Here is a 57671-nt window from a genome sequence, read left to right as displayed (position 1 = left end):
CTGAAAAAGCACCAACCGAAGCCGAACTAAAAGACCTGTTCTTCGCTAATAAAATTGTAAAGCACACCAAATCAAACACCATTGTATTTGCTAAAAATAACCAGCTAATGGCAAGTGGTGTGGGTCAAACCTCAAGGGTTGACGCACTTAGGCAAGCGGTGATCAAAGCACAAAGCTTTGGCTTCGACCTGAACGGTGCGGTAATGGCGTCCGACGCTTTCTTCCCCTTCCCTGATTGTGCCGAACTGGCTGCCGAAGCTGGGATCACCGCCATTTTACAACCGGGCGGATCAATTAATGACAAGCTTTCGGTTGCCATGTGCAATGAAAAAGGTTTGGCTATGGTTACTACCGGCGTACGTCACTTTAAACACTAACATTTAAGGTTGACCGGGTTGATTTGGTGAGTAGTTTATTAGGTTAAAAACGTTTGATTGAAGAGTAGAGATTGATTTGGTGAAAAGGAAAAATGTTTTTAACCTGTTTTAACTTAATTTACCTGTAAATCCGGTCAACCATCTAATAAATAAGCTCTATCAACCCAACCCCAACACAATAAATGTGATTTTTTAACGCTTAAGTTTGCAAAATGCTAATTTATTTAAGCGTATTTTTATAAACTTTGCATAACATACTGAAAGAAATACCAGATGGGTTTATTTAACTTTTTTACACAAGAAATTGCTATCGATTTAGGTACAGCAAATACCCTCATTATACATAACGACAAAGTTGTTGTTGACGAACCCTCGATTGTGGCGTTTGACAGAACAACCAATAAAGTGATTGCCATTGGCAGGCAGGCCATGCAAATGGAAGGTAAAACGCACGATAATATCCGTACCGTGCGCCCGCTTAAAGACGGTGTAATTGCCGACTTTAACGCCGCCGAGCACATGATCCGTGGGATGATCAAAATGATTAACCAGGGTAAGGGATGGTTCTTTCCATCGCTGCGTATGGTGATCTGTATCCCGTCAGGAATTACCGAGGTAGAGAAACGTGCCGTGCGCGACTCGGCCGAGATTGCCGGCGCCAAAGAGGTTTACCTCATCCACGAACCAATGGCTGCTGCTGTAGGTATCGGCATCGACGTGGAAGAGCCGATGGGCAACATGATCATTGATATTGGTGGTGGTACAACCGAAATTGCCGTTATTGCTTTATCGGGTATCGTGTGCGACCAGTCGATCCGCGTAGCGGGTGATAACTTTGATTCGGACATTGTACAATACATTCGTCGCCAGCATAACATCATGATTGGTGACCGTACTGCCGAAAAAATTAAAATTGAGGTTGGCGCCGCGCTTCCTGAACTAAGCGAGCCACCGGGTGATTTTGCCGTACAAGGCCGTGACCTGATGACAGGTGTACCAAAACAAATTATGGTATCATACACCGAAATTGCACATTGTTTGGATAAATCGATCTCAAAAATTGAAGAAGCGATATTGAAAGCGTTGGAAATTACCCCTCCCGAGCTTTCGGCCGATATTTATCAAACCGGTATCTACTTAACCGGTGGGGGTGCTTTATTGCGCGGTTTGGATAAGCGTGTGGCTGCCAAAACCAAACTACCCGTTCACGTTGCCGAAGACCCTCTTCGCGCCGTAGTACGCGGAACCGGCACCGCCCTTAAAAACATTGGCAATTTTAAATTTTTAATGCAGTAAATTAGAAACAAGAATTTAAGAATTAAGAGACAAGAAGGAAATAAGTTGAATGTTGTTCTCCTTTTCTTGTCTCTTGGTTCTTGTTATCTTGATTCCAATTTCAAATCTGAAAAGCAATGCGTAACCTTTGGATATTTATAACTAAGTATAACGCGTTTTTTTTATTCCTGATTTTTGAGATTAGTTCGCTGCTTATATATATTAAATACAACTCGTTTCAAAAAGCGTCTTTTATTAATTCAACCAATAAGGTAACCGGTACCTTGTACAGCCAGGTTGATGCTTTAAAAGAATACCTGTCATTAAAAGAAACCAACGATAGCCTTGCCCGCGAAAATGCCAAACTTCGCGGCCAGCTCAAAGCTTCTATGTATGTTGATACTGTTGAAAAACACAAGGTTAATGATACCGTTTACAAACAACAATATACTTATATTGTAGCCAAGGTAATCAATAATTCGTTCAATAAACGCAGCAACTATATTACTATTAACCGGGGTAGCAGGGACGGCATCCAAAAAGATATGGGTGTAATAACAGGTGCAGGCGTTGTGGGCCAGGTTATTGCAGTAACCGAGCATTTGGCTATTATTCAATCGGTTTTGCATAAAAACACGCGGTTTAGCGCCATGCTTTCAGGTACTAAAGATATAGGCTCGTTTGTATGGGGTAACGATCTTGATCCGCACAGGGGTGTATTGATAGATATCCAGAATAATGCCCAGCCCAAAATTGGCGATACGGTGGTTACCTCGGGCTATTCGCTTTTTCCTACCGGTATACCGTTTGGCAAAGTTACCAACCTGCATGCCAAAGGCGGCGGTTTACTCATCAACGTTGAGGTAGCCTTAGCTGTTGATTTTACAAAGCTTCAATACGTTTACGTGGTAAATAACAAATTTGCCGGTGAACAAACGGTACTGGAGGCCGTACAAAACAAAAATGAGTAGAACTATCCTTGTTAACCTTGTTAGGTTTATAGTTTTGGTTTTTATGCAGGTTTTCCTGTTAAAAAACATAACGTTTTATAATCTTGCCACCCCTTATTTCTATATCCTTTTCATTTTGTTGCTTCCCTTTGAAGTACCTAATCCACTGCTGTTTGTACTCTCGTTCCTGACAGGCCTTACTATTGATGCTTTTTATGATACACCGGGGCTTCATGCTGCGGCCTGCGTTGTGCTGGCATTGGTACGTGTACTTTTCATCAGCATCACGGTACAAAAGGATGGCTTTGATAACGAGCCCGAACCTACTTTGAGTATCATGGGTTTCAGGTGGTTTTTTACTTATGTGTTGATACTTACTTTATTCCACCACTTTTTCCTGCTTAATTTAGAGGTTTTTAGTTTTTCTGAAATACAATACACACTAAGCCGTGTTGTTTTGAGTTCATTGTTTACCGTATTTTTAATACTAATTTCGGGCCTGCTATTTTTCAGAAGGAAAGAACGTAAATGAATAAGTTTTTTGAACGCCGCTACGTTGTTACCGGTATTTTTATAGCTATCATATTAGCCCTGCTGGGAAGGCTGTACTATATCCAGATAGTTGATGATAAGTACGAGATCTATGCCAACAGTAACGTAAGGCGTACTACCATACTTTACCCTGCCCGCGGGCCTATACTCGATCGTAACGGCAAAATCCTTGTACAAAACGAACCCATTTATGATGTTACCGTTAATCCCAAGGAAGTAAAACCTTTTGATACCATGTTATTTTGCAAAATGATAGGTATCGACAAAGAGGGTTTCGACAAACGCTTTACCAAGGCTAAAAAACAATCGCCTAATACAGCATCCGTATTTGAAAAACAACTTTCTGTTCAGTTGTATGCTTCATTGCAGGAAAAGCTGTTTGAGTTTCCGGGCTTCGCTATAGTGCCCCGCACCATACGCACTTATCCCGACTCGGTAGCCGCACAGTTTTTAGGTTTTATTGGGGAGGTCACCGACAGGGACATCAAACGCTCAAACGGATATTACCGCCTTGGCGACTATATTGGCGTTACCGGCGTTGAAAAGGCCTACGAAAATGTATTACGCGGTCAGCGCGGCGTACAGGTACAAATGGTTGATTCGCATGGTGTACCCAAGGGTTCATTTGCCAATGGCGCGCTTGATACCGTACCCCGTTCGGGCGAACGTCTGACCTCGTCGTTAGACGTTGACTTGCAAAGGCTTGGTGAAAAACTAATGCAAAACAAGCTGGGCAGTATTGTGGCCATAGAGCCATCATCGGGCGAGATCTTATGTTATGTGAGCAGCCCTACTTACGATCCTAACCTCATGGTGGGCCGTCAGCGAGGCAACAACCTCGCCAAAATGTACAATAACCCATATAAGCCATTTTTCATCAGGCCTATCCAGGCACAATATCCTCCCGGTTCATCATTTAAACCATTAAGTGCCCTTATCGCGCTGCAGGAGGGCATCATTAACCCGAGCGAAACTTTTTATTGTACTGGTAATTACCGGGCAGGCAACCGCATTGTACACTGTAACCATGGCGAAGCACACGGCACGGTAAATATGGCCCGGGCCGTGGCCGAGTCATGTAACGGCTACTTCTCAATGGTGTTTCAACGTATTGTTGACCGGTACGGGGTAAAAAATACAGAAGCCAATTTCACCGCATGGCGAAATAATGTAATGAAATTTGGCCTTGGTGCAAGGCTGGACCTGGATATGCCTGCCGAAAGCCGTGGTAACGTTCCAACGCCTTTACATTATGATAATGTTTATCATAAAGGCGGCTGGCGTTCAAGCACCATCGTTCCGCTGGCCATAGGCCAGGGCGAGTTATTAGCAACACCTTTGCAAATGGCTAACCTGGAGTGTACTATTGCCAATCGCGGGTTTTACTATAAGCCTCACCTTATCAAGGCAATCGGTACTAAAAACGTAATTAAAAAAGAATACGTTGAAAAAAACTATGTTGGGATAGATTCCGGATATTTTGAGCCTGTTATTAACGGAATGCAGGCAGTGGTTGAAAACGGTACAGCCAGACGGTCAAAAATACCTGATATTATTATGTGCGGTAAAACCGGCACCGCGCAAAATCCGCATGGCGAGGATAACTCGGTATTCGTGGCTTTCGCCCCACGCGATAATCCTAAGATAGCGATTGCTGTTGTAGTTGAAAACTCGGGCGAGGGTGCGCATTGGGCCGCTCCTATTGCAAGCTTCATAGTTGAAAAATATCTAAAAGGTAAGATCAGCCCGCGCGAATCGGGAATTACAGTTGATTATTATGCAAATGCCAACCGCCTGCCCGATCTTAGCCTGTATGCTCAAGATCTGCAAAAAGAACGCAGGCGTGACAGTATCAGGGCGGCAAAGGTTGATTCTATCAAAAAATTCAAAGCTGATTCAATTAAAAAGTTCAAGGCCGATTCAATAAAAAAAGAAAGGCGCGAATCAGCTTATAACAATAAACCGGCGAACTGGATTAAATCATTAACTGGCGGGAGGGCAAGATCATGAGCACTCAGCAGCGGAGTTTCTTCTTCAATGTAGATTGGCTTACAGTTTTTTTGTACCTGGTACTTTGCACCATTGGTTGGTTCAATATCCATGCTGCAGTTTTTGACACCAATCACCCGAGTATAGTCGATGCCTCAACCAATTACGGTAAGCAGTTCATCTTTATTTGCGTATCTGTAGTGATTGGTATTGTTATCCTGCTGCTCGAAAGCCGGTTCATTGCTGCCCTGGCCCCAGCATTTTATGTAGTAATAGTTTTGCTGCTGATACTGGTGTTGGTAATAGGCCGAAACGTAGGCGGTAACCAGGCCTGGATCAACATGGGCGGCGGTTTCCGGCTGCAGCCTTCGGAGTTTGCCAAGTTTGCAACCTGTTTATTGCTTGCGCGATATTTAAGCGGCACCAACATCCGGGTTACCGAACCCAAATCATTTTTAACTGCCGCCGTGATTATCGGATTCCCGATGTTACTGATCATGCTGCAGCCCGATACCGGTTCGACACTGGTATTTTGCTCTTTGATATTTGTTTTATACCGCGAAGGGCTTTCTCCTTATTTCCTGGTGATAGCGGGGTTGTTCATCACCCTTTTCGTTACGTCGCTATTATACAATCCGCTGTATATTATCCTGATCCTGGCTGTAATAACCGCTTTCATTATCTTTTTATTTAAGCGTAACAGGCAGCTCATCAAAACCGTGATCATCGGCCTTGCAATCTCTATAGCGTTTATATTCAGTGTAAAGTTTATTTATACCCACGTTTTAAAGAAACATCAAACAGAGCGTATTAACATACTCCTGGGTATCACTACCGATTTAAAGGGAAAAGGCTATAATGTAAACCAGTCGAAAATAGCTATAGGCTCCGGGAAAATGTGGGGTAAAGGTTATTTACATGGTACTCAAACCCAATACTCGTTTGTACCCGAGCAAAGTACCGACTTTATTTTCTGCACCGTCGGCGAAGAATGGGGCTTTGCAGGTTCATTAACGGTAATAAGCCTTTTTATGTTCCTTATATTACGGGTAATTCTCATTGCCGAACGGCAGCGATCGCCTTTTACGCGTATTTACGGTTACGGTGTAGCTTCAGTGCTATTTTTTCACGTAGTGATCAATATCGGTATGACCATTGGCGTAGTGCCCGTTATTGGAATCCCCCTACCGTTTATCAGCTATGGAGGCTCGTCATTACTAAGTTTTACCATGCTCCTGTTCACGCTTATCAAACTCGATTCGAACAGGAAATCGAATGTTTGATAATTTTAGTCAGAAGTCCGTAAGTCAGAAAGTTGGGGTACCTCTAAAATCGTCTTCACCATGAACCATCAACTATGAACTAAACCGCTACGAAGCAGGATATCTCCGTCGTAACAAAGCGTAAAACTTATCGGCTGTTGATGCTTTACTTTCCCAGTTATTTTTAACTACGTAGTTTGTTTTCAGGAAACGTTCGGCTTCTTCAAAAGTGTTAAATCGGTTTACTATCTCAATAGCTTCACTATAGGCCAGGCTGTAACCATTAAACAGATCTTTTATATAAAGCAGCTTATCATTCAGGTTTATGGCCGATTTAAGATCGGTAACCGGCAGCTCGGCAGTGGTGCTTGCCGCGTTGTTCGCTTTCTCAGCCTTTTGGGCCATGATCCTTTGATTAAAGGTTAGTACCTGCTGGTTGTTGCTTGTATCTGTTGAAGGAGCTGTAGCAACAACAGGTTCTGCTGCGGGTTTTATGGGCTCAGTTACCGGTACGGGCTTTGGCTGTTCGTCCATGGGTACTATCTCAACCGGCTTTTCGGGAAGTTCACCAATCAGCTCTTCCTGCTCAAACCTGTCTGCTTCATCATCCCAGGTATCAGCCTCGTTTAAATTTAGTTCAAAGCTGCTTCCTTCAGGAATTTCCTGTTGAAATGAATAAGTATCTGCCTCTTTTTCGGCAGCAATATTTATTTGCGGTTCGGGTGTTTCTTTTATTTCGGGCGCGGGGTTGATCACTTCTATTTTTACCGGGTTAAACGGCACCGGGGCCGGTGGTTCAGCATCGCTGGTAAGTTCTATCTTATCAACCGGCACAGGGACGTGCTGTTGTACTACCGGTTCAAAAAAGCGCTGCTCATGCAAAGCTTCCTCCTTTACAGGCGGAGGTGTTGCCGGCACCGGAGCGGGAGGTAATACCAGGGTTACCGGTGTATGTTCTTCAGCTGCCGGCTGGTTTTTTTCTGCAAGCAGTGCAGGAGCTGCCGCGCGCTCGTTGATGCGGCGCAGTATTTCGGCATGGTCTTTTAAAAAATGGGCATTGGCTACAAAAAGTTCTAATTCAAGCTCGTTAAGTTCGCTGGGATCAGCTGCAAGGTAGTCGTATTGATCATTAAGCTCTTTTAAAATCCCACCTATCTTTTTAAATACATCCATTTGCTTCATGGCCTCAATGTTAGGAAAATGCTTACCAAAAATAGGATTAAATTCTGATATTTGCCGACTATAAAAGTCATAAATGGTATATCACGAAGAGGTTTTCAGGCGTAAAAGTGAAGTAGGCGGCAGTATTGAGGTTATCTGCGGATCAATGTTCTCGGGCAAAACCGAAGAGCTGATCAGGAGGCTTAACCGTGCCCGCATTGCCAAGCTTAAGGTTGAGATTTTTAGCCCTAAAGCCGATACCCGTTATGGCGAAGATGCCATCATTTCGCACAATGCCAGCAAAATAACTTCTACCCCGGTTGATAGCGCTTCGGCTATTTTACTGCTGGCCAGTGATGCCAATGTAATAGGTGTAGATGAAGCGCAATTTTTTGACGATGAGCTCCCCGAGGTATGTACCGTACTGGCCAACCGCGGCGTACGCGTGATTGTAGCCGGTTTAGATATGGATTTTAAGGGCCGGCCATTTGGCTCTATGCCCAACATTATGGCCATTGCCGAATCGGTAACCAAACTACAGGCCGTTTGCGTAAGGTGTGGCAACCCGGCCCAATACTCGTACCGCCTGGTACATGATAATTCAAAAATATTATTAGGCGAGAAGGAAAGCTATGAGCCCCGCTGCCGGGCCTGCTATAATACCGTTGCAGGTTAACATTTAATTAAATAATATATTTTTTATTTAATACTATAGCTAAAACAAATACCGGGTATTTGATTGTTATGTACTTAAACACAGCAGCTTCAAAAAGAAGGTGCTTTAATTTTAATAAAGTATAAAGCAATCAAGCTTATGGCCAAAAAGGTTTTAGTTATAGAGGACGATAAAGATATTCGCGATACCGTGGTGTATGTATTGGAGGAAGAAGGTTACGAAGTAGTACAATCCGACAATGCCCGAATCCTGCGTACCCTGACTACTATTAACCCCGACCTGATTTTGCTTGATAACTGGCTCACCGATTGGAGCAGTGACGCAAATGGGCAGCAGCTAAGTAAAAGCATAAAAGACAATCCGGCTACCAGCCACATCCCCGTGATCATTATTTCGGCCGTGAGCAATATCAAAGAAATTGCCAAAGCCGGTAACGCCGATGGGTACCTTGCCAAGCCATTTGATCTGACATCACTTTCAGAGATCGTAAAAAAGCATATCAAGTAAGCAACCCTTATCAGTATAAATAAAACGGCCCTCCATTAATTTGAAGGGCCGTTTTGTTAAAAACTACAATCCTCTAAGGAGAAGATTTTGGATAAATATCGTTGATATACAAATACTTAATTAAGCCCCTTCTCTTAAATTCTGAACACATTTTGGAGTTTTCTTTATTTTTATTTGGATTTATTCTAAATAACATATTTCTTTGTTGCTGTTAATACGCTATGCGCAAAATAGTAAGCCGCAAGCCCATTAACAATTATTTGATTATTAATGCTTAAAATATAAAGTCCTGTTCTGTAGTTTAATTGTTTATATCAAACATTTAATCAGCAGAGCAGGCACCAATTCATTTTTAATTACCGGAATTTATGTGCGATGCTAAAATACTCAGCCAAAAGGGAACATCGGTAGTAAGCCGTTGCTCCGAATGCCAATGCCTATTTATATGGCACCATAACCTGATCCTTAGCTTTACACCCGATCAATTTATCCAGTTTAAAAATTTCGCTATCGATCTTGATTTCGGTGATCATTCTTTCCCATTTCCCGACGGACAGGAGCGCGTGGTGATGCGTACGCCGGTCAATGATATCCAGCTTACCTTTACTGTTGATGAATGGGAAGACTTTCATGTTGCTATGGATGAAGCTATTTACATGCAGGAGATTTATGCACTGGTTGATGGCGGTAAATAAATCCCCGAATTATTGTAATTATATAGCTGAAAGCAGAATGCACAAAGCCAAAAGTTAATTTAGCTAAATATTTAACAAATTCCATATAAAATAAATTCCTTAGCCTGGAGAAAATGTACCTCACGGTTAAAGATTGCGTTACCATAATACAATAACTACCCTGCAAAATGAAAGATATCCCTGTACACCAGCTACATGAACGATCAAACATAGGCTTTGAGATCAGGCACTTTGAAAACGGCGAAGATTCAAAAAAAGTGCCGATGGGCGCCCATCGAGACGATCATTACCTGTTTTTTTTGATTGAAAACGGATCAGCATCGCTGATGATAGATTTTAACGAAGTTCATTTTTGCGAAAACACATTTTATTATATTCTGCCGGGACAGGTACATCACCGGATAAATAATGCACTTGCCGGTGGCTGGTATGTAGCCATCGATTCACAGCATATTCCGGCCGACTTTCGGAATATATTTGAAAACCAACTTTTTTTGCAACAGCCTTATCAGCTCAACGATATTGAATTAAAGCAATACCAGCAGCTCCTTTGCCTGTTGCGCGAAAAAAATAGTGAGGATGATAACAGCACTTTCTTTCTACCTGTTTTGCAATCGCTCATACAATCATTTGCCGGCATGGCAGCAGCCACTTTCAGTAACGTTTATACACCCGAAAAGCAGCTTTCAAGGCCGGCACAAATTTCACATCAGTTTAAAAAATTGTTGTTGAGGCATGTGCGCACAATTAAAGGCCCTTCGGCATACGCGGGTATGCTTAATGTTTCCGAATCATATCTTAACGAGGTTTTAAAGAAAACCACCGGTTTCCCGGTAAGTTACTGGATAACTCAGGAAGTAATGCTGGAAGCAAAAAGATTACTATATTACAGCGGCCTCAACGTAAAGGAAATTGCGCATGCACTGGGCTATGATGACCATACCTATTTTTCCCGGCTATTTAAAAAAGCGGCATGCATCACACCTCTTGAGTTCAGGGACAAACACCGTAAATAATCCAATATTTACCCCGAAATTACTATTTCAGGAGGCTAAAATTCAATGTTTCTTTGTAGTATCAAAACACTACACCATGGAAACATCCACTCTTCATAAATTAAAAAGAAAGGCTGGCAGCTTGTTTGAAAACCAACTTTTACAAAGCGGCAGGGTGCTTGAAGTAAGGCATTGGGAGCCGTCGACTATGATTGAGATTGACCTGCATTTACCACAGGCCGATATGCAAAACTGGCACGAAATACCCTACATAAAAATAAAAGTTGATAACCTTACCTACCGCGATTATACCCCAGCCGGCTGGGATGCCGAAACCAGCACCTGCACCCTGTATATTGATGCAGCCCATAGCGGTCCCGGCAGTAAATGGGCTAAACAACTTCAAAAAAACGATACCGTACGCTATTTAAAAATCCGTTCTACCCGGCACGCACCGGCCGGCACCCCGGCCATAATAGGCCTTGGCGATGAAAGCAGCATGGGGCATATGCTGGCCTTACAGCAAATGGTATTACCCGCAACGCGTTTTTCGGGCGCTATAGTTATGGCCGATGAAAATCACAGGGGTTTGTTTGGAGAGTATTTCAAATCGCCGTTAAAGCCTATTGAACGTAATGATGTATACGGCCACCACAGCCTCATCCAGTGGGTAATGGAACAACAGTATAACCTGGAACACTCGGTATTTTACATTGCCGGCAACCATACCATGGTAGGCGAATTACGTAAATTATTAAAACTGCAGGGGTACCCGTCAAGCCAGATTAGGATACAGGGTTTTTGGTCGTAGAAGCTTGTTTAAAAGCGCTTCTCCCTTACCTGAAACTCGTTCACCGACATTTTATGCCGTTTCACCTAAAATAACTGTTCAACAATGAGCTAACGGCACATCTTTGCGGCAAATAACATTATCATGAAAACATTCTACAATCCACTTATAGCTGTGATGATCTCCCTACAGGAGCATACGGTAACCGTTATCCAGGCGTTGGCTAACCTGATCAGTTAATATATTCATCTGCCTATGAAAAACAAAGCCGCTTTGCGATCTTGCAAAGCGGCTTTTTAATATTGAAAATTTATTTGAAACCTCAATTAGTCGACTATTTTAATTTTGACGTTTGTTCCATTGGGTAGATCTTTTATTTGCTCACCAATAATGCCGGTTAATTCGAAATGACCTTTAATATCAACAGGCTTAAGATTGTCAATTGTGTATTCTCCTCCTAAAACCGGCATTTTCTTATAGCTGTAAACCTGGTGATCACCTAAATAAATACAGGCATCTTCAAGTTCCTTTAACAATTTAGGCATGAACCAGTTATCCACTTTTTCATCGTCATTTAAAAAACTGTAAAACTCTTGTTTATTATCAGCAACTTTCGATAAATCACACATATCCGTTGCAAGCCAGTAAATACAATCATCATATTCTATAAAGAACAGATCGCCGAGCTTTGATATCATTAAAATTTCCTTAAAATCTTTTATCAACCATAACCAGGTATCCATTAAGCCGGCAGTATTTATACCGTTTAAATTTATTACAAGCTCATCTAAATAGTAATCCATATAAGTTAGATTGTTAACACCTACTCTCAAAGTTAATATCCCTTCTGAGGTTTTTGCTTTTTACTCTCCAAAGTTTTACCGACGATATCACTTTTTCACCGGCATTTCTCCGATATTTTACCGCTATTCACCGATAGCCGTGCTCGCTTTACCTAATTAAACTAACGGCAGGGTGCCTTTTGTGTGCAATTTTGGATCACTAAACAACAACAAATAAATGCCATGAAAACTTTACTCGCAATTCAATTGATCCATTTAGTTATGAAAGCCGCGGAACATGCCGTTGTTATCGTTCACTCTATCGGTCATTTAATAAAATAATTTCCCGGCACCCCGAGGGATGGTTATTTCATCTTTGATAATCAATAATTAACCATACATGTTATCCTTTAAAAGGGTGAGCATATGAAAAAAGGAGATGAAGTAACCTGGAAATGGGGAAAATCACAAGCTGAAGGCCATATCATTAAAAATACGAAAGGCCGGTAAGCAAAACTATAAAAAGCGCAAAAGTGAGATAAGGCCCCTAACCCCGATAGGCGAACTTTTGCGGAGAGTATTATAAGCCTGGATGATGATCATCCGGGCTTTTCATTTTAAGACATCCGGGGAGCCAGCGCAGGGTTTTCGCAGATGATAAATAATATCAATTACCCATCGCAAAATTCACTTTCACCGTAAAAATTGCGCACTTCGCCGAAAAACTCATGGTTATTTCATGAATGTGATGCATTTTTACCCTATGACAAAACAACCTATCATCACTGTAAACAACCTGGTAAAAAACTATGGCGATTTTGCAGCCGTTAAAGGCATTAGTTTTGAAGTTTATGAAGGCGAGATCTTCGGCCTGCTTGGCCCCAACGGTGCCGGTAAAACAACTACTCTCGAAATCATTGAAACCCTTCGCGAAAAAACATCCGGCAGCATTATTGTTGATGGCTTTGATATTGAAACCGACGCCGATAGCATCAAAAAACGTATAGGCGTACAGTTACAAGCTGCCGGTTATTACCCCAACCTCAACCTGTCGGAGTTGATCGTACTGTTTTCGGGCCTGTACGGTATCGACAAAACACCTATGGAGATGCTGGAAAAAGTTGCTCTTACCGATAAGGCAAAGGCTAAATATAAAGACCTTTCCGGGGGGCAAAAACAGCGTTTTTCTATCGCCACTACATTAATCAATAACCCAAGGATCATATTTCTGGATGAGCCCACAACCGGCCTCGACCCGCAGGCCCGCCGTAACCTTTGGGATTTGATCCGCGAGATCCGCGACCAGGGAACCACCGTAGTGATCACTACCCACTATATGGATGAAGCCGAAGTACTATGCGACCGTGTTGCCTTTGTCGACGGCGGCTACATCATCGGCATTGATACCCCCGATCATTTTATCGACGAGCTTGTAGCCACAGGCTTTGAACGCAAAAAGCAGGTAAAACTGGCCAATCTGGAGGATGTATTCATTAATTTAACCGGCAAGGAATGGCGGGAAGGATAGCCCCCAGCCCCCTGAAGGGGGGAGCCAGTATGCAGTTTTGAGTTTGCAGTTAGCACTCTAAAATGCTCCATGCCCCAATGACGCTGACAGGCAAAATGACTCAATGACCTAATGACGCCTAATGGCAAATGACATAAAAGGATGAACAATAAATACAGCAATACAAAAGCAACCCTGGCCATTGCCAAAGCCAGTTTCCGGTCGATATTACGCAGCCCTTCGGCGGTGGTGTTTACACTGGCTTTCCCCTTGATATTTATCATTGTTTTTGCCAATATTGGGGGTGGCGGTATGTCGATAGATGTGGGCGTAGCCAAAGGCAGCGATACATCCGCCAATAACCCGGTTTACACTGCGCTTAAAAAAAACAAGATCATGCACCTTATCCATGATCAAACGGCTGATGAAATGAGCAAAAACCTGGCAAAAGGTAACCTTGATGCAATACTTGATCTTAAACCTTTTGCTCCACCAGCGTCAATGACCGTTCATGTACAGTACAGCCAGGCATCGGGCGATAAAGGAAGTGTATTAAAATCAGCCCTGAACAACATTTTTTATCGTATTCAGTCGGAAGAATTGAAACGCATTCAGTCGTACACCACAGTTAAAGTCCCCAACCTGATCGACCTTAAAGAAGAAACCATAAGCGGCCGCCCATATAAATACATCGATTTTATTTTACCCGGACAGTTGGGTTTTTCGTTGCTAAGCAGTGGTGTTTTTGGTACAGCTTTTGTATTTCTGAGCTTACGGTTAACATTGGTTATCAAACGCTTTTTTGCAACCCCGGTTAAACGTTACAGCATTGTTTTGGGCGAGGCTATTGCGAGGCTGGCCTTTTCCCTGTTAGGTTCGTTATTTATTATACTGGTCGGGCATTACATGTTTGGTTTTACGCTGATCCACGGTGTAACAACTGTATTAAATATGCTGGTACTTTCGGCCATCGGGTTGATCATTTTCATGGGATTCGGCTTTACTGTATCTGGCATCGCCAAAAACGAAAGTTCGGTGCCACCGCTTTCCAATATTATCACGCTGCCGCAGTTCCTGCTTTCGGGTACTTTTTTTTCAATCACCGCCTTCCCCAACTGGCTGCAATATATCAGCAAGGTGTTACCGCTAACCCATTTAAACGATGCTATGCGTAAAGTGGCTTTTGAGGGCGCGGGCTTAGGTGACGTTACACACCAGTTACTGATTCTTTTTGCCTGGTTTATTGGAATTTATGCGGTAGCGGTAAAAACGTTTAAGTGGGAATAACGGGAAAGATGCAGGATTTTTAGAAATAAGAGCCAGGAATTTGAAATTTATATTGCCGCCCCCCTCGCCGCCTCACTTTATCTCTATGAATTACAATGCAGCCCTACAAATTTTTAAAACGTATGTCTTCACTATAAGCCTCACCTAAACTCTTAACATTATGTTAACATTAACAGTGTTAATATTAACATTAAGATAACATTTAGGAAATATCTTTGCAGAAACAATCTCTGCAATGACAATCAAACCCATTAATTTCATCGCCTTAGTATTTTTTTTGTTAACTATATGTTCATTTACTGTTAAGGCGCAAGATTCAAAAGTAGGCACCTGGGGTATAGTAACGGTAGTTTTACCGGGCGATAGTTCCCACAAATGGGGTGGTTATACCGAGTTTCAAACCCGTACCAATAATGTATTCAGCCAGTTTCAGTATTACGAGGTAAAGGCTGGTGTAAGTTATGATATAGATAGGAACTTTACCGCGCTTTTAGGTACCGGCCGCTACACTACTTTTGATTATATGGATATTGGCAAAGGGCCTACAACTACCGAAACCCGTTTTTGGGAACAGATCACCAGCAACCAGTTCCTGTACCGCATAAAATTGGAACACCGCTACCGGGTAGAGCAGCGCTGGGTCAACGGCGATTACCGTAACCGTTTCCGTTACAGGCTAAATGTGTTTGTGCCTTTAAATAGCACCAAAATTGAAGCCAAAACCTGGTTCATTTCTGTTTTCGACGAAGTATTCCTTAATAATAAGGTACCTAACTTTGAACGTAATCGGATATCGGCCGCAGTAGGTTATCAGTTTGATAAATCATGGATCTTACAGGCTGGCTGGATCAACCAATATAATTATTCGGCTGCCGCTAAAAGCGATAAGGATAATATCATGCTCATCCTGATGTACCGCATCCAGCGCAAAAATGCCGTGCAGCGTGAGCACGTCCCTACTACGAGCGATTAATCACTGTTGAGTGGGATGATTATGTTGATTTTATTTCTGGGATTACACTGATTCTTTTTCTGATTACACCGATTTTTTTTAAACTGAATTAAAAAACCTCCCCACGTTGCCGTGTCTCCACGGCAACCAAATTTCAAACCTTACATGTTGCCGTGGAGACACAGCAACCGGGGAAGCAAGGGAAGAAAAATCCTATAAATCATAAAAATCCACCCAAATCCCGGTTCAGACATCCGTTTTCATGAAAAAACCACTCATTCTATATTAATTTCATGTTAAATCGCATCATTAATTGCCTATAATCGTTACAAATACAAAATTTCAATTGCGTTTTCCTTATTTACGCATTAACTTAGCCGCCGTTATTAATAGTATTCATTCAAACCACACTCTGACAATTCACTATGAGCATAATAATTGATGTGCATGCCCGCCAGATCTTAGATTCGCGCGGTAACCCTACTATTGAGGTAGAAGTTTTAACCGAAAACGGCGCATTTGGTCGCGCTGCTGTACCTTCAGGTGCATCAACCGGCGTTCACGAAGCTGTTGAGCTTCGCGATAACGACAAATCAAAATACATGGGCAAAGGCGTTTTAAAAGCCGTTGAAAATGTAAACGAAGTTTTAGCTCCTGAATTAAAAGGTATCGATGTGTTTGAACAAAATGCTATCGACGCTTTGATGATTGAGATTGACGGTACCGAAAACAAAGGTAAAATTGGTGCCAATGCTATTTTAGGTGTTTCATTAGCTGTAGCTAAAGCTGCTGCCCAGGAAAGCCGCCAGCCTTTATACCGCTACATTGGTGGTGTAAATGCTAACACGCTGCCAATCCCGATGATGAACATCGTTAACGGTGGTTCACACTCTGATGCGCCTATCGCTTTCCAGGAATTTATGATCATGCCGGTTGGCGCTCCTTCATTCTCTGAAGCTTTACGTTGGGGTACCGAAGTATTCCACAACCTGAAAAAGATCCTTCACGATCGCGGTCTTTCAACTGCAGTAGGTGACGAAGGTGGTTTTGCTCCAACTTTTGAAGGTACTGAAGATGGTGTTGAAACCATTTTGAAAGCTATTGAAAAAGCAGGTTACAAAGCTGGTGAAGATATCTTCATCGCGTTTGACTGTGCTGCTTCTGAATTTTACAAAGACGGTAAATACGACTATACTAAATTTGAAGGCGAAAAAGGTGCTATCCGCACCAGCGCTGAGCAAGCTGATTACCTTGCCGAATTAGTTGCAAAATACCCTGTTATCTCTATCGAAGACGGTATGGCCGAAGACGATTGGGAAGGATGGAAAATCTTAACCGACAAAATTGGTAAAAAAGTACAGTTAGTAGGTGACGATTTATTTGTAACCAACACTAAACGTTTACAAAGAGGTGTTAGCGAAGGCATTGCAAACTCAATCCTGGTAAAAGTAAACCAAATTGGTTCATTAACCGAAACTATCAATGCGGTTACTTTAGCTCAAACCAACGGCTTCACCTCAGTAATGAGCCACCGCTCTGGCGAAACTGAAGATTCGACCATTGCTGACCTTGCTGTTGCATTAAATTGCGGCCAGATCAAAACCGGTTCGGCTTCACGTTCAGACAGGATCGCTAAATACAACCAGTTGTTACGTATCGAAGAAGAATTAGGCGCTAACGCCAAATTCATCGGTAAAGATTTCAAATACTTTAAAAAGTAATTTTTTGACGATGTGAAAAGCCATCTGTGTAAAGCAGGTGGCTTTTTTTGTTTTAGCTAAAAAAAGAGGGCCGTCACCCTGAGCCCGTCGAAGGGTCGCGCGCAGAGGCCTGCCCACATGCTTCGAGGACCTACCCATGACAAGATAAAAAATATGGTTTTTCGCAGCAGATCAGCTTCGGGTGAAAACGAGCAGAACGATGCTGGGCGGTGCGGCTGCAGGGGCATAGCAAGTTTTTGCAGAAGCGGAGGCATTGCGTGCGAGTCGGGGCAAAATAATTGCAGCCCGTGGTTCTATTCGTTTTGCAGGGTGAAGGCCGCGCTGATGGCTATGGGTCCAGGTTGTGCGCAAAGAAGCCTCTCTGCTGCAAGCCTTTTTGGTTACTTTTGTGGCGACAAAAGTAACTGGCCCCGCGCGGCCAAGAGCGCGACGATGTAAGTCAAATACTAATGAAGCCCGTTACCAGCCTGTCGGGGATTGCTTCATTCCTTACAGCAATGACGTGAACGCAGATGTCATTTCACCTTCAGAGGCCACGGATTTAAACACTCAGACTGACACCCTGACAGATGTGCATTGTTATAGTTATCTATCTCAATCACCTATTTTTTTATACCTTTGCCTCCTGCAACTAAAGCCATATAATTAAACTAAGGCAACCACGTTATAATAACTTGTTAAAATAAACTAATGAACAAAAAAGGGATTTTGAGGATATTGGGTATAGTGCTGGTATTAGTTTTAAGCATCGGGCTTGACAGGGTTACTAAAATTTACGTTAGGGAGCATATTCACATCAGCGATAACATTTTTGTTATCAAAAACTTTTTCACCATTCTGCATGCCGAAAACACGGGAGCTTTTTTAAGTCTTGGCGATTCGCTGCAAAACCCATGGAAATTCATCCTGCTATCATTGCTGCCCTTACTGGCCCTTGCCTTTGGCGTTTTTTATGTCATGCTAAAACCATCAATAGGTAAATTAACCACCACAGGTATCGTTTTGGTTATTGCCGGTGGCGCAGGTAACCTCTACGACAGGATGCTTTATGGCAGCGTAACAGATTTTATGCACATGAACTTCGGAATCTTCCAAACAGGCGTATTTAATGTGGCCGACGTATCCATTATGATAGGTATGGGCTTAATCCTGCTGGAATCATGGCAAAAGGACCGTAAGGCCAAAAAGGAACAAGGAACTCCTGATACCGAAACGCTGGCAGCCTAATCCAGTGTAGTTCTTGCTCTTAAAAATTTCTTAACAATAAAAAGCGTATCTTTGCAGCTAATTACCCGTTCGCTTACGGTTTTGAGCCCAGCAAACTCTTCAGATCCGCTTATGCTTTCGCGTTAGCACATTATATATTACAAACAATCAAGAATGTCATTCGAAAATTTAAATTTAATTGAGCCAATCCTCAAGGCTTTAAAAACAGAGGGATATACCACACCTACTCCAATACAGGCACAAGCCATTCCTATTATATTACAACACCAGGATTTATTGGGCTGTGCCCAAACAGGCACCGGCAAAACCGCGGCTTTTGCTATCCCTACCCTGCAATTATTACACCAGGACAGGATAGCCCACAAAGAGCAAAAAACCATTAAAGCATTGGTTTTAACCCCAACCCGCGAGCTTGCCCTTCAAATTGGTGAAAGTTTTACCAATTATGGCAAACATACAGGCCTTAAAAACCTCGTAATATTTGGCGGCGTATCACAAAACCCTCAGGTTGATGCTTTGCGTCGCGGTGTTGATATTTTAGTGGCAACCCCGGGGCGTTTGCTGGATTTAATGAACCAGCGTTATGTTCACCTGGAGCATGTTAAATTCCTGATACTGGATGAAGCCGACCGTATGTTAGATATGGGCTTTGTTAACGATGTTAAAAAGATCATAGCTAAAGTACCGGCAAAAAGGCAAACACTGTTCTTTTCGGCCACCATGCCAAAAGAGATCCAAAGCCTGGCAGATAGTATCCTGAATAACCCCGAAAAAGTTGAAGTTACCCCGGTTTCATCAACTGCGGATACCATTCAGCAAGCAGTTTATTATGTGGATAAGGGAGATAAGAAATCGTTGCTGATCCACATCCTGAAAGATAAGGACATTAAAACCGTTTTGGTATTTACCCGTACCAAACACGGTGCAGATAAAGTGGTTAAAGACCTGAACCGTGTAGGTATCACTGCCGAAGCCATCCACGGTAATAAATCACAAAATGCAAGGCAGCGTGCTTTAACTAACTTTAAAAACCGCACAACCCGAGTATTAATAGCTACAGATATCGCGGCCCGTGGTATTGATATTGATGACCTTACACACGTTATCAACTATGAGTTGCCAAACGTACCCGAAACTTATGTGCACCGTATTGGCCGTACGGGCCGGGCTGGTGCCAATGGCATAGCATTTTCATTTTGCGATGCTGAAGAGCTGGAATTTTTGAAAGATATCCACAAGCTGATAGCCAAACAGATCCCGATTGAGGAAGGGCATCCGTACCCGCTTAGTCCAGCAGCTATGGCAGCCAAAATAAACGAAGCGCCTAAAAAAGGTGGCTCAGGCGGTGGTCAACGCGGTGGTGGTGGTCGCGGCGGTAACCGCAGGTCTGGAGGGGGCGGCAATAATCGTTCGGCAGGCAACAGCCGCTCCGGCGGCAATAAAAGATCAGGCGGCAGCCGTTCAGAGGCTGGTCGCGGTGGCGCCAGCGGTATGAGTGGAGCTAAAAGAGGATAAATATTAAGTTGATTAAGTGAATGGTTGATTAAGTGAGTAGTTATAATCTCCGAAAACCAACCACTCACCTAATCAACTCAATCAACCATTCACCGCAAAAAACTTTCCTGTTAATAAGTTAATAAGCATATTTGTAACGGTCGAAAAAATTAAATAGCTTTAAATGAAAATTATCCAGCCGGTATCAATGAAACGCCTTATAGATCTTTTCAAGAACAAGTTTTTCCTGGTTACCATTGCTTTTGTGGTGTGGATGATATTTTTTGACAGGAACGATCTTTTTTCGCAATACCAATACCACCAGCAGGTTAAAAAACTAAGGCTTGAGCGCGATTTCTACAAAGCCCAAACCGACCAGGTGACCAAAGAGCTTAAAGAATTGACCACCAACCCACAGCAAATGGAAAAATTTGCCCGCGAAAAGTACCTCATGAAAAAAGCCAATGAGGATGTTTATGTGGTGGTGCCGGAAAGTAAGGATAAGTAAATGACGAAATACGGAGCTTTAAAGAGCGCCGGACTGTGCGATTCCCTGCTTTTTTTCTTTTCTCTTCTTGTCTCTTACATCTCATCGTCTTGACTCTACTACCCTACACTTCTCCTTCCCGCTTCCTCAAAAACCACTCAGTTGATAACAGCAGCAGGATCAATACAAACAGCCATTTCAGATCTATCAAATCGCTGTAATGCTTATCTTCATAAACCACCGTTTTGATATTCTCATTTTTGGCGATCAGGTCGGCAAGCTGGCTTAGCTGCGATGGTTTGATCATTTGCCCGCCGCTTTGTTTGGCCAGGGTATTAAGCAATGTATGATTGGCGGCGCTTTGGCGGGTTTCGAGGTTAAGCGGTTTTATGGTGAATTGCCCGGTAGCTTTAAACTCTTGTTTGCCGTTTTGGGTTGATGCGTTGTAGGTGTATTCGCCAATGGGGAGGGTACCTGCATCAAGTTGATAGCTTTGCCCGGTGCGCGTAAACAGGAAGCTATAGTTTTTCCCGGCCGTGCTTTTCAGCTCTATCTTTACATCAGGGGTATTGATCAACTCAAGGGCTTCATTATATAATTCAGCATTAAGGATCACGCTTTCCCCTTCATCAAATACATTACGGGCCGGATAAACACGAAAACGCTGGCGATTGGCATTGGCAGTTAAATACTGCACCGTTTGACTCAGCAATTCATCAATAGCGTTGCGGTTACCATAGTTTTGATATTCGGCCAGCTGCCAGCGCCACAGGCCTTCACCGGTTAATACGGCAATACGCCGGCCGGCCTCATCGCCAAAGGCCAGTAAAGGATAGGTAGTAGCTACAGCTCCAATCTTTTGCTTCAATAAAACTGAAGCACCTGCAGCGGTTCCGTAACTGCCGAACGGCGCTATTAATGGCGGAAAGGCTGTAATCTTTTTTCGCGCTGAATCGGAGAGGGTGAAAGCTGTAAAATCATTGGTTGGGAGGGGCATCACCTCCTGCGTTTCAGCACGGCCTGCGCTTATGCGTACCGTGTTTTGCTCACTGTTAAGGGACTGCAGGTTACTTTGTGAACCAACGATATACCAAACCGGCGTTTTGCTCTTAGCAATAAAGCTTTTTACCGGCGGGTATTCGTCTGCCGAAAGCTGGTACAGGATCACCAGGCTATAATCTGCCGGTTTAATGCTTGCAGCATCAGCAAGCGAACTTGCCTTTACCTCAAAGTTTTTATTGGTTTCGATAGCCTGTTTAATCACCGTTAAATCGGGATGCGGACCGTTGTATAGCAGCAGCACCTTTTGCCGGGCATCAAGCACTTCCACATAAATAGTTTCGGTATTGTTTTGGATGGACAGCTCGTTCTTAACAGGAGCAATGCTGATGCTATATTTTCTGAGGCCTTTTTTAGCAGCGTTCAGTTTTATGGGGACGATCTTTTTAAAATCGTTTCCGGTTACCGCAATGCTTTGGGCGTACACCTGTTTACCATCTTCGGTAACCGACAGGTTCATGTTTTCGCCCTTGCTTTGGTAGGCCGTAGCAAGCACTTCTATCACAAAATCGTTCCCTAAAAAGGCCGTTTTGTTATAATTTACGTTGCCGATGAGCAGATCGCGTTTGGCAGTGGTATCGCCAAGGGCTATGGTGTAGATGCTGGTTTTGATATTCCTGGCCTCATACTGCGGATCATTACCCTGGTTGTATAAACCGTCAGTTGCCAATATCAGCGCACCGATGTTTTGATTAGTGAACCTGTCGTTAAGTTGGTGCAGCGCACTTGCTATATTGGTTTGCTTACCGTTAAAGTTTTTTGAAAGACCGGGATGCAGGGCTTTGTCAAAATTAAATTCCTGCACATCATACTTGTCGCCAAGTTCTTGTTTTAGTTTAGCCAGATCATCGACAAAAGCAGATGAGTTAAAGCCTGCAGATTTAAAAGTATTCACGGACGACGAATTATCCTGCGCTATAAGCACTAAAGGCTTTTGCGGCTCGTATTTCACCGTTTTTACCAGGGGAGATATGAGCAGCACCGTTATAAAAAACACGGTTACCGCCCGGATAGCGGCAAGCACATAGCGTAAGTTTTTACTTAGGTCAACCGGCTTGCGGTACATGAGCCAGGCATATGCCAAACCCAGTAATAAGCCGGCAGGCAACCACCATCCCGAAACAGAACCCCATGTAAGTGAAAACATTTGTAGCTATAGTATCATCAGGGCGCAGATCATCCGGCCCAATAAACATTAACTGCAAAATGCGAAATTATTGTGAAAGGAGGGGAATAAGTTTTAAACCTCACCCAACCCTCTCCAAAGGAGAGGGCTTAAAAGCTTTTTCAAGTCTCCCCTTTTGGGGGAGATTTAGAGGAGGTGCATTCTTACAACATACCACCATCAACAGGGATAACCTGTCCGGTAATGTAGGCCGCCATATCAGATGCAAGGAATACACAGGCATTGGCTACGTCCTCAGTTTCACCCGCGCGTTTAAGCGGAATACCTGCTGCCCATCCTTCAACAACTTTAGGGTCAAGCACTTCGGTCATTTCGGTACGGATAAAACCTGGTGCAACCACGTTGGTACGGATGTTACGTGAGCCCAGTTCTTTAGCTACTGATTTAGAGAAACCAATGATACCTGCTTTTGAGGCAGCATAGTTGGCCTGGCCGGCATTGCCCTGCACACCAACAACCGAGCTCATGTTAATGAATACACCTTTGCGGTTTTTCATCATGATTTTTGAGGCAGCCTTGGTAACATTAAATATCGATTTCAGGTTTACGTCAAGCACTTCGTCCCAGTTTTCTTCGGTCATGCGCATCAGCAAACCGTCTTTAGTGATACCGGCATTGTTGACAACAATATCAAGCGTACCGAAATCAGCAACAATATCGGTAATTAGTTTATCAGCTTCGTCAAATTTGGAAGCATCAGAACGGTAACCTTTTACCTTAGTGCCGAAACTTTGCAGCTCCTGCTCAAGGGCCTGGCCTTTTTCAACAGACGACAAATAAGTAAAAGCTACGTTAGCGCCGTGCTCGGCAAATTTTTCGGCAATCTTGCGGCCTATTCCTTTTGACGCGCCGGTAACCAACGCGGTTTTTCCTTCTAATAATTTCATAATTAAAGTATATGATTTCAGGGCGGTGAAGTTAGCAGTTTTTTGTTTCTGTTCATAGTTGATAGTTGTTCATGGTTGATGGTTCATAGATCATGGTAAAAATGCCTATACTCAAACTATGAATCATGATCTATCAACCATGAACCCAAAAAACTTACTTCAAATACTCCGCAGGTATCGGATTATCCTTCCGTTCGCCATCATAAAACCAGGCGAGAATCCAGAAACGGGTGCCATCGTTAAATAGTTCAATGCTGTTGATGCCGCGCTCGGTTACCGGCCCATCAGCTGTGTTGCGCGATTCGTAGGTGCTCCATACATGGTAAATACTGCCAAATTTTTCAACCCGCCGGGCAATCTCCCGCTCGTCAAAACCATTTTTTGACAATGATGGGTCGGCCAGTTTGTGGTATTCCTTCAACGTCATATAGCTAAACTGCTGTTTGCCATGTTTATCGGTATAGCCTGCACCAACATGGGCATTGGCAATATGCAGCAGGCTATCGCGCTCATAACTTACCTTTTCGCCTTTTTTAACAGTAACTACGCCGTAATAGGCTTTCATGATGCCATCAAGGGTACTTACATTATCTCCGTATTTGGTAATAACCTGCGAGTGCGCAGGAAAAGTGATAGCAATGGTAATTATAGCGATAAGCAGAGGCAGGATATTCTTTTTCATGGTGATCGGAGTTTATTAACAGTCAGATTTTGATTGAATTAACGAAAAATATCCGGGATATTATAAGGTAAAATAACCTAATGCGTCGACTTACCCGGGCATGGCTTAGAAGAAGCATTTTAAAATCCCCTCTTGAGAGGGAGCGCGATGGGTCGAGCGGTAGCAGGGGTGTGTTTGTAAGTTTATCAAAGCAGAAACACACCCCTCCACCCCTCTCGAGAGGGGAATCGCACATCCCAATGCTATAAAAAAGCATCATTCAAACATGGACGTTTGAACCTGTTTTTTCAATTAAAAAGTAGTATTCAGAGACACTCCATAGGTCCGCGGGTTGCCTAAGTGTGTCGCGCCGAAATCATAGGCATAATCAATGTATTTTTTATTGGCGATATTGCTTTCCCAAAAGAACAGACCGAACCTTTTGGTACTTACACCTAACCTCGCGTTGAACTTGCTGTAGCCTTTTTGTTCTATCTGGTTAGCGAGGTCAAAATACTGATCGCCAAGATAGCGCCACTCGCCGCGGGCAATCAATTTGGTTTTCAGCGCACCGCCCAAATCATAGCCATATTGTAAGGCCAGCATACTGGTAATGTTCGGTGTATAAATTTGCTTGTTGCCCTTCAAATTCACCTCTTCGCCATTGTTGCCTACAACCAACGTAGTATAACGGGCGTGGGTATAACCAAAGTTGTAATCAAACTCCAGGCCTTTAATTGGGGTAGCGTTAATTTCGGCCTCTATACCTTTGCTGCTTAACTTGCCTGCGTTTTTGGTAATGGTAATAGCATCAGGCAATACCAGGGTTGGTACCTGGGCATCGGTAACGCGGGTATAAAATGCGGTTACGTTTACACGGAGGCGGTTATCTAAAAAGTCGTTTTTTGATCCTACTTCAAAATTATTACTGTACTCGGGCTTGAAAGAATAAAGCGGCGGAGACGAAGGATCAGAACCCAGTTCGGTAATGCCTCCCGCGCGGAAACCGCGGCTGTACGTAGCAAACAAATTACTGTGTGCCGATACATGGTAAGCCAAACTCACTTTAGGCGTAAAGGCTTTGTAATGTGCCGTTGACGAAGTATCCGAACGGGTAACCACCGGTTCGCCGCCATTTGGCAGAAACTCGCCCATTACGTTTTCTTTTTTATGCTCGTAGTCATAACGCAAACCCGCGGTGATGTCAAACTGCTCATTCACGGCATAAGTAGCCTGCCCGTAAACAGCTATGCCATAGTTCCTGTCGGTATTGGTATTGATACTGGTAAAATCCGTCATCGGCGAGCCAACAGCGCCGGCATCGTCACCAAAGTAAGTGCACTGCCTGTTTGGCGCATAGTGATAAAAGCCATAAGTCCCGGCTGCCCATTTCAATTTTGAGGCAGATGAAGCCGGCGAAGTAAAGCGGAACTCCTGGATGGTGGTTTTTACTTTATTCCATTTGCCGCCATAGTTGTTTACGATAGATACGGCGTCGATAGGGGAAAAATCGCCATCGATAGGTGTGGTATAATAGCGGTTGTTTACCTGGTAAGATGTTTGCGAAGTAAAATTAAAATCACTACCGCTGTAATTAGCCGTTAATGATGACTGGAAAGTATTATCAACCATTTTAGTCGTAGCGTTCTGGTTAACCTCAAAAGGACGACTTAGAGCATCATCGGGCGAACCGGCTAAAGTGAATGCGCCGTTGTTGCGGTTGTTGTAGTTTTTTACATTCAGGGTGAAAGCGAGCTTTGAAGTAGCCAAAAACTTTAGGTAATAGTTACCTAAAAAGTAATGTTGTTTATCAAAATGGGTATTATTAAAGGTGTTGGTATAAAAACCATTAAAGCCTGAATAAATTCCAGCTACGCCTAAATACAATTTACCTTTTACTAATGGGGCCTTGATGCCCAATGTATAGCGCTGTTGATTGTAATTACCCACATCAACACCGGCAAAACCGCTCAGGGTGTTTGATGGCTGCCTGGTGATCACATTGATAACGCCGCCTGTAGCATTACGGCCGTAAAGCGTTCCCTGCGGGCCGCGAAGCACTTCTATCCTATCCACATCCAGCAATTGGGGGATATAGGTATCCAGTCCGTATTGGTTTACACCATCAACGTAAGTAGCCACAGCCGGATCGTATGATGTGGTAACAATCCCGCGGATGCCGGTAACGGTACGGCCATCGCCGGGAGCACCTGAGTTTAAGTTAGGTACAATGGCGGTGAGGTCTTTCAGGTCCCAAAGCCTGTAATCCTGTATTTGTTTGGCCGAGAGCGTTGAAATGCTGAATGGTACACGTTGTGCCTGCTCTTCGGTTTTTTGGGCAGATACCGTAACCTCATCCAACTGGTTGCTGGCATCATTCAACTGAATTGTTATTGGGCGACTGGTACCGATTATAATTACCGGGATATTTTTAGCCGCATAACCAACAGCGCTGATATGCAGGGTATATTTCCCGGCAGTTATGCTTTTTAAAATAAATTTTCCGCTTCTGTCGGCACTGGTTTGGTAATTGGTATTGAGCAAATACACCGTAGCGCCCGCGATAGGCTGGTTCTTGCTATCGGTAACGGTGCCCGAAAAATCGCCCCTGGTTTGGCTCCGGGCCGATAGTGCAATAACAACAAATAATAAAGTAAATAATTTACGCATAAAACAGGTATAAATGTGTACAGATCACACATTGTAATCGATTGTCAATATTAGCAAATGACAAACAATTAACGGTCATAACTACATAAATATTACCATTTTTTAATGGCTCTAAGTGTTGGCGAAAAATAAATTCTTATGAGTAATAATTTCTAAATTCGCTTAAACCTCAAACTACAACCTTAACAAACGGTATTAAAAAAATGAATTGGGAACTATTCTTCTACGGTATTTTCTCTTTAGCAATTGCATATTTATTTTACAGAATTTTTGTTAAAGGGAAGGACCCGTATTATGAAGACATGGGTGGGAAAATTTTAAAAATCAGCTACATTAAAAGTTGGGGTTTAGTCATTACAGCTATTATAACAGGAATATTACTGATTTTTCAATCCATATCAGCTTAAATATCAAATAACCTATCAATTACTGCCGCAAGTCCTCCCTGTTTGTGGCGCGTCTTCAAGTGTGAAACACATTTCAACTGCACCCTCCAAAAGCTGATGCCCGGGATAGTTCATCGAACTTGACCAATGAAAAACATCAAATCATATAAATCAAAAAAGGCCGCATCACCATGTGATACAGCCTCTCCATATTTTCCAAGCAAAGAGCCTTTCGGCTTTCTCCTTTATTGTTTAACCTAAAAAGATTAATAACGGTAATATTCCGGTTTAAACGGACCTTCAACCGTTACGCCGATGTACTCGGCCTGGTCCTGGTCAAGTATTTCAAGCTCAACACCAATTTTTGCAAGGTGCAGGCGGGCTACTTTTTCGTCCAGGTGTTTTGGCAGGGTGTAAACTTTGTTTTCATAGGCGGCACCGTTTGTCCAAAGCTCTAACTGAGCTAAAGTTTGGTTGGTGAACGAGTTACTCATTACAAAGCTTGGGTGACCGGTAGCGCAACCTAAGTTAACCAAACGGCCTTCGGCTAACACAATAACGTCTTTACCTTCAATGGTATATTTATCAACCTGCGGCTTAATTTCTACTTTGGTATTGCCATAAGCACCGTTTAACCAGGCCATGTCAATCTCGTTATCAAAGTGACCGATGTTACAAACGATAGCTTTATCTTTCAACGCACGGAAGTGCTGCTCGCGAACAATGTTCTTGTTGCCTGTAGCAGTAACCACGATATCGGCTTCAGTGATAGCAGTGCTTAGTTTTTTAACTTCAAAACCTTCCATTGCAGCCTGTAAAGCACAGATCGGGTCGATTTCGGTAACAATAACACGTACGCCGGAATTGCGTAATGAATCGGCCGAACCTTTACCAACATCGCCATAACCGCAAACAACGGCCACTTTACCGGCCATCATCACATCGGTAGCGCGACGGATAGCGTCAACCAATGATTCGCGGCAACCGTATTTGTTATCAAATTTTGATTTGGTAACCGAATCATTAACGTTAATAGCAGGCATTGGCAGGGTTCCTGCTTTCATGCGCTCATATAAACGGTGTACGCCGGTGGTTGTTTCTTCTGATAAGCCTTTGATAGCAGCAACCAGCTCAGGGTATTTATCCAATACCATGTTGGTTAAATCACCGCCATCATCAAGGATCATGTTAAGCGGCTGGCGGTCTTCGCCAAAAAATAAAGTTTGTTCAATGCACCAGTCAAATTCTTCGGCATTCATGCCTTTCCAGGCGTAAACAGAAATGCCGGCGGCAGCAATAGCAGCAGCGGCATGGTCCTGGGTTGAGAATATATTACATGACGACCAGGTAACTTCGGCACCAAGGGCAATCAGGGTTTCAATTAAAACAGCGGTTTGGATGGTCATGTGCAAACAACCGGCAATCCTTGCGCCTTTAAGCGGCTGGCTTGGGCCGTACTCTTTACGTAAAGCCATTAAGCCGGGCATCTCAGCCTCAGCCAGTTCAATTTCCTTCCGGCCCCACTCTGCCAGCGACAGATCTTTTACTTTGTATTTAACGAATGCAGTTTCTACTGATGACATATCGATTTTATTTTGAGAGTGCAAAGTTAACTGATATCCTTGTGAAAATGAAATGTTTGGTTTTCATTGACAAGAACGGGCAATTGTGCTATTTAGCAGCAAGAACGTATAAGCTATCTATGCCTGCAACTGCTTTTGCACCTCTCCCTGCTGCATAGTCAGGTTGCCGTTATAAACCCCGCCATTTTCAACGGCCAGGTTCTGTGTTTTGATGTCGCCGGTTATACGGCCTGTAGCTTTTATTTCAAGCGAAGAGGTATTAATATCGCCCCTTACCGTGCCATAAACAAAGATCTCTTTAGTACTTATATTTCCCTTAACCTCGCCCTTTTCGCCCAGGATCAGGCCCTCATCAACCATTACATCGCCGTTAACCAATCCGTCGATCCGTACAAAAGCCGGGGCTTTCAGGTTACCTTCTAATACACTGCCTTCACTAATGAGGGTTGAGATTGCCTGTAAATCAAGCGCAACCTTATCTTTTTTAGAAAAAATAGCCATGTTTTTAAAGTCTTAACTTCTAAGTCCGAAGTCGATAGTTCTAAATCTGCATCATAATAATCCATGGTCGACTTCCGACTCAGGACTTAACACTTCCGACTTAACAAACTTCCTTCTTAGAACTTATTTATTCAGGGTTAAAAAATTTACCGGGTTAATTGGTTTCCCGTTTTTACGTACTTCATAATGCAAGTGCGCACCTGTTGAGTGCCCGGTTGAACCTACCTTGCCAATATTATCGCCAACCGTAACCTGCTGCCCTACCTTCACTTCAATTTTTGAAAGGTGACCGTACAAGGTCTCCAGGTTATTAATATGCTGAATCCTGATGCATTTACCATAACCACCGGCCCATCCCGCAAAAACAACTTTGCCGCTGGCCGTACATTTTACTGCGTCGCCACGGTTACCTTTAAAATCAATACCAGGGTGAAACTCGGCATGCTCCGAATCAAAAGGGTCGCTCCTGTAACCAAAAAATGAGGTAAACGAGCTGATCCTCGGATAGCCCATAGGGGTAAATGCAATGGTGCTTGTTAAATGTTTAAGATAATCGTCATACAGGCTGTAAGCTTCGGTATCGGGTAGCTTTACCCCTTCCCTGTTGCCATCGCCCCCAGTACCCTTTACAGTAAAACCTTTAAGGCCGCGCCTTTTTAAATACTCATTTATAGTTTTAAGTTTAACCTCGATAGATTGAATGTACGACTGGGCAGTACCCTGCGTATTTACCTCTGCTTTAACAACCGGCATGGTGCCTTTAAGTTTAGCTATCTGCGCCTGTAACTGTTGGTTTTCGGCCTCCTGCACAGCGCTTTTGTGATGCAGGTAAAACACCAAGCCACCAAGTACGGCAACAACAGCAGCTATGCTCCACGCGTAGTGTTTAAGCCTGTTAAGGTGCTTGGTTTTTATTTGTAATGATTTTGTATGCTGTTGATTTTTGTTGATGATAACAACAGTGCTAATATCAGGTGTTTTAAGTTTCATCAAATTCAAAATAAATTAGGGGTATGCAAGTTAAAAATTACTGTTAATAAAACAATATTAAATGTATGTAAACAGGTTATCAATGAAATAGCCTTCTACGTTAATCGTCAACCAATTGTTATTATTGAGTTTTTATAAACGTAAACCAAGTATCATTTCTTATTTTTGTAACACTGATTTTATTGTAAAGCAAAAAAAAATGATGTATCCGGAATATTTAGTAGCCCCGATGCGGGAAGATCTGACCAGGGTTGGTTTTGAAGAATTAAAAGATGCCGATGCTGTAAAAAACGCTATTGAAAGCGAAGGTACAGTATTTGTAATGGTTAACTCGGTATGTGGCTGTGCTGCGGCAAACGCACGCCCGGCTGCTAAAATTGCCGCCGCAAACGGCAAACATCCTGATAAACTGGTAACCGTTTTTGCGGGCATGGAAAAAGAAGCTGTTGATACCGCGCGTAACTATATGCTGCCTTATCCGCCATCATCACCTGCTATGGCGCTGTTTAAAGATGGCAAGCTGGTGCATATGATTGAGCGCTACCAGATAGAAGGCCGCCCGGCACAAATGATTGCCGATAACCTGATTGACGCGTTTGAACAATACTGCTAGCTGAAGGCCGAAGGCTTAAAGCAGAAAGCTAAAAAACATAAAAGAGCTGAGGGAAAATCCTTCAGCTCTTTTCGTTTGGTTCAAAATCCGGAATCAAAAATTCGATATCCGAAATCAAATTGATGTCGTCCTGCTTTTATTTATCGTCGTCGTTTTTGTCCTCATCCTCTTCATCATCGTCAAAATCATCGAAGCTGCCCATGTCTTCGTCATCCTCATTAAATTCGCTAAAAAAGCGGTCTTCATCAAACATCAGCTCTTCCATCTTTTCCTGTTCGGGCGTACTGGTGTCAAAGCGGATGGCCCAATTGTCGGGGATATCATAGCTTTTATCAAATCCCCTGATCCATTCTACAAAAACCAGTCGAAACTCCTCTACTTTTTCCCTCATCAACTGTACATAGTCCTCTTCATTAATTTTTACCATTGATGCAAAAGATACGGCATTAAACATATCCTGTACCGCAAGTTTAATGAGCACAGCATTTTGCATCCGCAGCGAATACAGGCTACCACCTTCGGCGCCGGCAATTTTTGCCTGGATAAGAGCGGCATTACTGCACATCTGTATGGCCAGATGTTCTTTCATGCTGTCTTCCTTTAATGATTCGGCAATTACATCCGCCAGGTCAAATAATTCCTGCGATTTTTGGTATACCGGGAGCTTTTCAAACTTTTCGAGTCTACGGGCCATGAGGTAAATTTACTACTTATAACACAAGTAGCCTCATATATAGTATTAAAGGCTTATTAAAAAAACTATCTTTGCCGCATGAACATTCTGATCCTTGGTTCGGGCGGAAGGGAAAGTGCCTTCGCCTGGAAAGTAGCCCAAAGCGCTCATTGCGACAAACTTTTTATTGCTCCCGGCAATGCCGGCACCACCCAATACGGTACAAACGTAAATATTAAAGTTACCGACTTTGAAGGCATTAAAGCACTTGTTTTAAAAGAGGATATCAACCTGGTATTGGTTGGCCCCGAAGAGCCCCTGGTAAAAGGCGTTCATGATTTTTTCCTGGCCGATGAGCAATTGAAAAACATCCCGGTTGTTGGTCCGCAGCAGGAAGGCGCACAATTGGAAGGCAGTAAAGATTTCTCCAAGCAGTTTATGGAAAGACATAACATCCCTACTGCTGCTTACAGAACTTTCACCAAAGATACCCTGCAGGATGGTCTTACTTATTTGGCTACTGCCGGTTTACCTGTGGTATTGAAAGCCGATGGACTTGCAGCCGGTAAAGGAGTACTGATTTGCCTTACTTTAGAGGAAGCCCAAACCGAACTTACTGCTATGCTGGCCGATGCTAAATTTGGCGAAGCGAGCTCACGTGTGGTTGTTGAACAATTTTTAACAGGCATTGAGCTCTCGGTTTTTGTGATGACCGATGGTAACAGCTATAAAATTTTACCCGAGGCTAAAGACTATAAACGTATTGGCGAAGGGGATACCGGCTTAAATACCGGTGGTATGGGCTCTATCTCTCCCGTTCCATTTGCCGATGCTGCCTATATGAAAAAGGTAGAGGAGGGCGTGATCACCCCTACCATTGAAGGTTTGAAGAAAGATGGCATCCCTTATAAAGGTTTTATTTTTATTGGCTTGATGAACAGCAATGGTGAACCCTGGGTTATTGAATACAACTGCCGTATGGGCGATCCGGAAACGGAAAGTGTGATGCGCCGTATAGATTCGGACTTTGTTGATTTGCTGTTAGGCGTTGCCGAAGGGAACCTGAACGAAAAAGAGATCATCATCAGCCCTAAAACAGCGGCCACCGTAGTCATGGTTGCGGGCGGTTACCCAGGCGAATACCTGAAAAACAAGGTGATTACCGGTACCGAAAACGTGCGCGACTCGATCGTGTTCCACGCAGGCACTTCAATGGATGGCAATGATGTAATAACCACAGGCGGCCGTGTATTAGCTATTACTACCGTACAGGATAATATGTTCAGCGCCCTGCAACAGGCTACTGCCGATGCAAGCCGGATTTATTATGATGGCATGTACTTTAGGAAAGATATTGGCTTTGACCTTCTTTAAGAGGTCATTGGGGCATTAGTCATTAAGTCATTTTTTCTCGTTCCTTCAGGGTCCTCTGCGAGAGACCCTGAGGGAACTAATCCGGCAAATCAGTTTAATCCCGGTTCAGACAATTATTCTTGCACCGCGTCAATCCAATTGCCGTCGCCTTTAATAATATTGATAAGCTCATCAAGCGCATTGGCCGAACTGATGTTTTTCTTTACCGCTTCTTTACCACGGTAAAGGGTAATTTTATCAGTACCAGAGCCTACGTAACCGTAATCGGCATCAGCCATTTCACCGGGACCATTTACAATACAGCCCATGATGCCAATCTTTAACCCTTTAAGGTGACTGGTACGACTGCGGATCATTTGGGTAGTAACCATCAGATCGAACAAGGTACGCCCACAGCTTGGGCAAGAGATATATTCCGTTTTTGAAATCCTTGACCGGGTAGCCTGCAAAATACCAAAAGAAGCAGAAGTAATTAAACTTGTAGGCAATTCAGGTGCATCAATCCAGATGCCATCGCCAAAACCATCAACCAATAAAGCGCCGAGATCAGTAGAGGCGTAGAGTTGGAGAAGAGTTTGTCCATGGTCCATGGTCCATGGACTATGGACTTTCTCACTTCCGGACTTTCCGACTTCCGGACTTTCGGACTCAAAAATATAACTTCTCTTCACTATCACCGGCACATCAAGTCCCAGTTCTTCCATTTTAAAGAAGAAAGACCGTTGCTCGGCCATGCCATGTAAAGCCTCTGTTTCGAGTACAAACACCAGCGACTTATCCAGTTGAATTGATCCAAAATCTTCCGAATCAATATCAGCAGGTTTTAAATGTACAAGGTTCAGTTTTGATGAACGATCGACATCGCCAATATATTCCTGTAAGGTAAATACCGGGTGGCAGTTGGTTTTATCGGCCAGTTTAAGCCAGGTATTATAATTATAAAGCTGCTTTAAGTTGCCCGGTAAGGTAAATGAAGGTAATTCATCCGCCAGGTAAACAAAATCAACCGATTGCTCGGCCATGTTATATTTATCCAGCAGCGGCGAGTACAGGTAGCCCGCCTCGTTCAATACCGCCGGGTCTTTCAGGTTCTTTTTAGATAGGTCGACAACAACCCGCGGCACCAAATGCCCGCCTATGAAAGCGTTGGCCTCGTAGGTTTCACGTTTTTTATATTCGTAGGGGTTGTGTTTTGAAGGTAAAAGGTCAAAGGTTAAAGGCGAAAGGTTTTTAACTTCCGTAGCTACCTTTTGCCTTTCACCTTTCGCCTTTTCCCTCATAGTGTAACGTCGAACCAGCTCAATAGCGACCGGTGCTTCCGCTTCGGGCTCTTCGGTGAGGGACACGCGAACAGTATCACCGAGGCCATCCTCCAATAGTGTACCAATACCTACGGCAGACTTGATCCGGCCGTCTTCACCATCACCTGCTTCGGTTACGCCAAGGTGCAGCGGATAATTCATTCCTTCGGCAACCATGGTTTCAACCAACAGGCGGTATGCCTGTACCATTACCTGCGGATTGCTCGACTTCATGGAGATCACGAGGTTATAAAAATTCAACTGCTCGCACATCCGCATAAACTCCATGGCCGATTCAACCATGCCCTGCGGGGTATCGCCGTAGCGGCTCATGATCCTGTCGCTCAGCGAACCGTGGTTGGTGCCAATGCGCATAGCGGTGCCATATTCCTTACAAACTTTTACAAGCGGTGTAAATTTATGGAAGATGCGTTCCAATTCGCCCTGGTACTCCAGGTCGGTATAATCAATCTGATCGAATTTCTTTTTATCGGCGTAGTTGCCGGGGTTTACGCGTACTTTTTCAACTATACGGGCAGCTACCTCGGCAGCATTTGGAGTAAAGTGGATATCAGCAACCAAAGGCACCGTGTAACCACGTGCACGGAGCTGCTTTTTAATTTCGGCCAGGTTCTGAGCTTCTTTGATGCTCGGCGCTGTGATGCGCACGTACTCGCAACCGGCATCAACCATGCGGATGGATTGCTCAACCGTACCAATGGTATCCATGGTATCGGTAGTGGTCATGCTTTGGATCCGGATTGGGTTATTCCCACCCATAGGCACATCGCCAATGTTAACCTCGCGGGTAACAAAGCGTGAATATTCGGTTAACGAGTTACAATAACGGCCGGACAGCACTTTAACAGCATCAGTATTCATCAATGACGGAAATTAGATTACAAAAATACGAAAGTTGTTTGATGGGAGGAAGTTGTAATGTTTAAAGGCTGTAATGTTTGGGTTAACTATAAATTCACCTGTTATCAAATCAAAGAATATTCACTAAATTTGATAAATAGCAACTCAATTCATCACCAATCAAAAAGGCAAAAAAACTGCTGTAATTATTCCGATAAGTGAATATGAGGATTTACTATATCAACACCATCTTAATTTAGAATTGACTGATGAGTATAAAAAAATGATGGATGGAATGTTGGATGAGGAAACAAAAGGCAAATATGTTTCTTTTGACCGTATTAAGGACAGGTTTTCTGCCTTCAAATCATAAATCGTCAATATTTATACTATTGGTATCCCCATTTCTAACTTGCTCCCTGCTCTCTTTTATTTTGGTCACAAAGTCAACGTTATAAGCACTTTCATTATCACTTGCCAAAAGCCTTTCAATTAACTTTTCAATATCAATCTCATCCCCAAAAGATTGTAGCACTTCAAGTACGATAGCCTTTTTCATTTTCCACGAATTATAAACTAATATACAAAATCACACCAACCTATCCCTAATCACCAGTGTTCCCGCTATCATATCATGTAAACATTGCTGCTGTTTATTAAAAAAAGCCATCAGGTAGCCGACAAAAAAGGTCAATACCGAAAATATTTTGGCCAGGTTACGGCCGATGGCTTTGCCAACAGTGATCCGGTTGCCATCCAGATCCACTACTTTTATTTTGAGCATTTGTTTGCCGTAAGTAGCCTGCTTAACCGAACTTTCCATTACCACATGATAAATAAATTTGCCTATGGGCGTAAAAGCGACAATGCTAATAGAGGTATATATCCGCGCCTGCTTATCCGTAATGAACAGGAACACTGCCATAGCTGCCAGTAAAACAAATATGCCAAATAAGATAAACCAATCAAGCGCTGAGGCCAGCCAGCGCTGGTCAAAACTGCCGTAGTACTGCATGAGTAATTTAGGACGGGCAAAGCCAAACAGTTCTCTTAATTCAGCTATTTCATTGGCTTCCTTGTAATCCACCATATCATCGGTTTTAACAAAATCGCCGGGTTTGATGCCGCGCGTTTTGAGCTCGGGAATGGTAAACGGGCCTTCGGGTTTACCGTTGATAACTAATATGTAGGATTGGGACATGGAATGGTCGATTACATAACTATGTCATTGCGAGGAGGCACGACGAAGCAATCGCATACTATACAGGGCGGACCTGCCTCCGTGCGATTGCCACGCTACGCTCGCAATGACATGTTTTTTATTGTTTTTTATTCTTCTAAGATAAATATTCCTTCCACCAATCAGAATTATAGGCACCTTTTACTTCGGTTGGCTCACCGGGTTTGGGTACAAATAAATCGATGTGTTTTTGGTTTGCCATAGCGGTTAGCCATTCAATAGGCTCGTACCAGGCATGCGGGGCCAGGTTAAACGTACCGTAATGGATGGGCATCATCAATTTGCCTTTCAGATCGAGATGCGCATTTGAAGCATTATCAGGCCCCATATGAATATCCGGCCAGAATTTACCATAAGCTCCTATCTCCAGCATAGTCAGATCAAACGGACCAAAAGCCTCTCCTATCGCCTTAAATTCGGGCGAGTAACCCGAATCGGCGCCAAAGTAAATATTATGCTGCGGACCTTTGATCACGAACGACGACCACAATGTTTCGTTTCGCCCAACAATACCCCTGCCCGAAAAAATGGCGTGAGGGTGTTGCCGTAAGTACAATTTCATTGCCAATCATGGCGCTGTCGCCCCAATCCATTTCAGTAATAAAGTTGGCGGCCATGCCCCAGTTGGTTAAATACTGCGCTACCCCTATCGAACAGAAAAAAGGGATATTCTTATCCGCAAAAAACTTAATGGTAGCCTTATCCAGATGGTCGTAATGATCGTGCGACTGGATCACCGCATCCAACGGGGGCAGATCTTCCAAAGCTATCGGCGGTTGAAAAAACCGCTTCGGCCCGAATGATTGCGAAAACGAAACCCTCTCGCTCCAAACCGGGTCGGTAAGGATGCGCTTGCCATCAATTTCAATCAGGATGCTGGAATGGCCAACCCAGGTAATGCGCAAGCCCGATGTGGGCGGAGTAATGTAAACCGATAGATCTGTTTTAAAAGGACCTAAAGTTTTCTTAGGCGTATTTTCGGCTTTGTTGTTCATGTACTCCCTTAAAATGGGAATCATTTTACCAAAGCCGGCCTCATCGGTAGGTATGGTATTGAGATATTTTCGTCCTTTTTTTCGCGATGCGGGTAAACTCATAACAGCAATTATAGTACTAATATCAGGTATGATATAACTAACGCAAAAAAGTTACGGATGGTTGAAGCGGCTCAACCTTTATTTACTTAAGAATGATATTGCCGTATCACAAAACTCAACCAGCGGGGCAGGCAAAGCATCTCCGGTAAAAGGATGTTCGCCGCCAAAAGTATGATCTGCACCTTTTTGCACTATGTATTCCGCAGCAGGATTAGCTTCATGCAATTGCAGGGAATGGCTTACAGGTACGGTAGGGTCGGCATCACCATGAACGATGAGCCATGGCTGTTTTATTAAACCTGCCTGCCTAATGATATCCAGCCTCAGCGGGTGATTGTCAAGATCATCTAACAGGGTTGATTTAACAGGCATTTGCTGCCCGGTACGCTTATTTTCAAAGTAAAAAACGCTCTGCAAACGCCACTGTTGTTCTATTTGCTTAGGCCACAGGTTCCGGAAACCGGATATGGAAGCCATAGTTACCAGCTTTTTAATCCGGCTATCTTCGGCAGTTTTGATAATACTTACACCGCCGCCCATGCTATGCCCAATGAGGTATACACCATTAGCCATAGGCATACTTGCCCCACTACAGGCAAAATCAATGATGGTATCCAAATCTTCCAGTTCAATAGAGACGGTATTATCGGCAAAGGCTGTCAGATCGGCAAAATCTAAGGGATTGGCGGGCGTTGTGCCATTATGCGAAAAGTTAAATTTCAGGAAACGAAAACCCTTTTCGGCAAAATACCGGGCTAACAGATCATGCGTGCCCCAATCTTTAAACCCTTTAAAACCATGGGCAAAAATTACCAGCGGCGTATTTTTAAAAACATCGTCGTAGGTAACATCGATAAGCATTGGCCGCCCTTTAGCGCCGGGAAGGGTAAAATTATCTTTCCTGATCATTTTAAAATACTATTTCGGTTTCAGTAATATCCGAACGCTTCACAACAACGGTTCCCGCAAAAAGGTCACCTATCCGTTGATGCTTCTCTGTTTTTGTTATACAAATTATCGCAGGCAATCCATAAAAAAGAATATCAAAGCAATCGCAAACCCGGCGTTTAAACGCATCACCCAAAGTTAATTTGCCGCCGTTGACTTTAACTACTTTCAACTTACATATATCATGACACAACAAAATACAGAAACCACACAATAAATACAGGCAATGCCATCATACCATCTACCCGGGAAACACCAGGTGTAGAACTTTGATTAAATACCGTTACGTAGGTGTAGAAAAAAGCGAAGTAAATTCCGTAATCTATCAATGTAGCTATGATACGTAGCTTAATATATGGCTTAGGTTTAATGTCAACAATTTTCATCACAATGAATTACACCATCGCAATATATAAAATATACTACTTACACCCTTTTCCAATTAAAAGTAATTATACAACTCTCCCGTCCCATCGGGGCCTTTCGCAGATTTTATTTATTAAATTTGAATATATTAGATTGCAGTCGACATGCGCTATACCGAATATCCTCCCAATGGCATACTAAAAGATTTCATACAATGTTATTTTGTGTGCGAAACAGATATTCCTGTTATGACTGATGACAAGGTGTTTGCTACCGGCGCTGTCGAGATCTTATTCAACCTGGGAGCGGATGGCCCTCAGCAAATAAAAAATGGCGGCCTGGTAACCTGTCCCGATATACAATTGTGGGGACAAACTATACAGCCACTTACTTTTACCTCTTACGGTAAGCACTGTATGTTTGGGATCCGTTTTTTCACCCATACCGCCGCCTGCTTTTTTAATGAGCGGATAGAAGAATTTAATGACCGGGTCATTGATTTCAAAGAGCTGGGAGGAAAGGAAGCTGCTTTGTTACATTTGAGATTAATGGAGGCCAAAACGCCGGACCGGAGAATAGATTTAGTTGAAGAATTTCTGATGAAAAGGTTGTTAGCATCAGGGCCTAAATTCAGCAGGCTAAAGCTGGTTAACAACATCATGCTTGACTTAAGAAAAGAGGATTTTCTGGAGAATATCAATACAGTGGCAGCTAAATACGGTCTTTCCTCCCGGTACCTTCAGAAAATATTTTTAAACTATTCCGGGCTGAGCCCGAACTTGTACACTAAAATAGCACGGTTTCAAAAAAGCCTTTACCGGGTTGCCGAAAACAAACAATCGCTCACCTCTATCGCTTATGAGTGCGGGTACTTTGATCAGTCGCATTTTATAAAGGATTTTAAATTCTTTACCGGGTCGCCCCCTTCCCGGTTTTCGCCCGAAAGTTCAACCGATTTTTCCGCCGCGCTCAATAATTAAGCTGTTCCGATTTTTACAATTTTGGTCCATTTTAAGGATATAGTTTCGCTTTAGTTATTCATTCAATATTTAAAGGATCATGAAACAAAAAACCTTAACTGCAGCAATTATATGCCTGTGTCTTTTCTTAACGTACAAAAGCGGCATCGCCCAGGCAAATAATCCCGGCTTACAGCAGATCAAAAGCTCAATTCAAAAAATAAATACACTTTATTATGAGCTGTTTGCAAAAAGTGACGCCTCAATCATAAACCTGTATACTGATGATGCCATATTATTGGCGCCAAATATGCTGCCTATCAATGGCAAAAAGGCACTGAAAAAGGATTTCGAGGATACCTTTGTTGCAGGAAAAGTTAAAGGGGTTAAATTCCAAACGGGCAATATCTATGGCGATGGTAAAGCTTACATTACCGAAGAAGGCACCTGGCAGGTTTTTGACCCAAATGGTAAAGTTCTTGATGATGGGAAGTATTTAAAATTGTGGAAACTCACGAAAGCCGGCTGGAAAATATTCAGGGATTCTTTTAACAGCAACCACAAAATTTAAAACATTCCAGTCCCATCACGGTCTCTCGCAGTTTAAGTTTATCCATAAAATCAATAGTCAAATTGGGTAATCTTGATAAGTTGAACCCCTCTGGGGTTCGGGTATAGGGTGTGATGTTATTTCTACAAACCTTTTCCCCCTCTGGGGGATTTTTACAATTTAATAAACATGTATTAATCGCCCAAGGACAGATGCACCAGAGGTGCAAAAGGTTTGTAGCTCGTAAAGTTATAAAATACCCTTTGCCCCAGAGGGGCAAAACACGACGACTTGCTGTTTAAACGACAAGCAATTTTGTGGATAAACTTAAACTCGCAGAGGCATTGATGGAACAACTAAGGGGGACAATCCCTACACCCTCTTCCCATTAAAAGTAATGTTATACAAATCCGTGCGCCTGTCTTTGATATTTTGCACGCTGCCGTACTCATGCAGCTCATCCAGCAACGACAGGTCAACATCGGCAATAACAATCATTTCGGTGTTTGGCGTAGCTTCAGATTGGATCCCGTTAGTCGGGAAACCAAAATCTGAAGGTGTAAACACCGCCGACTGTGCATAGCTGATACCCATATTATTTACATTAGGCAGGTTGCCTACACAACCCGCTATAGCGACATAGCATTCGTTTTCCACCGCACGGGCCTGGGCGCAAAACTTAACCCGGTTGTAACCGTTTTGCGTATCGGTAAGGAAAGGTACAAACAGGATCTGCATATCCTGACCGGCCAAAATGCGTGACAGTTCCGGAAACTCTACATCATAACAAATCAGGATGCCAACTTTGCCGCAATCGGTATCAAAAACTTTCACCTCATCGCCGCCGCGCATTCCCCATGAGCTAATCTCGGCCGGGGTTGGGTGAATTTTGTATACCTCTTCCATGCTGCCGTTCCGCCTGAACAGATAGGAAACGTTATATAACGACTCCTCAAAAATATAAGGCATACTGCCCGCAATGATGTTTACATTATAGGATACCGCCAGTTTTGAAAACTCCTCGATAATGGGCTGGGTATATTTGGCCAGTTCGCGCATGGCCTTGGCCGAATCCATATGGTTATAATCGGACATGAGCGGTGTATTGAACAGCTCGGGGAACAGGATAAAATCGGCCTGGTAATCGCTCACCGCATCAACAAAATATTCGGCATGCTTCATCAGCTCACTGATATTACTGTACGAACGCATCTGCCATTGTACCAGGCCAATACGTACTACTGTTTTATGATTGATAACATCGCTTACTTCCTCGTAATACACGTTGTTCCACTCAATAAGTGTAGCAAAACCTTTTGAGCGGCTATCCTCGGGCAGGTAGTTACGCAATACCTTGCGCACGTGAAAATCATTTGACAGCTGAAATGATAATGTTGGATCATAGATCTCCTTATACTTTACCTTATCAATATACTGACGCGGCGTAAGCTCGTTCTGAAATTTTTGATAGTTGGGGATACGCCCGCCGGCAATAATACTTTTCAGGTTCAACTTTTCGCAAAGGGCCTTGCGGGCATCGTACAACCTCCGTGCAAGTCGCAAGCCGCGATATTTAGGATGGATAAACACATCAATACCGTACAGTACATCCCCTTTGTCATTATGGGTTTTAAAGGTACTGTCGCCGGTAATTTGCTTGTAGGTGTGGTTATCGCCAAATTTTTGGTAATCGACTATAATAGCCAGTGCACAGCCAACAACCGTATCGTTAACGGTAATGCAGATCTGCCCTTCGGGGAATATTTTGATGAGCCGGCGAATAGAATTGGCATCCCAATAGTCCTCGTCCATATCCATATAGGCCGATTTCATTGATTTTTTTAGCTCTTGGTAGTCCTGTACTTCCAGGTTGCGCATTTCAATACTTTGCAGATCCATATTTTTATTTTGCTTCGATAGCAACAGCCAAACGCTGTTTTGGTTTAGGCTTTTTTAGTATCGGTTGTGTGCCACCAGGCCCAGTAGATCAGCACAAACTGCAGGAATAGGCGCAGCCATGCTAAAAAAGGTGTAACCGTTATGGAATTTAACTTCATTGGCGCTTTAAATGCCATGCTCACGTGGATCTGCAAAAAGGCAATCAACATTAAAACAATTCCCCAGGCAGCCCAGTACCGTGTTTTGGATGGTATAAGTAACAACCCTAATGAAATTTCGGCAATCCCGGCAAGGAGGTTAACAGTCTCTGGGTAAAGCAGGTTATTGGGCATTACGGCGTAGTAAAAGCCCGGATCGCGGAAGTGATTAAGGCCTGCAAGCACGTAAAACGCCACGAGTATTACCAGGCTTATTTTTTTATACTTATCCATGTTTTAATTTACAAATATTTTGTGATACGCATTGCAAAACAGTTTAAATACTGCAAAACAAGCCGTTTTTGCAATTTATAACCATTCCAAATAAGCCTGTTTGACAAAGTGTTGACATTGGATGTGCCGAATAGTGATACTTTTGTTCGGTCAAATTTTAAAACTGCTTTGAAGTATCTAAAGGTAATAGCTTTTACGCACAAACAGATTGAACTGAAGGAATTGGGTAGATTGGTGGTTTGCCAGGAAAATCTGACAGATAAACTTGCACAGGTTAAAAAGCAGTTCAATATCCCGGAGATCTTCTACCTGGCTACCTGTAACCGTGTGGAATTTGTAATGACAACCCCACAATCTGTTGACAAAGATTTTGCCAAAAAATTCATAGAAGCCTTTAACACAGAGCTTTGCCATGATTCACTGAGTACTTTTATGGATAGCGCGTCTATTTATGAAGACCAGGAAGCCATGGTGCACTTATTGCGCACTTCATGTTCGCTGGAGAGTTTGATCGTGGGCGAAAAGGAGATCCTGGCCCAGTTACGCAAAGCATATGAACATTGCAAAGAGGCCGGCCTAACCGGCGATGCCATGCGCATGATCATGAACTGCGTGGTAAAAACAGCCAAGGAAGTTTATACGCATACCAACATCTCCAAAAACCCAATCTCGGTAGTATCGCTGGCTTACCGCAAGCTTAAAGACCTTAATCTTTGTTCAAATGCCCGTGTATTGATCATCGGCGCAGGCGAAACTAACCGTAACATTTCCAAATATCTTCAAAAACATAAATTTTCAAACTTCGCGGTATTTAACCGTACCGTGGCCAATGCCGAAAAATTAGCTGCCGATTTGGGCGGAGAAGCGTTTGACCTCGAAGCTTTGAAAAGCTATAAAAAAGGTTTTGATGCCATTATCACCTGCACATCGGCAGTTGAGCCAATCATCACTACCGAAATTTACCAATCGCTGCTCAACGGCGAAACCGGCAGGAAAACCATTGTCGATCTTGCCATCCCTAATGATACCGCTCCCGAAGTGCTGGAGCAATTCCCGGTTAACTTTATCGAAGTGCACTCGCTTAACGAAGTTGCCAAAAAGAACCTGCAGGAACGTTACCACGAACTGGTACACGCCGAAGCTATCATTGAGCAAAACATTGCCGAATTTGTACAGCAGCTTAAACAGCGCCGTATTGAGGTAGCTATGCGCCAGGTACCCGAAAAAATCAAGGAGATCCGCAATACCGCCATCAACTCGGTTTTTGCCGATGAAGTACAGGGCCTGGACGAGCAATCGCGAGAGATCCTGGAAAAGGTGATCAACTACATGGAGAAAAAATATATCAGCGTACCCATGGTTATGGCGAAAGATATATTGATCAATGAAAACTAAAACTTTCTGAATCAGAATTTACGGGATTTGAGGATTGACAGAATGCTTGCTTTTGTCTGAAACCGAATTTCTTTAATTTAAGAATTGATCAAATGCAAATCTGATACTAGTCGAAGTGTAGCGGAGCGTAACTTCGTCCTGAAATGAGTTAAGCTTTCAGCTTAACCGAACACCATATCATCAGCATGCAAAATATCAAATGTATGCTGCAAACTGTTTACTCATAACTGCCAACTGGATATGGGCGTTACCTCCGGTCCGGGCTGTATACTCATACGCCTGCAGGCTTTACGCTCGCTGGCCGGTATCCGCTCCCATCCCTAACGCAGGTATTTTTCGTTAAACCTATTTGGCTATTATTGGGGCTTATTTCCCTTATAAAACAAACATTCAATCATTCCGTCCTCAAACTCTTTATCGGGTTAACTGTCGCGGCTTTTACAGATTCATAACTAACCGTAATCCAGGCTATTCCCAATGCAGCTACAGAGGCAATAAAGAACACCAGCCAGCCAGCATTGATATGATAAGCAAAACCCGACAGCCAGCTGTTAACCGCATACCATGAAAGTGGGATAGCGATAACTATAGCTATCAAAATGAGCCTGGTGATACCTGATGACAGTAAGTAAACCAGGTTTACTACCGACGCCCCTAACACTTTGCGTACGCCAATCTCCTTGGTACGCTGCTCGGCCATAAATGCTGATAAACCATATAAACCCAGGCACGAAATAAAGATTCCCAAAGCGGCAAAAAGATTAAAAATATTGCCCATTTGTTGTTCGCCTTTGTAAAGTTTGGATAACTCCTGGTCAATAAAATCAAATTTGAAGGGATAAGCCGGATTGAGCGCCTGGCTCATAGCCGCCAGTGCCTTTATTGTAGCATTAATTTTTCCGGGCAAGGTCCTGATCACCACATAACCGCCTATTTTATTGAAAGGTATAACCAACGGCTCAATGCTTTGCTGAACGGGCTTAAAATTAAAGTCTTTTATAACCCCTACAATAATACCCTTGTTACCCCAAACCGCTAATGGCTTGCCTATTGCAGTACTGGCGGTAAGGCCCATTACGCTGGCCATTTTTTCGTTGATCATGTAATTATTCGAGTCGGTTTTAAAAGCTGTCGAAAAGCTACGGCCGGCGGCTAACTTCATTTTGAATGTTCGCGTAAAATCTTCGTCAGCCGCCATTACCGGGATAGACAATTGCGAACGTGGGTCCTTACCGCTCCACTGCACATTAAGTGTCCAGCCGCCAAGTTCAGTTGGCAAATCTGTAATCGTTGTAAAATCGCTCGTCAGCGAGGTTTGCCTTAACATGTTTTTCAAAGCCTCCTGCTTATGCCAGATCTCGCCCGTCATTGGCACGTATAAAAGATTGGCTTTCTCGAAACCGGGATTCCTGTCCCTGATAAATTTAAGCTGATTATAGATCACCACCGTACCCACTAACAATACAATGGAAACCATAAACTGAACTACAACTAAAGCATTACGGAACAGCAAATTGCCTCCCATTGATTTCACGTTACCCTTAAGCACTTTAACCGGGTTAAAACCAGAGAGAAATAAGGCAGGATAACTTCCCGAGATAAGACCAGTTATTAAAGCAATACCGGTAAGACTTAACCAAAGCCTGGCATCCGACAGATCAATAACAAGTTTCCTGTTAGCCAGATCATTAAACACTGGTAAAAACATCCGAACGATAACAAGCGCAAGCAATAGGGAAAGGAAAGAGATAAATACCGACTCGCTTAAAAACTGGATAACCAATTGCCCGCGAACAGCACCCGCTACCTTACGTAAGCCTATTTCTTTAGCCCTGCGTGCCGAGCGTGCAGTAGCCAGGTTCATGAAATTGATGCAGGCCACAATCAATATCAATATGGCGATCGCAAAAAAGATGCTTACATACTGCGCATTCCCATGCCCCGGCGAATCTCCCAATCTTTCAGGGTCAAGGTGTATTTTGGTTAAAGGCTGTAATTTGAAGGCAGCCTTGGTATCGAGACTGTGTTTGTGAAAAATCTGCCCGATTTGCGTTTCCAATTTGGCAACGTTAGCAGCGGAAGGGTCAAAACTTTTATCGAACTGTACGTAACCAAAAAAATTAAAATTATCCCAGATATTATTTTTTAGATCATTATTGGTTTGTGCTATTAAAGCCATAGGAAGCAGGATGTCAAATTGCAGATCGGAGTTAGCCGGGATATTGGCCATAACGCCTGTTACTACCAGATTTTCCTTATTATCTTTCCTTATCACTTTTCCTATGGGATCTTCTTTTCCGAAGTATTTTGTGGCGATATCTTCTGTTATTAAAACACCATTTGCCTGATTTAAAGCAGTAGCGCGGTCGCCTTTTATTAATGGATATGAAAACATGTCCATAAAATTGGGATCGGCATAAAACACATGTTCTTCCTGAAATTTCCGGTTACTTATTTCGAATAAAACAGATGGAAAACCGGGATATAAACGGGCTACATTTTTAACCGCAGGGATCTCCGATTTTAATCCAAAAGGCATCCCGGCCGAACTTGCCGCGGTTTTAGAATCACCAAAATCGCTGTCGATTCGATAGATCTGCCCGGCATTTTTATGGAACTTATCATAGCTCAATTCATTTTGCACCCAAAGCAAAATCAGGATACTTGAAGCAAGGCCTATCGCCAAACCCGATATATTGATAATGGAGTAAGCTTTATCCTTTATGACATTCCGGTAAGCCAGTTTAAAATATGTTTTGAACATGGGTATATTGATTGTAGAAGTTGTTGAACTTAAAACATTATTTAATATACAGGCATTATCTAAAACCCATGCCATTAATATAAATCATTGATAATTAAAACATTAATATCAATTTATTTATAACACCCGTTCGGAAACGTTACAACAAGTGTGCGCTTTTGCCGGGCATTACTACCCTGCGATAGAGCCCATCAAATTACGTTCCATCAGGGTCTCTCGTAGAGGACCCTGATGTCTTCGCCAAGCAGGTACGCCTTTTCTCGTAAGATGATCAAGGCTGATAGTGGAAACATCAGGGTCCTCTACAAGAGACCCTGATGAGAAGGTAGTCTCACAATCATCTTCCTGATTATTCTGTCCTCAAACTTTTTACAGGGTTCGCCAGCGCGGCTTTTAACGCTTTGTAACCTACCGTGAACCAGCCTATCAATAACGAAGTTGTAATGGCTGCCATAAAAACCCATAAGCCCGGCGAAATACGATAGGCGAAAGTTTGCAGCCATCCGTTCATCAGGTACCAGGCAAGGGGCGCTCCAATCACAAATGCCACTACGATAAGCACTAAAAACTCCTTCGAAAACAGGTACACAATGCTGCTTGTTGATGCGCCTAAAATCTTCCGGATCCCAACCTCCCTGGTACGCTGTACTGCCATAAATGATACCAGGCCATACAAGCCAAGACAGGAGATAAAAATCGCGATGAGCGCAAATACTTTATAAATCAGTTCGAGCTGGTTTTCCTGTTCGTAAAATTTGGCAATGCTTTCGTCAACAAAAAAACCGGTGTAGGCATATTCGGGATATTTTTTTTCCCAGGCACTTTGCACCAATGCTGCCGTTTTTGCAAGTCTCCGGCTTTCAATTTTTACGGCTATTTGCTGTTCCGATTGTTTTGAGGGGAACATCACCAGCGGTTTAATTTCCTCGCGCATGGAGTTTGTTTTAAAATCAGCAACAACGCCTGTTATAGGCAGGTTTCCGTAACTGTCGAAGGTGATAGTTTTACCCAAAGCATCGTCGGCACGTTTAATGCCAAGTTTGCGCACCAGGGTTTCATTCACCACCAGTTCGCGCGCGGTATCGCTGGCGCGATAAGGTTTACCCGCTATAAACCGGAGGTCAAATGTTTTAAAGTAATCCGCATCGGCCACTTTCATAAAAATATCAAAGCCTGGGTCCTTTTCTGAGTGGTTGAAAAAGAAATTACTTGAATTATTATGCGACGATGATGGTGCATCAGCCGAAAAGCTGGCTGCCTTTACTCCCGGCAATGTAAGTACCTGTTGCTTAAAGCTGTTTAATCGCGATAAACCTACGCTATCGGCAGGGCATGGTATAGCCAATACAGCTTCTTTATTAAATCCAAGGTCGGCGTTGTTTACAAAATCCATTTGCTTCACGGCGATGGCCGTTCCAATGATCAGCAGCTGTGAAATGGCAAACTGGGTAACTACCAGTACACGGCGGAGTGATATGCCGCCTACCGCTGCCGAATTAATCTTATTTTTCAGCGCCTGGACCGGTTTAAATCCTGATACGATAATTGCCGGGTATACTCCCGAAAGCAGGACCACAGCAAGTACTACGCAGGCCAGGCAAAGCAATATGCCGGGATTGAACAAACCAATGCTGTCCGAAACGCTGGCGATATGTTTGAGTAACGGTAAAGCTATTTCGGCCACGCAAACCGCAAGCCCGGCCGAAAACAGTACAATGATGGCTGTTTCGCATAGCACCAGGCCTACCAATTGCCCGCGGCTACTGCCCAGCACTTTGCGGATGCCTACTTCTTTGGAGCGGCCTACAGATTGCGCAGTCGAAAGGTTAATGAAATTGATGGATGCCATAACGATGATCAGCAACGCGATAAGCGACAAGGTACGCAGCGTGGACTTGCTGGTTACATGATCGCCCAGCGTGCCGCCAAAACTGGTGTCAAAATGGATTGCCGATAGGGGTTGCGCTACAGCATATCTTTTCCTGGCAGCGCGTTTACTATCACTATTAAATTGTTTTTCGGAAAAACTGAGCATTTGCCTTTCGATAGTGCTTTGCAGCACATTAGCCGGAAATTTTATATACACCTGGCAGTCACTGCTGGTTTCATCCCAGGTATATGAATAATGGTAGCTTTTGGCATTCTGCTTCCAGGTAATGTACGAAATTAGCACTTTAAACGGCAGGTCGGTATTGGGGGGAACATCCTGTATCACACCCGCAACCTTTAGCGTCAGCAGGTTGTCCATCCTAAGCGTTTTTCCTACTGCCAGTTGCCAGTTACCAAAATATTTTATGGCGCTGCTTTTATCTATCACCACCATATTGGGGGCCTTTAAAGCCGACGCGCTGCCGGCGAGCCAGGTTGCTGAAAAAATATTGAAAAGCTGGGGTTCGGCAAACATGATGCCGGTGTTCTCAATAAATTTTTTATCGCCGACGGGGTTACCATCGGCTGCAGGGGCCACGATCTGGCTGCCGTAAATGGCATTGATGCCAGCAACAACAGCCTGCGGAAAATAAAGGCGAAAAGCATCTACCGCGGGTGTTGAAATCCCGGCACTATACCTGATATTGCCTTCCCTGTCTTTTTTGGTAACGATGCGATAGGTGCTTTTATAACCGGGTTGATAGGTGTCAAAGCTCAACTCATATTGAACAACTACAAATATCAGCAGGCAGGCCGCAATGCCAACCGCCAGCCCGGCTACATTAATGGCCGAGTAACTTTTGTGACGGGTGATATTACGCCACGCGATCTTAAAATAATTTTTGAACATATAGCTGCGGTTTAATTTCCGGGAAGGCCACATAATTGTGGCTTCATGCTTCGAAATTACCCCTGCAAACTGGGTGTGTCGTCTTAAGTTATAACCTGGGAACTCTTTTTGAGGTTCATTTTTATATTCCGCCGGGCTTTTACCCGTCATTTGTTTAAAAATGCGGTTAAAGGTGGATTTTGAATTGAACCCCGACTCCAGTGCTATGCCAAGCAAGGTTATATGATCAAAAGCGGGATCCCGCATTTTCCGGATTACTTCCGCAACGCGATATTCGTTAATAAAATCGTTAAAGTTTTTTTTGAGAGCAATATTAATGATCCGGGATAATTCATGCACTGTGAGCCCAAGCTTGTCAGCGAGCGAGGTCAAACTCAACTCCGCGTCCTCGTAATACCGCTTGTCTTCCATAACCCGCCTGAGCCAGGCCCCCTTTTGCCGCAGCACTGCCGGAACCGGTGTTCTCGAAACCGCGGGAGCCTGCGCAATAATAGTGCTTCCTGGTTTTGAATGGACTGTCGCCGCTATCCAGATCATCATTCCTGCTAACAGCAAGTACAAGGGGTAATACGCGTTAATACCCAACCGGTAGTGGAAATAAAAATAATCCGCAGCGGCAAACGGCAGCCATAATAACCATAAAAGGCCCAAAGCCTTAATTAACCGATGCAGCCAGCGCATTTGGTTGCAGTAGCGGTCGTTTACGCTATTGAATTTTAACTCCCGGTCATAACTTTCTATCAGCCTGAAAGAAATATACAGGTAGGCAACCACCGAAATGAAGGCCACCATATTGAGTACCGGATTCGCTTGCCGAAAGATCGGTGTATCATAAGTTGCCGTGCCGGTGCTGACGCTTTGCCCAATCTCCAATACAAAAATGCCCTGTTGCAGCAACAAGGGGATAAAGTGCAGCAGATCCGCGCGGCGTAATTTATACTCTGGCCGGGTTATCATAAGTACGTAAAAATAAATGAGCGGACCAGGCGCAAGTGAAAATTGAAGCGGCAGCCGGCTCCAATGCGGAAAGTAAGTGCCCAATCCAATGCTTTGTCCCAATACCCGGACCATCCATAAAACTATGGTTAGCATCGCCAGGGCCAGAAAAAGGTTTGCAGCGCGATTAATATTGGGGGTAAACCATAAGAGCAGGCTAAAAGTCAGCCCGATAAATATCGTTGCTAAAAATGCAAAATCATAAGGGGTAATATGGAAAATGAATGCAGTCAAGTTGCCCAATTGCGTCAAAGGTTATTCCAACTTTATAACTTACTGAAATATAGCGATTACAATTTTACAAGAGGCAATTATTGTAATAAAAACGGACGTTTGGTTGTGCGGATATGGGTCACCATTATTGTTTGAGGATACAAAGTCAGGTTTGTGATTCCGCGGCGTTATGTTCCACTTTTCATTAGCCGGCCGAAGTTAAAATCTGTTATATGCGCCTGCAATAGCTATCTGACGAAGCTACGCTTCGTCAGATATAGAGAGAAGGGCACAAAGCTAATATTACATTCTTTAACTACTGGTGGCAATACTTTGTCAGTATCAAATTCAACCAACCGGTTTCACCTTAAAAAAATGAAAAAAAATGGGAAAAAAGATTAAAAAATCAGCTTTATCTTCAACAATCGTGAAACACTCAATAAACATTCCATAAAGTTTTAAACGTTGATTATCAATAATTTAACAATGTTCCATACAAAACATTAAAGCGCTGACTATCAATCGATAACTTATAAAAACCGTTTCACTGTTTCACTCTTAAAAAATGGAACATATCCATTTTTTAAGAAAAAGAAACACGGGGCTTTTTTCATTTTTTCTCGGGAATCAAAAAATTGGGACAGCCTGTTTGTTACACAAATGCTGCTATTATAAAATCGTCGCCGTCGCAAGCCTCCCGGCTTGCAGCCTGGCTGGTTTTACATGGCGCTAATCGTACACATTACCGTCATTTTGTTGCAATTAACAATAATTCATTATATTGATGTACCTTATCATCGGCATAAAAAATTAAATTTGCAGCTGCAAACATTCATTCTTTTGGACAGAAAACTGATTATAGGAACCCGTGGCAGTGAATTGGCTTTATGGCAGGCCAATTTCGTTAAAGACAGCCTTGCTGCCATTAATATTACCGCCGAGTTAAAGATCATTAAAACCCAGGGCGACCGCATCCTTAACCTCAGCTTTGATAAGTTGGAAGGTAAAGGCTTTTTTACCAAAGAATTAGAAGAAGAATTAATAGCCGGCACCATTGATATTGCGGTCCATTCGCATAAGGACCTGCCTACCGAAAATCCTCCGGGACTCATCATCGCAGCAGTTTCAGAACGGGAAGACCCGGCTGAACTGTTGTTGATCTTGAAAGACTGCGTTGATGTGCACCAAAAGCTATCTGTTAAATATGGTGCTATCGTTGGCACCTCGTCAAACCGGCGCAAAGCCCAGCTCCTGGCCCACCGTCCCGATCTTGAAATTGAAGAACTTCGCGGTAACGTGCCTACCCGTATCGGTAAGCTGCGCGATGAAAAATATGATGCCATTATGCTGGCCAAAGCCGGCGTTAGCCGTTTAGGCCTCGACCTGAGCGAGTTTCATGTGGAAGAAATAACTCCGGTTGAAATGATCCCGGCCCCTGCACAGGGCGCATTGGCTATCCAGATCCGCGAAACAGATCATGAACTTTTTGAGGCCCTGCAGGCCTTACATCATACCGATGTAGCCGAAGAACTGGCCGTTGAGCGTACCGTATTAAAATTATTTGGCGGTGGCTGCCACTTACCTTTAGGTTGTTATTGCCGTAAGGAAGATGGCTTTTTCCAGGTGTTTACCTCTAAAGCCAACGATGGAGATGAATTTCCGGACAGATTATTTGTAAAATCAGATACAACTGATGGATTAGCCGAGAGAATAGTATCTATGTTTGACGCCAATCGTAAACTGGCTCAAAGCGTATTTATAACCCGTGATCTTTCAGAGCAGAGTTATTTCCGTAAAGCTATGAAAAAACATGGCATAGCAATAGATGCCCGCTCGTTAATTCGAACCGTGCCGGTAATCAACAAACTTGACCCATATATTTTACGGGATATCAACTGGATATTTTTTAGCAGCAAAAATGCTGTTGAGTATTTCTTCGCCCTGAAACCGCAATTGCCATCTAAAATAAAATTTGGCGTAATGGGTACAGGATCAGAAGATGCCTTGCGCCGAAACGGCTATTTTGCTGCTTATGTTGGTGAAAGCGGCGATACCACCGATGTAGCAGCTGATTTTGCGGCAATAGCCAACCATTCAAAAGTATTGTTTCCTGGTGCCGAAGGTTCTTTACGCAGCATACAACAAGGTTTATCTGCAGATACAAAAATAATTGACCTCACGGTTTACGAAACGGTGTTAGAGCAGCACGTTGAAGCCACAGGCGCAGACATACTTGTGTTTACCAGCCCGTCAAATGTTGAGGCATATTTTCAGGATAATTTATTAGAACCTAATCAACAGGTAATTGCTATAGGTAAATCAACCGGTAAGAAATTTGATGAAATGGGTACCAGATATACCTTACCGTACTCGCCCGACGAAGTAGGTTTAGCCGAAGCTGTTTTTGGAACAGTCTGCCTAACTAACAGGTGCTAAAAAACAGATATTGTCCGTAGGTGGTAAGGCTACGGACAATATTAAAAAATCAATGTTTAACGTATTTCACAATCAACCTGGGGTGCCTTGTGTTGTCATAATAATAGCTTGAGCAAAATATCCGGCTGGTGTATAATACTTCATTTTGGAGAGAGAGCTTAAATCCATAATTTGATTTATTGCTTATCATCACACTTACTATATCTTTTACGTTTATATTCATATTTAGAAAGGGCTGGTTAGTACTTGGCACCACAATCTGGTTGGCCGTTAAACCTGCAGGCTGATTAAACCAGCTAACATTTGTTATATCCCAATCGGCAGCTACCTGCTGTATTACAAAAGAATTATCAGCACCGAAGTTTGCGTGTACCAAATCACCGTTTTTAGGTATAGTATCAGAATATAAGCGGAGCTCCGCGGATATGACAGTGGCATTGGCCGGAATGCTGCTTAAATCAAATTTTAATAAATTACGTACGGTGATGGGCAAGCCACCGATAGTCCAGGCAGCAAGCGGTTCCTCTATCGCGGTTCAGTTACTGGCATCCGTACCGTTGTACAAACCGATATTGGTTTCATAAGGATTGTTGGTTGGCGAAAGATCAAGTGTTGTTACATCCGAAGGCTTTACTGTTACCTCAACAGTATCAACACCCGTAAGACCATCCTTATTAATCACCATAAATTGGAACTGATACTTCCCTTCGACAAGATGTCTTGCTTTAGCCGATGCAGAAGCCTCATTTATAAGGAAAGCTTCTGCAGGCCCTGATATTTGGCTCCACAAATATCCGGCTATCCCATCAGCAGCATTACCACTTTTTCCGGTCAGTTGAACCGAATCCTGTGGTAAAGTAATGGTTACGTCAGCTCCGGCCTGAGCCAAAACCTTTTGGGATACAGATTTTGTGGATATAGGGGGGACGCTCGTTTTTTTACATGAACCCAGCATAGCAAAAACCAGCGGTGCAATTATCAGTGATAATCTAAAGTATTTCATTATTCCTCAAGTAGTTAGGCTATACAAATATAATTATATATTCTATATAAACCTCGCTTTAAATCATTCTTACGCCATAAATTGCCTTTAAAGTCTTTTAAAGCCACATAATTGTATACGTTTATATAAATTTGTGCTTCGCAGGCGGTAAGATAACTATAGAAACCTGAGTATTGATCATAATATGTTACAACGACCAAGAAGGAACCGAAAAAGTGAAGTGATCCGCCAGATGGTGCAGGAAACGCATGTTAGCGCTGCTAACCTGATTTTCCCGCTATTTATCATCGACGGCGTAAACCAGAAAAGTGAAGTGGCATCGATGCCGGGCATCTTCCGTAATTCTATCGATAACCTGCTGCGCGAAATTGAAAGCTGCCTTAAACTGGGCCTTAACTCTTTCGACCTGTTCCCTAATATTGCCGAGGAGTTGAAGGACAAATTTGCTACGGAAAGCTACCGCGACGAGAGTTTGTATCTGCGCGCTATCCGCGAGGTAAAAAAGAACTTTCCTGAAGCCTGCGTAATTACCGATGTAGCCATGGACCCCTACAGCAGTGATGGCCATGATGGTATTGTAGAAAATGGCGTGATCCTGAACGATGAAACGCTTGATGTTTTGGGTAAAATGGCTTTGGCACATGCACAGTCAGGCGCTGATATTATTGCGCCATCAGATATGATGGATGGCCGTGTAGGTTATATTCGTAATGTGCTTGACGACAATGGTTTTACCAACGTATCGATCATGTCATACTCGGCTAAATATGCGAGTGCATTTTATGGCCCGTTCAGGGATGCATTGAACTCGGCACCAAAGTTCGGCGATAAAAAAACTTACCAGATGAATCCCGCCAACCAGCGCGAAGCCCTGATTGAGGCCGAACTGGATGAACTGGAAGGCGCCGACTTTTTGATGGTAAAACCGGCCCTTCCCTACCTTGACGTTATTAAACTGATAAAAGATAATACCGAACTGCCTGTCGCTGCCTACAACGTAAGCGGCGAATATGCCATGATCAAAGCCGCCATACAACGCGGCTGGTTAAACGAGCAGCGTGCCATTACCGAGGTACTTACCAGTATCCGTCGTGCCGGTGCAACTGCTATTTTAACCTACCATGCCAAAGAGGTTTTGGAGAATAAGTGGTTGTAGGTTTTGAGGTGAAAGGGAAAAGGTTAAAGGCGAAAGGTAGAAGTTAAGCACTATCACCACCACCGTCATGCCGAATTTATTTCGGCATCCCTCAGGACAGGTAGCCGCTTTGCTTAGCATGATTGCTTAGCGAGTGGGGTGCTGAAACAAGTTCAGCATGACTGTGATTTTAATTATTTAAGAAAGGCCTTAGGCCCTATAACTTGATAAAACAGCTTTAAGCCTTTGGCTTTCTGCTTTAAGCTTATAAATAAAAATGTTCGATTCAATAAAAAAGATGTTTTCTGCAGAGGATGAACCGGTAAATACTACGGGCAAGCCCGATATCAGTCGCGAAAAATCGGCTGAGCTTTATGCTAAGGCGCAAACGTTTTTCCCGGGTGGGGTTAATTCGCCGGTAAGGGCTTTCAAATCTGTTTATGGTACGCCGCTGTTTATTCAAAAAGGCGATGGCAGCCATATCTGGGATGCTGATGGTAATGAGTTTATTGATTACTGCTGCTCATGGGGACCACTTATCCTTGGCCATAACAATGCTAAAGTAAGGGAAAAAGTTACCGAGGTAATGCAAAACGGTATGAGCTTTGGCGCACCTACCGCATTGGAAAATGAACTAGCAGAACTGATCCTGAAAAACAACAAGTTTATTGAAAAGATCCGTTTTGTAAGCTCAGGCACCGAAGCCGTAATGTCGGCCATCAGGTTAGCAAGGGGTTATACCAAACGCGATAAGATCCTGAAATTTGAAGGCTGCTATCACGGGCATGCTGATGCTTTATTGGTAAAAGCTGGTTCGGGTCTGGTTACCTTTGGTGAGACTTCATCGTCCGGCGTGCCTAAATCAGTCGCTGATGAAACCATAGTAGTAGCACTTAACGATAAGGAAGCATTAGCTAAAGCTTTTGAAGAATTTAAAGACCAGATTGCGGCGGTGATCATTGAGCCGGTACCGGCAAATAACGGTTTGCTGCTACAGGAAAAAGAATACCTGCAATATCTGCGCGACATCTGTACGCAAAACGGCACCATGCTGATATTTGATGAGGTGATCTCCGGTTTCCGCGTTGGCTTTGAAGGTGCTGCCGGTTATTACCAGATCAAGCCTGATATTATTACTTACGGTAAAATTATCGGTGGCGGTATGCCTGTTGGTGCTTATGGATCATCGGCAGCAATCATGAGCAATATCTCACCAGAAGGTTCGGTTTACCAAGCAGGCACACTATCGGGTAACCCAGTTGCTATGGGTGCCGGTATCGCCCAGCTTAGTGAGCTTTTACGTATGGGCTTTTACCGCGACCTGAACAATAAAACAGAGGAGTTCGTAGAAGCCATTCAGCGCTTTGCTACCGCCCGCAATTATAAGTTTAAGGTGTTTGGCATAGGCTCCATATTTTGGTTTGCTTTTACAGATAAAGAGTATATTCGTAAAGCCGAAGATATTGATGCATCAAGCATGGAAAAATTCAAAAAGTTCCACCGCGAATTGTTGAACAGGGGCATTTATTTAGGTCCGTCGGGTTATGAGGTTGGCTTTATATCATCAGCCCATACCAAAACAGACCTGGAGAAAACAAAACGTGCTATATTTGATAGTTTGGATTTAGTATTCAATTCTAAGTAGCCAGTTTGCAGTTGCCGGCGGGCAGTTTGCACTTAATATAACATTGCAAACTGACAAACTACTGCCAACTGAAAACTGATAACTGCCAACTGATATGAAGAAGTCATTTGTTATTTTTTACGCGCTCATCACCTATGCCGTTGCCGAACTGGTATGGTGGGGCTATATGCTGGTTACGCTGCAACCGCGCCGTACCGGTATGATCCTGGGCGAAGGGGCTATGTTTGTAGCCGTATTTTTAATTGGCGCCATTAACCTGCACCGCTCGTTCAATAAGGAACGCAGGTTACAGGAGCAGAAAAAAAACTTCCTGCTTTCGGTAACGCATGAGCTGAAGTCGCCGCTGGCATCTATCAAGATCCTGCTGCAAACCATCCAGAAACG

Annotated in this window: 51 protein-coding genes (2 of these 51 cut by a window edge); 27 read left to right on the top strand and 24 right to left on the bottom strand. The window is 43.3% G+C overall.

Annotation, left to right across the window (positions count from 1 at the left end; genetic code table 11):
- From purH to rodA, 6 genes are all read left to right on the top strand, one after another.
- A protein-coding gene (gene purH, locus ABID99_RS01740) for a bifunctional phosphoribosylaminoimidazolecarboxamide formyltransferase/IMP cyclohydrolase (protein ID WP_090528944.1) crosses the window boundary here: on the top strand, positions 1-377 show its end. 1150 nt of this gene lie to the left of the window's left edge; 377 of the gene's 1527 nt are visible here — the last part of the coding sequence; the start codon falls outside the window, past its left edge; its stop codon occupies positions 375-377.
- 273 nt (positions 378-650) lie between these two features.
- Positions 651-1673 (top strand): rod shape-determining protein, encoded by a 1023-nt coding sequence (locus ABID99_RS01735; RefSeq protein ID WP_090528947.1) that lies wholly within the window; start codon positions 651-653, stop codon positions 1671-1673.
- A gap of 116 nt (positions 1674-1789) precedes the next feature.
- Entirely contained in the window at positions 1790-2623 is an 834-nt protein-coding gene (gene mreC / locus ABID99_RS01730) for a rod shape-determining protein MreC (RefSeq protein ID WP_373612664.1), read from the top strand.
- Positions 2616-3134: a rod shape-determining protein MreD gene (locus ABID99_RS01725; protein ID WP_090528953.1), complete on the top strand. Its 519-nt coding sequence runs from the start codon at positions 2616-2618 to the stop codon at positions 3132-3134. The genes mreC and ABID99_RS01725 overlap by 8 nt, the downstream gene beginning before the upstream one ends.
- Positions 3131-5164, top strand: a complete 2034-nt coding sequence (mrdA, locus tag ABID99_RS01720) for a penicillin-binding protein 2 (protein WP_373612663.1) — start codon at positions 3131-3133, stop codon at positions 5162-5164. Before ABID99_RS01725 ends, mrdA begins: the two co-directional genes overlap by 4 nt.
- Positions 5161-6426 (top strand): rod shape-determining protein RodA, encoded by a 1266-nt coding sequence (gene rodA, locus ABID99_RS01715; protein WP_175490007.1) that lies wholly within the window; start codon positions 5161-5163, stop codon positions 6424-6426. Before mrdA ends, rodA begins: the two co-directional genes overlap by 4 nt.
- An 87-nt stretch (positions 6427-6513) precedes the next feature.
- Here the strand turns inward: rodA and ABID99_RS01710 are convergent, their stop codons facing one another.
- Complete coding sequence (locus tag ABID99_RS01710; RefSeq protein ID WP_373612662.1) at positions 6514-7587, bottom strand: hypothetical protein; 1074 nt, start codon at positions 7585-7587, stop codon at positions 6514-6516.
- Positions 7588-7660: 73 nt separating this feature from the next.
- Here ABID99_RS01710 and ABID99_RS01705 point away from each other — a divergent pair, with 73 nt between their 5' ends.
- The 5 genes from ABID99_RS01705 (at position 7661) to ABID99_RS01685 (ending at position 11250) form a co-directional block, all read left to right on the top strand.
- A complete protein-coding gene (locus ABID99_RS01705) occupies positions 7661-8242 on the top strand; it encodes a thymidine kinase (protein ID WP_373612661.1) in 582 nt (193 codons plus the stop codon).
- Positions 8243-8380: 138 nt separating this feature from the next.
- Positions 8381-8749, top strand: coding sequence for a response regulator (locus ABID99_RS01700; RefSeq protein WP_090528968.1), 369 nt, complete (start codon positions 8381-8383; stop codon positions 8747-8749).
- Between the two features lie 368 nt (positions 8750-9117).
- Entirely contained in the window at positions 9118-9444 is a 327-nt protein-coding gene (locus ABID99_RS01695; RefSeq protein ID WP_090528970.1) for a DUF6686 family protein, read from the top strand.
- Between the two features lie 167 nt (positions 9445-9611).
- Positions 9612-10460 carry a helix-turn-helix domain-containing protein gene (locus tag ABID99_RS01690; RefSeq protein WP_373612660.1) on the top strand — a complete coding sequence of 283 codons (849 nt, stop codon included), beginning with the start codon at positions 9612-9614 and terminating at the stop codon, positions 10458-10460.
- A 76-nt stretch (positions 10461-10536) separates the two neighbouring features.
- On the top strand, positions 10537-11250 hold the full coding sequence (locus ABID99_RS01685; protein WP_373612659.1) for a hypothetical protein: 714 nt from the start codon (positions 10537-10539) through the stop codon (positions 11248-11250).
- Positions 11251-11555: 305 nt separating this feature from the next.
- On the opposite strand, the gene ABID99_RS01680 is transcribed toward ABID99_RS01685, so the two are convergent.
- Positions 11556-12032, bottom strand: a complete 477-nt coding sequence (locus ABID99_RS01680) for a T6SS immunity protein Tdi1 domain-containing protein (RefSeq protein WP_354485980.1) — start codon at positions 12030-12032, stop codon at positions 11556-11558.
- 742 nt (positions 12033-12774) lie between these two features.
- On the opposite strand from ABID99_RS01680, the gene ABID99_RS01675 reads away from it, so the two are divergent.
- The 7 genes from ABID99_RS01675 to ABID99_RS01645 all read left to right on the top strand — a co-directional run bounded on the left by ABID99_RS01675 (position 12775) and on the right by ABID99_RS01645 (position 20707).
- Complete coding sequence (locus tag ABID99_RS01675; protein WP_176627980.1) at positions 12775-13539, top strand: ABC transporter ATP-binding protein; 765 nt, start codon at positions 12775-12777, stop codon at positions 13537-13539.
- Positions 13540-13680: 141 nt separating this feature from the next.
- On the top strand, positions 13681-14805 hold the full coding sequence (locus ABID99_RS01670; protein WP_090528984.1) for an ABC transporter permease: 1125 nt from the start codon (positions 13681-13683) through the stop codon (positions 14803-14805).
- 235 nt (positions 14806-15040) lie between these two features.
- Positions 15041-15778 carry a DUF2490 domain-containing protein gene (locus ABID99_RS01665; RefSeq protein ID WP_373612658.1) on the top strand — a complete coding sequence of 246 codons (738 nt, stop codon included), beginning with the start codon at positions 15041-15043 and terminating at the stop codon, positions 15776-15778.
- 404 nt (positions 15779-16182) lie between these two features.
- Positions 16183-17478, top strand: a complete 1296-nt coding sequence (eno, locus tag ABID99_RS01660; RefSeq protein WP_090528991.1) for a phosphopyruvate hydratase — start codon at positions 16183-16185, stop codon at positions 17476-17478.
- A 690-nt stretch (positions 17479-18168) separates the two neighbouring features.
- Positions 18169-18705: a signal peptidase II gene (gene lspA / locus ABID99_RS01655; protein ID WP_090528994.1), complete on the top strand. Its 537-nt coding sequence runs from the start codon at positions 18169-18171 to the stop codon at positions 18703-18705.
- A gap of 153 nt (positions 18706-18858) precedes the next feature.
- A complete protein-coding gene (locus tag ABID99_RS01650; RefSeq protein WP_176627978.1) occupies positions 18859-20220 on the top strand; it encodes a DEAD/DEAH box helicase in 1362 nt (453 codons plus the stop codon).
- 163 nt (positions 20221-20383) lie between these two features.
- A complete protein-coding gene (locus tag ABID99_RS01645) occupies positions 20384-20707 on the top strand; it encodes a septum formation initiator family protein (protein WP_254780129.1) in 324 nt (107 codons plus the stop codon).
- A 103-nt stretch (positions 20708-20810) separates the two neighbouring features.
- Here ABID99_RS01645 and ABID99_RS01640 read toward each other — a convergent pair whose 3' ends face one another.
- The 7 genes from ABID99_RS01640 to ABID99_RS01610 form a co-directional block, all read right to left on the bottom strand.
- Entirely contained in the window at positions 20811-22892 is a 2082-nt protein-coding gene (locus ABID99_RS01640) for a hypothetical protein (RefSeq protein WP_373612657.1), read from the bottom strand.
- A gap of 182 nt (positions 22893-23074) precedes the next feature.
- The gene (gene fabG, locus ABID99_RS01635; protein WP_090529006.1) at positions 23075-23818 is read right to left on the bottom strand and encodes a 3-oxoacyl-[acyl-carrier-protein] reductase; all 744 of its coding nucleotides are present in this window, start codon (positions 23816-23818) and stop codon (positions 23075-23077) included.
- Positions 23819-23972: 154 nt separating this feature from the next.
- The gene (locus ABID99_RS01630; RefSeq protein ID WP_373612656.1) at positions 23973-24500 is read right to left on the bottom strand and encodes a hypothetical protein; all 528 of its coding nucleotides are present in this window, start codon (positions 24498-24500) and stop codon (positions 23973-23975) included.
- A gap of 291 nt (positions 24501-24791) precedes the next feature.
- Positions 24792-27149 carry a TonB-dependent receptor gene (locus ABID99_RS01625; RefSeq protein ID WP_373612655.1) on the bottom strand — a complete coding sequence of 786 codons (2358 nt, stop codon included), beginning with the start codon at positions 27147-27149 and terminating at the stop codon, positions 24792-24794.
- Positions 27150-27801: 652 nt separating this feature from the next.
- A complete protein-coding gene (ahcY, locus tag ABID99_RS01620) occupies positions 27802-29118 on the bottom strand; it encodes an adenosylhomocysteinase (protein ID WP_373612654.1) in 1317 nt (438 codons plus the stop codon).
- 117 nt (positions 29119-29235) lie between these two features.
- The gene (locus tag ABID99_RS01615) at positions 29236-29619 is read right to left on the bottom strand and encodes a polymer-forming cytoskeletal protein (RefSeq protein ID WP_090529026.1); all 384 of its coding nucleotides are present in this window, start codon (positions 29617-29619) and stop codon (positions 29236-29238) included.
- 123 nt (positions 29620-29742) lie between these two features.
- Complete coding sequence (locus tag ABID99_RS01610; protein ID WP_354485962.1) at positions 29743-30609, bottom strand: peptidoglycan DD-metalloendopeptidase family protein; 867 nt, start codon at positions 30607-30609, stop codon at positions 29743-29745.
- A gap of 202 nt (positions 30610-30811) precedes the next feature.
- Between ABID99_RS01610 and ABID99_RS01605 the strand changes: the two genes are divergently transcribed.
- Entirely contained in the window at positions 30812-31222 is a 411-nt protein-coding gene (locus tag ABID99_RS01605; protein WP_090529680.1) for a BrxA/BrxB family bacilliredoxin, read from the top strand.
- Between the two features lie 136 nt (positions 31223-31358).
- Here the strand turns inward: ABID99_RS01605 and ABID99_RS01600 are convergent, their stop codons facing one another.
- Positions 31359-31916 (bottom strand): hypothetical protein, encoded by a 558-nt coding sequence (locus tag ABID99_RS01600; protein ID WP_373612653.1) that lies wholly within the window; start codon positions 31914-31916, stop codon positions 31359-31361.
- 78 nt (positions 31917-31994) lie between these two features.
- Between ABID99_RS01600 and purD the strand changes: the two genes are divergently transcribed.
- A complete protein-coding gene (purD, locus tag ABID99_RS01595) occupies positions 31995-33269 on the top strand; it encodes a phosphoribosylamine--glycine ligase (RefSeq protein WP_373612652.1) in 1275 nt (424 codons plus the stop codon).
- A gap of 113 nt (positions 33270-33382) precedes the next feature.
- On the opposite strand, the gene ispG is transcribed toward purD, so the two are convergent.
- The 8 genes from ispG to ABID99_RS01555 form a co-directional block, all read right to left on the bottom strand.
- Complete coding sequence (gene ispG, locus ABID99_RS01590) at positions 33383-35452, bottom strand: (E)-4-hydroxy-3-methylbut-2-enyl-diphosphate synthase (RefSeq protein WP_373612651.1); 2070 nt, start codon at positions 35450-35452, stop codon at positions 33383-33385.
- A gap of 346 nt (positions 35453-35798) precedes the next feature.
- A complete protein-coding gene (locus ABID99_RS01585; RefSeq protein ID WP_373612650.1) occupies positions 35799-35990 on the bottom strand; it encodes a DUF2683 family protein in 192 nt (63 codons plus the stop codon).
- 30 nt (positions 35991-36020) lie between these two features.
- Positions 36021-36632: an RDD family protein gene (locus ABID99_RS01580; protein ID WP_373612649.1), complete on the bottom strand. Its 612-nt coding sequence runs from the start codon at positions 36630-36632 to the stop codon at positions 36021-36023.
- Between the two features lie 136 nt (positions 36633-36768).
- The gene (locus tag ABID99_RS01575) at positions 36769-37233 is read right to left on the bottom strand and encodes an MBL fold metallo-hydrolase (RefSeq protein WP_373612648.1); all 465 of its coding nucleotides are present in this window, start codon (positions 37231-37233) and stop codon (positions 36769-36771) included.
- Positions 37124-37768 carry an MBL fold metallo-hydrolase gene (locus tag ABID99_RS01570; protein WP_373612647.1) on the bottom strand — a complete coding sequence of 215 codons (645 nt, stop codon included), beginning with the start codon at positions 37766-37768 and terminating at the stop codon, positions 37124-37126. The genes ABID99_RS01575 and ABID99_RS01570 overlap by 110 nt, the downstream gene beginning before the upstream one ends.
- Before the next feature lie 78 nt (positions 37769-37846).
- On the bottom strand, positions 37847-38677 hold the full coding sequence (locus ABID99_RS01565; protein ID WP_373612646.1) for an alpha/beta hydrolase family protein: 831 nt from the start codon (positions 38675-38677) through the stop codon (positions 37847-37849).
- Between the two features lies 1 nt (position 38678).
- Positions 38679-38888, bottom strand: coding sequence for an RDD family protein (locus ABID99_RS01560; RefSeq protein ID WP_373612645.1), 210 nt, complete (start codon positions 38886-38888; stop codon positions 38679-38681).
- A 10-nt stretch (positions 38889-38898) separates the two neighbouring features.
- Positions 38899-39102 (bottom strand): hypothetical protein, encoded by a 204-nt coding sequence (locus ABID99_RS01555; RefSeq protein ID WP_373612644.1) that lies wholly within the window; start codon positions 39100-39102, stop codon positions 38899-38901.
- 144 nt (positions 39103-39246) lie between these two features.
- On the opposite strand from ABID99_RS01555, the gene ABID99_RS01550 reads away from it, so the two are divergent.
- Together ABID99_RS01550 and ABID99_RS01545 are read left to right on the top strand one after the other, a co-directional pair.
- Positions 39247-40062, top strand: a complete 816-nt coding sequence (locus tag ABID99_RS01550; protein ID WP_373612643.1) for a DUF6597 domain-containing transcriptional factor — start codon at positions 39247-39249, stop codon at positions 40060-40062.
- Positions 40063-40141: 79 nt separating this feature from the next.
- A complete protein-coding gene (locus ABID99_RS01545; protein ID WP_354485951.1) occupies positions 40142-40612 on the top strand; it encodes a hypothetical protein in 471 nt (156 codons plus the stop codon).
- 351 nt (positions 40613-40963) lie between these two features.
- Here ABID99_RS01545 and ABID99_RS01540 read toward each other — a convergent pair whose 3' ends face one another.
- Positions 40964-42490 carry a carbon-nitrogen hydrolase family protein gene (locus ABID99_RS01540; protein ID WP_176627962.1) on the bottom strand — a complete coding sequence of 509 codons (1527 nt, stop codon included), beginning with the start codon at positions 42488-42490 and terminating at the stop codon, positions 40964-40966.
- A gap of 44 nt (positions 42491-42534) precedes the next feature.
- Entirely contained in the window at positions 42535-42921 is a 387-nt protein-coding gene (locus tag ABID99_RS01535; protein WP_090529065.1) for a MauE/DoxX family redox-associated membrane protein, read from the bottom strand.
- A 168-nt stretch (positions 42922-43089) separates the two neighbouring features.
- Between ABID99_RS01535 and hemA the strand changes: the two genes are divergently transcribed.
- Positions 43090-44316: a glutamyl-tRNA reductase gene (hemA, locus tag ABID99_RS01530; protein WP_090529068.1), complete on the top strand. Its 1227-nt coding sequence runs from the start codon at positions 43090-43092 to the stop codon at positions 44314-44316.
- A gap of 394 nt (positions 44317-44710) precedes the next feature.
- Here the strand turns inward: hemA and ABID99_RS01525 are convergent, their stop codons facing one another.
- Complete coding sequence (locus ABID99_RS01525; RefSeq protein ID WP_176627961.1) at positions 44711-47080, bottom strand: ABC transporter permease; 2370 nt, start codon at positions 47078-47080, stop codon at positions 44711-44713.
- Positions 47081-47429: 349 nt separating this feature from the next.
- On the bottom strand, positions 47430-51089 hold the full coding sequence (locus tag ABID99_RS01520) for an ABC transporter permease (RefSeq protein ID WP_176627960.1): 3660 nt from the start codon (positions 51087-51089) through the stop codon (positions 47430-47432).
- A gap of 819 nt (positions 51090-51908) precedes the next feature.
- On the opposite strand from ABID99_RS01520, the gene hemC reads away from it, so the two are divergent.
- On the top strand, positions 51909-53504 hold the full coding sequence (hemC, locus tag ABID99_RS01515; RefSeq protein ID WP_255485396.1) for a hydroxymethylbilane synthase: 1596 nt from the start codon (positions 51909-51911) through the stop codon (positions 53502-53504).
- A 49-nt stretch (positions 53505-53553) separates the two neighbouring features.
- Here hemC and ABID99_RS01510 read toward each other — a convergent pair whose 3' ends face one another.
- Both ABID99_RS01510 and ABID99_RS01505 read right to left on the bottom strand, forming a co-directional pair.
- A complete protein-coding gene (locus tag ABID99_RS01510; protein ID WP_176627958.1) occupies positions 53554-53997 on the bottom strand; it encodes a DNRLRE domain-containing protein in 444 nt (147 codons plus the stop codon).
- Positions 53998-54039: 42 nt separating this feature from the next.
- A complete protein-coding gene (locus tag ABID99_RS01505; RefSeq protein ID WP_176627957.1) occupies positions 54040-54507 on the bottom strand; it encodes a hypothetical protein in 468 nt (155 codons plus the stop codon).
- Between the two features lie 184 nt (positions 54508-54691).
- Between ABID99_RS01505 and hemB the strand changes: the two genes are divergently transcribed.
- The 3 genes from hemB to ABID99_RS01490 all read left to right on the top strand — a co-directional run.
- The gene (gene hemB / locus ABID99_RS01500; protein ID WP_176627956.1) at positions 54692-55663 is read left to right on the top strand and encodes a porphobilinogen synthase; all 972 of its coding nucleotides are present in this window, start codon (positions 54692-54694) and stop codon (positions 55661-55663) included.
- Between the two features lie 256 nt (positions 55664-55919).
- Complete coding sequence (gene hemL, locus ABID99_RS01495) at positions 55920-57287, top strand: glutamate-1-semialdehyde 2,1-aminomutase (protein ID WP_373612642.1); 1368 nt, start codon at positions 55920-55922, stop codon at positions 57285-57287.
- Between the two features lie 94 nt (positions 57288-57381).
- Positions 57382-57671 carry the 5' end (the start) of a cell wall metabolism sensor histidine kinase WalK gene (locus ABID99_RS01490; RefSeq protein WP_090529091.1) on the top strand. It continues 586 nt past the right edge of the window, so only the first 290 of its 876 coding nucleotides appear in the window; the start codon lies at positions 57382-57384; the stop codon falls past the right edge of the window.

It is taken from the genome of Mucilaginibacter sp. OAE612, assembly GCF_041806395.1.
In the GTDB taxonomy this organism is placed as follows: Bacteria; Bacteroidota; Bacteroidia; order Sphingobacteriales; family Sphingobacteriaceae; genus Mucilaginibacter; species Mucilaginibacter rubeus.
This window is presented reverse-complemented; position numbering and strand designations above follow the sequence as displayed.

Coding starts and splice junctions, on each gene's coding strand:
- ABID99_RS01505 (WP_176627957.1), bottom strand. CDS start 54,507: ATGAAATACTTTAGATTATCACTGATAATTGCACCGCTGGTTTTTGCT.
- ABID99_RS01665 (WP_373612658.1), top strand. CDS start 15,041: ATGACAATCAAACCCATTAATTTCATCGCCTTAGTATTTTTTTTGTTA.
- ABID99_RS01580 (WP_373612649.1), bottom strand. CDS start 36,632: ATGTCCCAATCCTACATATTAGTTATCAACGGTAAACCCGAAGGCCCG.
- ABID99_RS01575 (WP_373612648.1), bottom strand. CDS start 37,233: ATGAAATTGTACTTACGGCAACACCCTCACGCCATTTTTTCGGGCAGG.
- ABID99_RS01675 (WP_176627980.1), top strand. CDS start 12,775: ATGACAAAACAACCTATCATCACTGTAAACAACCTGGTAAAAAACTAT.
- fabG (WP_090529006.1), bottom strand. CDS start 23,818: ATGAAATTATTAGAAGGAAAAACCGCGTTGGTTACCGGCGCGTCAAAA.
- ABID99_RS01565 (WP_373612646.1), bottom strand. CDS start 38,677: ATGATCAGGAAAGATAATTTTACCCTTCCCGGCGCTAAAGGGCGGCCA.
- hemL (WP_373612642.1), top strand. CDS start 55,920: ATGTTCGATTCAATAAAAAAGATGTTTTCTGCAGAGGATGAACCGGTA.
- ABID99_RS01650 (WP_176627978.1), top strand. CDS start 18,859: ATGTCATTCGAAAATTTAAATTTAATTGAGCCAATCCTCAAGGCTTTA.
- ABID99_RS01585 (WP_373612650.1), bottom strand. CDS start 35,990: ATGAAAAAGGCTATCGTACTTGAAGTGCTACAATCTTTTGGGGATGAG.
- ABID99_RS01535 (WP_090529065.1), bottom strand. CDS start 42,921: ATGGATAAGTATAAAAAAATAAGCCTGGTAATACTCGTGGCGTTTTAC.
- ABID99_RS01725 (WP_090528953.1), top strand. CDS start 2,616: ATGAGTAGAACTATCCTTGTTAACCTTGTTAGGTTTATAGTTTTGGTT.
- ABID99_RS01640 (WP_373612657.1), bottom strand. CDS start 22,892: ATGTTTTCACTTACATGGGGTTCTGTTTCGGGATGGTGGTTGCCTGCC.
- ABID99_RS01605 (WP_090529680.1), top strand. CDS start 30,812: ATGTATCCGGAATATTTAGTAGCCCCGATGCGGGAAGATCTGACCAGG.
- ispG (WP_373612651.1), bottom strand. CDS start 35,452: ATGAATACTGATGCTGTTAAAGTGCTGTCCGGCCGTTATTGTAACTCG.
- ABID99_RS01630 (WP_373612656.1), bottom strand. CDS start 24,500: ATGAAAAAGAATATCCTGCCTCTGCTTATCGCTATAATTACCATTGCT.
- ABID99_RS01685 (WP_373612659.1), top strand. CDS start 10,537: ATGGAAACATCCACTCTTCATAAATTAAAAAGAAAGGCTGGCAGCTTG.
- ABID99_RS01645 (WP_254780129.1), top strand. CDS start 20,384: ATGAAAATTATCCAGCCGGTATCAATGAAACGCCTTATAGATCTTTTC.
- ABID99_RS01695 (WP_090528970.1), top strand. CDS start 9,118: ATGTGCGATGCTAAAATACTCAGCCAAAAGGGAACATCGGTAGTAAGC.
- rodA (WP_175490007.1), top strand. CDS start 5,161: ATGAGCACTCAGCAGCGGAGTTTCTTCTTCAATGTAGATTGGCTTACA.
- ABID99_RS01700 (WP_090528968.1), top strand. CDS start 8,381: ATGGCCAAAAAGGTTTTAGTTATAGAGGACGATAAAGATATTCGCGAT.
- ABID99_RS01570 (WP_373612647.1), bottom strand. CDS start 37,768: ATGAGTTTACCCGCATCGCGAAAAAAAGGACGAAAATATCTCAATACC.
- ABID99_RS01550 (WP_373612643.1), top strand. CDS start 39,247: ATGCGCTATACCGAATATCCTCCCAATGGCATACTAAAAGATTTCATA.
- ABID99_RS01625 (WP_373612655.1), bottom strand. CDS start 27,149: ATGCGTAAATTATTTACTTTATTATTTGTTGTTATTGCACTATCGGCC.
- mrdA (WP_373612663.1), top strand. CDS start 3,131: ATGAATAAGTTTTTTGAACGCCGCTACGTTGTTACCGGTATTTTTATA.
- ABID99_RS01555 (WP_373612644.1), bottom strand. CDS start 39,102: ATGAAAATTGTTGACATTAAACCTAAGCCATATATTAAGCTACGTATC.
- ABID99_RS01690 (WP_373612660.1), top strand. CDS start 9,612: ATGAAAGATATCCCTGTACACCAGCTACATGAACGATCAAACATAGGC.
- ABID99_RS01545 (WP_354485951.1), top strand. CDS start 40,142: ATGAAACAAAAAACCTTAACTGCAGCAATTATATGCCTGTGTCTTTTC.
- eno (WP_090528991.1), top strand. CDS start 16,183: ATGAGCATAATAATTGATGTGCATGCCCGCCAGATCTTAGATTCGCGC.
- ABID99_RS01525 (WP_176627961.1), bottom strand. CDS start 47,080: ATGTTCAAAACATATTTTAAACTGGCTTACCGGAATGTCATAAAGGAT.
- mreC (WP_373612664.1), top strand. CDS start 1,790: ATGCGTAACCTTTGGATATTTATAACTAAGTATAACGCGTTTTTTTTA.
- ABID99_RS01705 (WP_373612661.1), top strand. CDS start 7,661: ATGGTATATCACGAAGAGGTTTTCAGGCGTAAAAGTGAAGTAGGCGGC.
- purD (WP_373612652.1), top strand. CDS start 31,995: ATGAACATTCTGATCCTTGGTTCGGGCGGAAGGGAAAGTGCCTTCGCC.
- ABID99_RS01615 (WP_090529026.1), bottom strand. CDS start 29,619: ATGGCTATTTTTTCTAAAAAAGATAAGGTTGCGCTTGATTTACAGGCA.
- lspA (WP_090528994.1), top strand. CDS start 18,169: ATGAACAAAAAAGGGATTTTGAGGATATTGGGTATAGTGCTGGTATTA.
- ABID99_RS01610 (WP_354485962.1), bottom strand. CDS start 30,609: ATGAAACTTAAAACACCTGATATTAGCACTGTTGTTATCATCAACAAA.
- ABID99_RS01710 (WP_373612662.1), bottom strand. CDS start 7,587: ATGAAGCAAATGGATGTATTTAAAAAGATAGGTGGGATTTTAAAAGAG.
- ABID99_RS01670 (WP_090528984.1), top strand. CDS start 13,681: ATGAACAATAAATACAGCAATACAAAAGCAACCCTGGCCATTGCCAAA.
- ABID99_RS01735 (WP_090528947.1), top strand. CDS start 651: ATGGGTTTATTTAACTTTTTTACACAAGAAATTGCTATCGATTTAGGT.
- hemB (WP_176627956.1), top strand. CDS start 54,692: ATGTTACAACGACCAAGAAGGAACCGAAAAAGTGAAGTGATCCGCCAG.
- ABID99_RS01600 (WP_373612653.1), bottom strand. CDS start 31,916: ATGGCCCGTAGACTCGAAAAGTTTGAAAAGCTCCCGGTATACCAAAAA.
- ABID99_RS01540 (WP_176627962.1), bottom strand. CDS start 42,490: ATGGATCTGCAAAGTATTGAAATGCGCAACCTGGAAGTACAGGACTAC.
- ABID99_RS01680 (WP_354485980.1), bottom strand. CDS start 12,032: ATGGATTACTATTTAGATGAGCTTGTAATAAATTTAAACGGTATAAAT.
- ahcY (WP_373612654.1), bottom strand. CDS start 29,118: ATGTCATCAGTAGAAACTGCATTCGTTAAATACAAAGTAAAAGATCTG.